Genomic DNA, 57,671 nt, shown 5'->3' with positions numbered 1-57,671 from the left:
CAGCCGGCTGGCGAGTTCGCGCTTCTCGGCTTTGCCCATGCTCTCGATTTCCTCGGCGATATGCTCGATATCCGCTTCGGAAACCCTGCCTGCACGCAACAACCCGGCCTGCTCATTGGCCCAGGCATAGAAGTCCTGGTCGTAAAGTTGCTGGTTGCTCATGCCGAAGTCCCGTCAATCTCCCGTCTGCGGACGCTCCCTCTCCCGGCGCGCCTCGCCCTGGGCGGCTTCCCGCTGATCATACGCGCCGACGATCCGTGCGACCAGGGGATGGCGCACCACGTCGCGCTGCTCGAACCGGACGACGCCGATACCCTGGATGCCCTCGACCGTATCCAAAGCGTCCCGCAAACCGGAGCGGACGCCGTTGGGCAGGTCCACCTGGCTGAGGTCGCCGGTGATGACCATGCGGGTGCCCTCGCCCATGCGGGTCAGGAACATCTTCATCTGCATGGGCGTGGTGTTCTGCGCCTCATCCAGGATGGCGTAGCAGTGCGCCAAGGTACGGCCGCGCATGAAGGCCAGCGGAGCGACCTCGATCTCGCCGTTGGTCATGCGGCGGATGACCTGGTCGGCCGGCATCATGTCGTGCAGCGCATCGTACAGCGGGCGCAGATACGGATCGATCTTCTCCTTCATGTCGCCGGGCAGGAATCCAAGCCGCTCGCCGGCCTCGACGGCCGGGCGGGACAGCACGATGCGGTCCACCTTGCCGGCTTGCAGCATGGCAACGGCCTGGGCGACCGCGAGGTAGGTTTTGCCGGTGCCGGCCGGGCCGACGCCGAACACCATCTCATGGTTCGTCAGGGCGTCCATGTAGGCGGCCTGCCCGGGGCTGCGCGCGGCGACCGCGCCACGCCGGGTGCGGATCGCCGGCAGGTCCGACAGCGGCAGCCGCGGATCGTTCTCGGTGTCGGCCAGGCGGATGGCCGCCTCGATCTCTGCCCTTCCCACGCTTTCACCCCGTTCCAGCCGCCGCCAAAGTCCACTCAGCATTTCCTGCGCGACATCGACCCGCGATGCGTCCCCCGCGATGGCGACCCGATTGCCCCGACAGGACAGGCGAACCCCCAGGGCCTGCTCGATCCGGACGAGGTGCCGGTCGTGATCCCCCAACAGCAGGGGCAGCAGGGTGTTGTTGTTGAACTGGAGAGTGATGGCCTTGCCGCCGGATGTGGCGGAGGAAGCCAGTGTTTTTCCGCTTGCAGCGGTGGGCGGTGCCTGGACGGCGGCGAGGTCTGTCAAGCTGTTCGTCTCTCCTGGACAAGGGTTCCCGCAAGTGAGTTTGGATGGTTGGCGACGATTCGCACCAATGATTCAGTACCAATCAGATTGGCACTTCCCGGCAGGTGCACAGGTTGAAGAAATGGTGACCGTCCGGCGATCTGCCCAGGGTGGCGCCCCGGGCCGGTGAACAGCACCGGCAGGTCCAATCCGACGCAACCGGCGCCGAATTTCACCTGCTGTTCCCGCAGCAGTGCCTGCAACGCCTGTAACCGCCGGTCTTTGTCCAATTCCGGCACCTGCACAGGCGCACCGGCCGCCGGCGTGCCGGGCCGCGACGAGTATTTGAAGCTGTACGCCATCGCGAAATTGATATCGCGGACCAGGGTCATGGTGGCTTCGAAATCGGCCTCGGTTTCACCGGGGTGGCCGACGATGAAGTCGGACGACATCGCCATGTCCGGACGCGCGTCGCGCAAGCGATCGACGATCCGGCGATAGTCGTCCGCCGTATGTTTGCGGTTCATCGCCGCCAGCATGCGGTCCGATCCCGACTGCACCGGCAGGTGCAGGAACGGCATCAGCGTCGGCACCTCGCGGTGCACGGCGATCAGGTCGTCGTCCATGTCCCGCGGATGGGACGTGGCATAGCGCAGACGCAGCAGGTCTGGCACCTCGGCGAGTTCGCGCAGCAGGCGGCCAAGGCCCCACGTGGACCCGTCGGGCGCCTCGCCGTGCCACGCGTTGACGTTCTGGCCCAGCAGGGTGATCTCGCGGGCACCTTGGGACACGAGATGGCGGGCTTCGCGGAGGATGGCGGCGGCGGGGCGGCTCTGTTCGGCGCCGCGGGTGTAGGGAACCACGCAGAAGCTGCAGAACTTGTCGCAACCCTCCTGGATGGTCAGGAAAGCGGTCACGCCTTGCGGGGTGGTGCTCTCCGGCAGGTGGTCGAACTTGTCCTCGGGCGGGAAATCGGTCTCGATCACCTTGTTGCCGGCGCGCGACGCCCGGGCGACCATTTCCGGCAGCCGATGATAGGTCTGCGGCCCCAGCACGATATCGACATACGGCGCTCGGGCCAGGATTTCCGCGCCTTCCGCCTGGGCGACGCAGCCGGCAACGGCCAGGATCATGTCGCCGCCGGCGGCTTCCTTCATCACACGCAGCCGGCCAAGTTCGGAGAAGACCTTTTCCGCCGCCTTGTCGCGGATGTGGCAGGTGTTGAGGATCACCATGTCCGCGCCTTCCGGTTCGGACGCAGGCGCATAGCCCAGCGGCGCCAGGACATCCGCCATCCGGCCGCTGTCATACACGTTCATCTGGCAGCCCCAGGTGATGACATGCAGGCGTTTGGTTGGGATCATCGAGGCGGCTCCACGCAACCCTGCCGAACCGTTCCGGCGTGGGGAGCGGGAGAAATGGTCGGCCAGAACAGCGGGGTCAAGCGCGACAGCGCGGTGTTGCCTCCTGCGTTGGGGCAGTGTGGCGGTATTTACCCGGTTCGTGTCAATAACGCTTTGACCTGTCATGCAGGATTCACGGGGTTGCGGGCCGCACGTTGCAACGGCGGCAGAACTGAAGTCTGCTCCAATCCAACGAACAGGGAGCGGACGACAATGACCATTCCACATGCCCCGGGCCGCCGTGCCATCGTGACGGGCGCCTCAGCGTTGCTGGCACTGGGATTGCCCTCTCGGGGCCGAGCAGCCGGACAGCCGGTGGTCGAGACGACGCAGGGGAAGTTGCGGGGCATCAATCAAGGCGGTGTCCTGACGTTCAAAGGCATCCGCTATGGTCAGACGACAGGCGGGGCGAACCGCTTTCTGCCGCCGGTGCCGGTCACACCCTGGGCCGGGGTGCGCGATGCGACGGCCATTGGCGGTTCGGCGCCACAGAACGGCGGGACGCCGCGATCGCTGGAGGCGTGGTACGGCACCATTCAGCCGATCAGCGAGGACTGCCTGTTCCTGAACGTCTTTACCCCGAGTCTGGGGCGCGGACGGCGGCCGGTCATGGTGTGGCTGCACGGCGGCGGATGGACGGGTTGTTCCGGAACCGCTCCAGGCTTCGACGGTACGCATCTGGCGCGTGGCGGCGATGTGGTGGTGGTGACGATCAACCACCGGCTGAACGTGTTCGGCTATCTCAATATCGGCGGCAGCGATCCGCGGTTTGCCGATGCGGGCAATGCCGGGACCCTGGACATGGTGGCGGCGCTGCGCTGGGTGCGTGACAACGCCGCAGCGTTCGGCGGCGATCCAGGGAACGTCACGATCTTTGGCCAGTCCGGGGGTGCGGCGAAGGTGACGGCGTTGATGGGAATGCCGGCGGCACACGGGCTGTTCCACAAAGCCATTGCGCAAAGTTGTTCGGGAGGACTGCGCCTGGACGGCCTGGAGGAATCCAGCCGGCAGACCCAGGCGCTGGCAAAGGCGCTGGGCCTGACCGAGGTCACAGGACCGGCGTTGCAGGCCGTTCCCATGGACCGGCTGCTGGCGGCAATGAAAACGATGCCCGATCCGTTCCGGCCGGTCATGGACGGGCGGAATTTCCCGCGCGATCCGTTCGACCCAGCGGCACCGCCAACCGCCGTGGACGTTCCGCTGATGATCGGCAACGCGGCGACCGAGGCGACCCTGTTCATGGCCGCCGACATGGCGAATTTCTCGCTGGACGCGGCCGACGTCGAAAAGCGCGTCGAGCGGTTCCTGGGGGTCGATCAGGCGAACGCCAAACGTGTGATCGACGCCTACCGGACGGTGAACCTGGGCGCCACGCCCAGCGAATTGCTGGCGTCGATCGCAACCGACTACATGTATCGGCGGAATACGACGCGCGTAGCCGCGCTGCAGGCCTCGTCGGCCAAAGCGCCTGTCTATGCCTATGTCTTCGATTGGAAGACACCGGTGCTCAACGGTGTCTTGCGCTCGCCGCACACGCTGGAGGTGCCGTTTGCGTTCGGCACGACACAGGCCGCCACCGCGCTCGTCGGCAACGGTCCGCATCTGCCGAAACTGGTTCACGAAACGATGTCGCGCTGGACCTCATTCGCACACCGGGGCGTGCCGACCGCCCCGGGCAGCGCGGCCTGGGCGCCGTATGAGGCGACCCACCGCTCCACCATGATGCTCGACCTCGAAAGCCACCTCGCCAACAATCCGGGCGGCGACGCTCGGCAGGCAATGGATGGCCTGCCGTACTTCGAATACAGCCGCCCGGCGAGCTTCGTGCATGCGTGATCTCGGGCCAATCCGTCATCACATTGCCGACGGGTTGGTTAACGTCGGCGACGTTATGTACAAGTGCGATGGCCGGCTGCGGCGCGTTTCGCGAGAGTGGTTTCGCAGGCGCGGGTAGGGTGGATATCGCGCGTTCGTTCACTCATTCTTCATTTTTATCACGGAGACAGCCGGAGGACCACTGAGGGCCACGGAGAGGCGCTGTGTTACGGCATCGGGAACTGACCGACCGCATTATTGGATCGGCGATCGAGGTGCATCGCCACACCGGTCCGGGACTGTTGGAATCGTTTTACGCGGCTGCCCTGTGCCGGAAGTTGGAGCACGCCGGCATTCGGGTACGCCGCGAAGTTGGGATTCCGGCGATATACAAAGGTGAATCACTTCCGTTGAGATTCCGTGCCGATATCCTGGCGGACGAGACTCTCATTCTCGAAATCAAAGCGGTCCCGGCGCTCCTGCCCGTCCATGACATGCAATTGCAGACCTACCTGCGCATGAGCGGCCTTCCGGTCGGTCTGCTGCTTAACGTCCACGCCCTTCACCCCAAGGACGGCCTGAGGCGCTTCGTCGGCTGACACGGCTTTCTTCTCCGTGGCCCACCGTGGTCCTCGTTTTTCCTCCGTGCCAAAAAATCCCCGGCCCGACAGCCACTCAGGCAACGAATGGCCAAACACCGGGCGGTACACAGCCGGGGTGCCGCGCAACAACCCCATCCAGCGTCCCGGATGCTTCAAAATCACGGGGAATCGGGGATCAACCCGCGCAGGGACCGAATTACACGACAACTGGGCTGCTAAACGGCCGTCCACTTTGATCGGTCACAGGCCGCCGGCGCATCATTCGCGGGCCTATCGGCTTCACGCCTCCGCCTCATCCATGTAAAATCACCCCCTCGATTGGAGACAATGCGATGCCGACCCTTGAGGAGGAAGCCTGGCGTACGGGTTTGAAAACCAAGGGCAGGGACTGGGTGCTGGCCGAACTGAACATGCGCCCCGGCTTGCCGCAGGACCCGCTATACGATGTGGTGTTCGAACCACCCTATCCAAGCCGGGAGTTCTGCCAGCGGTGGTGCGTGGAAACGGACAATCAGTACCTGAGACTTTCAGGCACCGGGATAGCCACTCTCGTTGGTTTGGCGATCCTCGCGATTTTTGTCGTCATGGCGATGTACAGTTTGTCGGAAGTGGCCCCCAAGCAGTCGCCGCAGGCGCTGAGCCATGGCGTTCAGGAATAGCGGCAGCGGCCCCTCGCATGAAGGGCCGCCCTGCTCAGCTTCCGCCCGGTTCAGCTTCCGAACGTATCGCGCCACTTCTCGATGATGTCCGGCACCCCCTTGGCGATCTCCGCCACCGTCAGCGACAGGATCGGCACTTGATCCAGCGCCTTCTGGCCCGACGTCAGCGCCACGCCCGGATGCACCGGATCGCCGTGATTGGCGACCGATAGTTTCGAAAATTCATCGCTCATCAGCCACTCCATGAACAGCCGGGCGGCATTGGGATGCGGCGCACTGGCCAACACCGAGGACGGGCCCAGGCACAGCGTGGCGCCATCGGTCGGATACACCGGAACGATCGGGTTGTGCTTGTCCACCTGCTGGAACGCGGTATTCCCCGGCGCCGGCCCGACCAGGCACTCCCCCGCATTGATCAGGGTGACCGGATCGTTACCGGAACGGCCAACCCGCGGATTGTTCTTCGCCAGTTTCTCGAAGTAACTCCAGCCATATTTCTTGGTCAGTGCCAGCACCCAGATGCCGGTGCAGCCGCTGAACGCCGGATGCCCTGTCGCCACCCGCCCTTTCCACTTCGGATCCAGCAGATCGGTCCAGGCTTTCGGCGCATCCGGCTCCTTCACCTGGATGCTGTTGTAGATCAGCACATGCGCGGTCGCGCTGGACGGATACATGTATCCGGGGTCCGAGACCTGCACGAACGCCGGCAGCAAGGTCGCCGCGCCGGCCGGCGTGTAGTTCGCCAGATAGCCACGCTTCTTCAACGCCGGGTATTGCGCGGGATCGGTGGAACTGAACACGTCGCACTGCGGCGCGCCGTTCTTCAGGTCCTGCATCAGGCGCTCATAGGCGACCTGGCCGGTCGTGCGGATCACCGAAACCGTCACACCGGGAAATTGGGCGGTGAAAGCGCTGCCCATCATCTCCGCTGTCGGTGTGTCCACCTGGGCGATGTACCAGGTCACCGATCCCTCCTTTTTCGCCGCCGCGATCAGTTCCGGCGTGATACCGGCGGCACGGGCGGCAAACGGAGTCGCCACGGTCAGGGCCCCGGCACCAGCCAGCAGGGAGCGTCGATTCAACAGCGTCATGTTCGATCCTCAATTGCCAAACGTATCGCGCCATTGCTCGATCGCACCGGGCAGGTCCCGGGCGATCTCGGCGGCGGTCAGGGAAATGGTCTTGATCTCGCTGATCGGCTTCATCCCCGGCAGCGGTTCGGCGTCGGCGCGCACCGGTTCCAGCGACCAATCGCGGCATGCATCCGCGTAATCGCGGCTCAGCAGCCACTCCATGAACAGCCGGGCGGCATTGGGATGCGGCGCCGAGGCCACGACAGCAGACGGCCCGACCGTCAGCACCGTCCCGTCCTCGGGATAGACGATGCCGATCGGGTTGCCCCGCCGGGCGGTGACCGTCGAGGTGCTCGCCGGCCCGGTCCCCACCACGCATTCGCCGGCATTCAACAAGGTGATCGGATCATTGCCCGACCGTCCGACCCGCGGATTGTTGGCCGCCAGCTTCTCAAAATAGCCCCAGCCGTACAGGCGGCGCATCGCCAGTACCCATTGGCCGAAATAGCCGCTGAACGCCGGATGCGCGACGGCAACCCGATGGTTGAACTTCGGATCGAGCAAATCGGTGCAGTGGCGCGGAATGTCGGCCCCGGTCACCGTCTTCGTGTTGTAGATCAGGATCTGCAACGACCCGGTGGTCGGGTAATAAAACCCTTTCTCCCCCAGTCCCCGATACGGCGCCGCCAGCTCTCCCGCGTTCACCGGTTCATAGTGCGCCAGGGCATTGCGCTTCATCAGCGCCGGATATTGCGAGATATCGGTCGAGCTGAACACATCGCAGCTCGGTGTGTTGTTTTTCAGCTCCTGCGACAGGCGTTCAAAAGCGACCTGCCCGGTCGTGCGGATAACCGACACGGCGACACCGGGATAGCGTCGGGTAAACCGGCGCCCCATCGCCTCCGCCGCCTCGCCGCTCATTTGCGCGACATACCAATTGACGGAACCCTCGACCCGAGCAGCGGTCTCCAGTGCCGACAGGTCTGCCCGTGCGGCGCGGCCCGCGGTCAGCGCGACCACACCCAGGCCTGCGCCCATTGTTCGGCGCGTTATGACCGGCATCCAACCCTCCCCGTTGCCGTCAGGTTACGGCAAGAGACGGGCGATGGAAACAGGCGGCAGAAATGCCTACAGCAGGAAAACCGCCATCAGGATCAGCAACACCACCAGAAAGATGACCGTGCCGGTCGTCATCGAGGTGAACGTGCCCCACATCCTTTGCCTGTCCGCCGTCAAGGCTTCGATGGTTTCGGGTCCGGTGTAACGGGCAGGGGCGTGGCTGGCCATGGTATCCCTCGGATAGCGAGAATGTTCTACCCCGTTTTATGCCACGCCGGCCGCCCCCGACAAGGGGTTGTCCCGGGCGCGTGATCGTCTGGGGGTTGAATCAGGAAGCCAGGCCGCACTGAAGTGGTTCCACTGGTCCGATCCCAACGCCTGATTCCCAGCGTTGGGTGAATCGGCCCACCCAATCAATGCCAGCGGATATATTCCGGCGGCTCTTTCCGTCGGAATATATCGATCAGCCGTTCCAACGCGGCGGCCGCGTCATCTCAGCCCGAGCTTCAGCCGCCTGCACGTACAACAGCGACGCCAGTCGCTCCACCCGCGACAGCAATTCAGGCGAGTCAGCCCGCTCGGATTCGGCCTTCAGCAGCGTCGCCGTTTTGACGATTTGCCGAAGCAGTGGATCGATCATTTTCGCCTCACCCAACTTCCGGCGGACGTATGTCAGAGCACCCACAATGCTGCAATAAAAATACCATGCCGTATCAATAATAATATATCTCTCACTCAACAATTGTCGCGCCAAAATCCGACGACGGCATGGCACGCATCGTCCGATGGGATTAAATGATCGCCACGGGGAAAAATTCGTCCCGCCACGGAGGATTGCCGTTAGATGGAGTTGGTGCGGTCGAGAAGACTCGAACTTCCACGAGGTTACCCCCACAAGCACCTCAAGCTTGCGCGTCTACCATTCCGCCACGACCGCACCGTGGTAGAGGCGCCGGGATATAGCGGATGAACGGCAGCGGTTCAATGACCTCGATTACCCCTGAATGGCGTATCGGCGACGGCCTGACCGAATACCCTGCAGCCCTCGCGGAAATGCAGGCCCGCGTCGCCGCCATCCGCGCCGGCACCGCCACCGAATGCGTATGGCTGGTCGAGCATCCGCCGCTCTACACCGCCGGCACGTCCGCCAAGCCGGCGGAGCTGACCGATCCGACCCGTTTTCCCACCTTCAACGCCGGGCGTGGCGGCCAATGGACGTATCATGGCCCCGGCCAGCGCACCGCCTACGTGATGCTCGACCTCAATCGCCGCCACGGAAGCGTCCCGGCGCAGGACATACGCTGCTACGTCAACGGGCTGGAGGAATGGCTGATCCGCACCCTGGACCGCTTCAACGTCAAGGGCGAACGCCGCGAAGGCCGGGTCGGCATCTGGGTCGCCGACCCCATCACCGGCGCCGAGTCGAAGATAGGCGCCATCGGCGTCCGCATCTCCCGCTGGGTCAGTTGGCACGGGGTCGCGCTGAACGTGGAGCCCAACCTGGCGCATTTCGGCGGCATCGTGCCCTGCGGCCTGCCGCAATTCGGCGTCACCAGCCTGGCCGCGCTCGGCATCCCCGCCACCATGCACGACGCCGACGTCGCGTTGCGGGCGGCGTGGGAGGAAGTGTTCGAAACCGACGCAGATCCGGCGTGTCAGCGCGAAGCCCAGCCTACCCGGGCCGGTGATGAACCAGTTAGGTTTTGAGCGGCTTGAACGCTCCCGGTCGCCAGATGGTCCTGGACGGCACGATCCCGATCCGTCAGGCAAACGCCGGTCTGTCGTCCGGTTCGGCGCTTTCAACCGGTCTGGTAACCAGCACGCCGTAACAGACCGCCCCGGCCAATCCGACGCCTGCCCCCACCAGAAGCGCCACGACGAACGAACCGGTCCGGTCTACCGTGAACCCGGTTATGATCGGGGAGCACGTGGCACCCAGATAGGCGCCGCAGTTGAAGATCGTGGCGACCGACGCAATGGCGCTGCGCGGGGCAAGGACCGTCACGCCGGCCCAAAGCGCCGAATTGCCGACCTGAGCACAGAACAGGCCGAGGGTAATGCAGGCGATGGCAAGCGGGGCCGAACTCGCCAGGCCCGCCAGCCCGGTGAAGATCGCCAGGCCCGCCAGGCCGCCGGCCATCGGGATCCGCTTGCTGGTGACCAGACCCACCCCCCGCTTGTAGAGCCAGTCCGACAGATAGCCGCCGGACATCGCCCCGATGATCGCGCCAATCCAGGGAATCGACGCCAGCATGCCGGTCTTCGCCAGACTGATGTGATATTGCGTCTCCAGGAATGCCGGCAGCCAGCCGCCGTGGATCCAGACCACGAAGCCCAGGCAGAACGAACCCCCGAACAGACCCCACACCGTCCGGGACCGCAGAAGCTTCAGCCAGGCCCCAGCCGTAATCGCCGGTGCGCGTTCCTGCTCGTCGGCCCGCACATAGGCTCGGTCGTCGCTTCCCAGCCTGGCATCGGCCGTATCCCGGTAGGCGACCACCCAGACCACGCTGGCTGTCACCCCGATCACGCCCATCACGATGAACATCATCCGCCAGCCGAACGCCAACATCAGCGCGGTCAGGAAAGGCGGTGCCAGCGCCGGGCCGACCGTCGCGGCCGCGGTATACAGGCCGGTCGGCAGGCCTCTCTCCTTCGGCGGAAACCAGTTCGCTATGACGCGCGCGGAGGACGGGTACGCGGGCGCCTCGGACACCCCCAGGACGGCCCGCGATACCAGCAATTGTCCATAATGCGCGGCCAACCCGCCCGCGCCTTGCGCCAGGGACCAGATGAACAGTCCCGTGCCCACAAGGATGCGCGCACCGAAACGGTCGATCAGGAACCCGGTGGGCAGTTGCGACAACGCATAGCAAAGTGACCAGACAGACAGCAGGCCGCCGATCTCCGTCGCCGTCAGCCCGAAATCCTGCCGGATACTGAGATTGGCGATGCTGACCGTTGCGCGGTCCATATAATTGATGCCGACGGCGAAGGAGCAGAACACCGCCCCCGTCCATTGCAGCCGGCGTAGCCGTGAACTCGGACGCGACGACATTGTCGAAACTCCCCCATTCGCGATGCGACGACCGGCCCCTGCTTCGGATTGCGCTCCGTATTGCAACATCGGGACCGGCACGGTTGAACGTTCCGCACAGCGTGTATTCCCTGGGAGGACCGCCTTGGACTGCCGATCAGCATGGCATCGGGCCGTGGAAGACGCCAGCCCGAGGGCCGAGGGTTCGGCGTCACCGGGACGGATCGGTTATTGTATCGACGGGGGCGGCCGCCCGAAATGCGCGCTTTTGACGGTCACGAAGTTCCTTCTTCGGAAAGCGATTTGGTTCCGCTGTCAAACCATTTACTGACCCGCCGACAGAATAACCGGTCCCGTCCGATCTCCCCGCCGTCGCAATAGGCACCGCACGGCCCCAAGCCTGCTGACGCACGATCCAATCCCCGCTACACACCTCATGTGAAACCCTCCATCGCGCTGCCCGACGCCCCATCCGTGGTCGCGGGCCACGGCCGCGCCGCCATCCTGACCCCGGACGGCGAGCTCCTGCTGCTGCCCACCGCCGAGGCAGCCGCCCTGCTGCAAACCCTGCCCCCACCGATCCTGGTCCACGCCCCCGCCACCTTCCGCCGCCTGAACATGCGTCCCGGCCCCGCTTTCGACCTGCTGGACCTTTTCGCCTTCGTCCGCCCCGCCCGCACCGCCGCCCCCACCCCACGCGGCCTCGCCATGGCCCTCGACGACGACCAGCCGCCGATCGGCCTGGAAGCCGAGGTCACAAGACTGCCCGACATCGCCGCCGCGCTGTTGAACCAGCTCGCCCAGGGCCGAGACACACTACTGAACCGAGACGCCGCCCCGCTCGCCGCCCGCATGCAGAAAGCCGGCTGGGGCTGGGGCGCCTACGTCACCCATGCCCTGGGCCGCCCCGACGCCCCATCATCCAATGAACCGCTGAAAGTCTGGAAAAAACTGCCCGAATGGGAAGATCAGGCGCCGCTGCCACCGCCATCGTCTCACCCCGTCACCGAATCCGAGGCCCGTCAGCGTCTCGCCGCCATGCTCGGCCCCCACGCGGAACAACGGCCCGGTCAGGGCGACTACGCCGGCGCCGCCTCCGCCGCCTTCGCCCCGCGGGAAATCCGCGGCGACCCGCATCTGGTGCTGGCCGAGGCCGGCACCGGCACCGGCAAGACCCTGGGTTACCTCGCCCCCGCCAGCGTCTGGGCGGAGAAGAACAAAGGCGCGGTCTGGATCAGCACCTTCACCCGTCATCTGCAGCGCCAGATCGACGGCGAACTGGAACGCCTGATCCCCGATCCGACCGAACGCCGCCGCCGCATCGTCGTCCGCAAGGGCCGCGAGAACTACCTGTGCCTGCTGAACATGGAAGACGCGGTCAACACCGCCGCCAGCGGCTTCATGAACCAACAGGTCGTCCCGCTCGGCCTGATCGCCCGCTGGGCCATGGCAACCGATGACGGCGACGTCCAGGGCGGCGACCTGCCCGGGTGGCTGCCGGAACTCCATGGTACCGGCCTGATCGCCTCACTGGCCGACCGCCGCGGCGAGTGCATCCACGCCGCCTGCCCACACTGGCGCCGCTGCTTCATCGAGCACACCATCCGCCGCTCCCGTACCGCCGAGTTGGTCGTAGCGAACCACGCCCTGGTCATGACCCAGGCCGCCTGGGGCGGCCTGGACGACAACGCCGTGCCCACCCGCTATGTGTTCGACGAAGGCCACCACGTCTTCGACGCCGCCGACAGCGCGTTCTCCGCCAGTTTGTCGGGTGGGGAAACCGCCGAACTCCGCCGCTGGCTACGCGGCGCCGAGGGCGGAAGGTCGCGCGCCCGCGGCCTCGCCAAACGGCTGGACGACCTGGTCGCCGACCGCCCCGCCCTGACCACGCCACTGGAGGCCGCACTGCAGGCGGCCAGCGCGCTGCCACCCTCCGACTGGGCCAGCCGCATGCAGGAGGAAGGCCCCGACCTCGACGGCATCGAGCCCGCCCGCCCCAACCCGTCGGAGGCGTTCCTGCGCCTGATCCGCCGCCAGGTCCTGGCCCGCACCGCCGGCGCCGACGGCCGGCCAACCTTCGGTTCCATGGAGTGCGACGTCTTCCCGCTGAACGAGGATGCCGCCCAGGCCGCCGACCGCCTGCTCCGAGCACTCGCCCGCATCGCCGAACCGCTGACGACATTGCGCGAACGCCTGCTCGCCCGCCTCGACGACGAAGCCGAGGACCTCGACGAGGCGACCCGCAACCGCATCGAGGCGATCGGCCGCTCCCTGACCCGCAGGGCGCTCAACCCGCTATCCGCCTGGCAGGCGATGCTGCGCGACCTGGCATTGCCACGGCCCGATCCCGGCCAGCGCCCAACCCACGTCCTGTTCCTGAAACTGGACCGTCGCGACGGCCTGCGCGACCAGGATGTCGGGCTGAACCGCCACTGGCTGGACCCGACAATCCCGTTCGCCTCCACCCTCGTGCTGCCAGCCCAGGGCTTGCTGGTCACCTCCGCCACCCTGCGCGACTCCGGCGACCGGGACCCGGAAGCCGCCTGGGCCTCCGCCGAGGCTCGGGTCGGCGCCCCACATCTGCCGTCGCCCGCGATACGAGCCGCCGTCGCATCGCCGTTCGACTACGCCGAACAGACACGGGCATTCGTCGTCAGCGACGTCGCGCCCGGCAACCTCGATCAACTCGCCGCCGCCTATCGCGCGCTGTTCCTGGCATCCGAAGGCGGCGCGCTCGGCCTGTTCACCGCCATCAGCCGGTTGCGCGCCGTACACGCCAAGATCGCCCCCGACCTGGAGCAAGCCGGCCTGCCACTCTACGCCCAGCACGTCGATGCGATGGGCAACGCCACCCTGGTCGATATCTTCCGCGCCGAGGAGGAAAGCTGCCTGCTCGGGACCGACGCCATGCGCGACGGCGTGGACGTGCCCGGCAACGCCCTGCGGCTGGTGGTATTCGAACGCACCCCCTGGCCGCGTCCCGACATCCTGCACCGGGAACGCCGGATTCATCTCTCGGACGGCGACCCAAAAGGCTACGATGACCGGATCGTGCGCTTGCGGCTGCGACAGGCGTTCGGCCGGCTGATCCGGCGATCCTCCGACCGCGGCGTGTTCGTGCTGCTCGACCGTCAGGCGCCCAGCCGGCTGATGTCCGCGTTTCCCGCCGGCGTGGAGGTCAGGCGTGTCGGGTTGGCACAGGCCGTCAATGAAACTGGCGCTTTCCTGCGGACTCGTGCATTTCTTGAGCGTGATCGCCGGAGGCCGGAGGCCGGAAGGCGTGAATCACGCGAAAATACCTAACGCCAAGGTCACCGGCTTAGGGCGACCAAACTCAGACGTGAATCGCCCTGTCAGACAAATGCGCTAGAGCCTGACTTCCGGCCGAGGCTTCCCAAGGCTTCCGCCTGGACCTGTTGGTTTGGAGAATTCAATGCGTTCCCAAGATTCCATCAACGCCCCCGAGGCATTGGTTCTGACCATGGTGCTGGTGTCCGCGGCGGATGGCGGCATGACCGACCGGGAAATCGGCGTCATGTCCGCCCTGGTGCAAACCCTGCCGGCGTTCCAGGGCTTCACCACCAGTGAGCTGACCGGCGTCACCGATCGGGCGGTCAGCCTGCTGCATGAAGATGACGGCCTGGCCCACGCCGGCCGCCTGATGCGCGCCGCGCTCAACCCCAAGCTGCGCGAAACCGCCTACTTCCTGGGCTGTGAGGTGGTGGCGGGCGGCGACGGAGCGCAACGCCAGTCACTGGACATGCTGGAATTCGTGCGGGGCGAACTCAAGCTGGATACGCTGATCTCCACCGCCATCGAACGCGGGGTTCGCGCCCGCTACCAGCGTGTCGATCCGGCGGATTGACGCTCCCGCCACGGCAAGTGGGCGGGCATTACCGTGAAAACCCTCGGCATCGCCACCTGCCTGGCCGGCGCGCCGGTCCTGACGCTGGTTGTTCTCATCATATTCCAGTGGGCCGATTTTTGGCCCGCCACGGCGGGAATCGTGGTCAGCCTTCTGATCGCCTGCGCCTTTGCCCTGGTCTGGGAACGCGACCTGAACCTGCTGACCGACTCCCTTCGGCGTGTGACGTCCGACGATACCGCCCCGGTTACCGAACCCGAAAGCGCGGTCATGATGGACGCGCTGAGCCGCGAGATCGAACGCCTGTCCCGCCGCCTCGCCACCCGCGCCGCGGTGCAGGAACAGCACAGACGAGCCGATACGCTGATCCTGGAGCGGCTACCCGATCCCGTCATCGTCCTGGCACGCGACCGCTCGGTTCGTCGGACCAATGCGACCGCCCGTTCGGCGTTCGGCGACGACCTACCGGCCGTGCTGCGCAACCCGGGCGTACGCGGGGCAATCGAACGGGCATTGGCGACCAACCAGTCCCAAACCGCCGAGGTCGTCCTGCGCGCCCCGGTCCACCGCGACCTGTATGCCACCGTGGTGCCGATGGACCCGCCGCTGGCGGATGGCGGCCAGGCCCTGGTGGTGCTGTCGGACCGCACCCGGGAACGCGTGGTAGAACGCATGCGCGCCGATTTCGTCGCCAATGTCAGCCATGAACTGCGCACGCCGCTGGCCTCGCTGATCGGCTTCGTCGAGACCCTGCAAGGCCCCGCCGCCGACGATCCGCCCGCGCAGCAGCGCTTCCTGGCGATCATGGCTGAACAGGGCGCCCGGATGAACCGGCTGATCGACGATCTGCTCAGCCTGTCGCGCATCGAATTGTCGGAACACCAGGCGCCGTCGGAGCCGCTGGATCTGTCCGGACTCGTGCAGCGCATGGTGGCCGGCTTCGAGCCCCGGCTGGCGGAGCGCAAAGTCCAGTTGGCGATGCGGATCGAGGACGATCTGCCGGTCGTCGCCGGCGATGCCGACCAGATGGCGCAGGTACTGCAGAACCTGCTGGACAACGGTCTGAAATACGGCCGCGACGGCGGCGTGCTCGGCCTGGATGTCGCCCTGGCGCAACCGGGCACCCGCTGGCCCAGCCGGCGCGGCATCGTGATCGCCGTGGCGGACCAGGGGACAGGCATTGCCAAGGAACATTTGCCGCGGCTGACCGAACGATTCTATCGGGCGGACAAAGGCCGTTCCCGAGCCGTGGGCGGCACCGGCCTCGGGCTGGCAATCGTCAAGCACATCGTCAACCGCCATCGAGGCCACCTGCTGATCGAAAGCGAGGTGGGCAAAGGCACCACGGTCAGTGTATGGCTACCCTTGGCGCAGGCATCGCGGATGGCGGACGCCGGATAGTCGAAACTTCAGCACAGAAACGAGGCCGTATGACACCGTTACGCACGCTCCGCGCGACCTTGCTCGCCGCGCCCCTGCTCGGGGCGGCCTTGCTCGCCGTTCCGGCCTATGCCCAGACTGATCAAGCCCAGACCGGCCAGGCGGCTTCCTTGCTGGACGCGCTGTCGCTGATCAGCGGCCGTATGCTTGCCCCGCCGATGACGGCGCCGGAAGTGACCCACGACGGCGACAAATTCCATGTTCACATCCCGCTGCCGAAGCTGTCATCACCGCCGAACGCGGCCATCGAGGTAACGGCCAACCCGCTCGCATCAGGGGTTTGGGAAATCACCGATCTGACGCTGCCGCCGGCCGGCGCCCTGATCATGCCGGGCACCGACGGCAAGCCGTCGACGTCCCTGCGCTACAGCATCGGACAGCAGAACGTCCATGGGCGGATCGATCCGACCCTGGCAGTGCCATCACCTTACGCCATGGCGTTCAGCGACATCGCCTTCCACGTCGACAACCCCGAATCGCCAATGGACCTATCGATCGGACAGTTGACGGGTGAAGGCACCATTTCGGGCGACGGCGCTGGCCACATGACCACGCGATCGCACGGCACGGCGGACAACTGGCATATCACTGTCACCCCCAAGACCGGCGAGCCCTTCATTGCCACGATGCGAAGCGTCGAGGCGACCTCCGGTATCGACGGCCTTGACCGTGCCCGAGCGGATCACCTGAGGGAATTGCTCAGAAGCGTGCAGGAGACCCGGAAAGACACACCGCACGAGCCTGGCAAGCCGGATCCGATGACACCTGCCACGCGCGAAAAGCTGCTCGCGATGCTCGACGCCAGCAACGGCCTGCTGTCCGCGATGAAAGTCGATGAGACATTTCACGGCATGCATTTCCAGGCCACCGGCAACAACACCGGGGATATCGGGGAGATTCGGTTCGCCATGGCCACCCAGGCCACGGGTGATCGGATCGGCGGCCATTTCGCCATCGGCCTGAAGGACATGACACTGACCGCGGTGCCGCCCCAGTTCGCCCAGTACGTTCCTCACCGGGTGAACATTGATACCGTGATCTCTGGTATCCCGGCGGAAGCCCTGCGTCACGTCCTGCGCGATGCCCTGGCCGAGGGGGCCGATCCGGCCGCCTTGCAATCGGAAGCCATTGCCCTGCTCAACCAGCCCGGCGCGCATGCCGGCATCGACACGCTGCTGGTCGAATCAGGCCCGCTCCTGGTCCAGGGAACCGCTCGGGTCAAAGCCCTGCCGGACGGCACCGCCGGCTACGACGTCCACCTGACGGCCCATGGGATGGATGCGATGCTGGCGCTGATCCAGGGCGACCCGAAGGCGCAGCAGATCATGCCGATGCTGTTCATGGCCAAAGGCCTCGGCAAAGCCGAGGGCGACACCATGGTCTGGGACATCGACTTCGCCGACGGCGTCGCCACCGTCAACGGAGTCCCGATGGGTCAGCATCCCCCCGGCGGCAAGCCTGGCACACGGCCACCGATGAACCGGTAAAGTCCGAGCTCGCGGCTGACACGATCCTCCAGCTCCAGCGTCGTCTCGATCTGGAATCGCGTCGTCCGATTTTCGGCAGGTAGGTGCGGCGGGGGTCGGCGATCCAGACCCCTGCCGTCCGAGCCATGTCCACCAGCCATGGCATGATGTGCCTGGTCATCGGCGCCTTGTAACAGACGTCGCCGCACAGGATGAAGAAAGCAAAGACATTACAATCGGCGTATGGGTACCGCTGACGGCCGCGATAATGCAGGCTCAGGCAACGATTGCGATGATGCTATCAATTTGTGTTGGCCTGTGCTGAAACCCGTATCGCCGCACCAACAAGGTACCGGTTTCGACAAAAGAACGAGAGACCATGAAAGCCTCATCCTCTGCGAAGCTGTGTCTTCTTCTCTTCCTGACAGCGACTTCGGCGCGGGCACAAGCGCAGACGACGTCTCCGAGCCCGGACGCACCCAACGGAGATGCTATCAAATCGATCCTGACCGAAGCCATCTCGGTCGCCAGTTCAAGGTTGTTTGTAGTGCAGGAGCAAACGGCTCAAGTCTCTCGCGATGGCGCAGACTACCGCGTGCGACTGCCGCTGACCGGGTTCATCACGCCCGCCGACCCTGCCGTCAATGCGGTTGCCCGCCCAACAGATGCGGGAATGTGGAACATCGCGTCGATGACGGTTCCGTCAGCCGGAAGCTTCGGGACAACCACGCCGGACACAGCGGTCCGCCAAACCGAATATTCGATCGGGGAGCAGAGCATCCACGCCCTGATTGATCCGAAATTCATTCGCCCGTCCTCGCTTACCGCCAATTTGGCTGCTCTAAAGATCCGATCCATGCATTTCGATAATCACAGCGAGGACGTGATCGATCGTTACGTGACAGACAGCACGTGGTCGGTGGACACCGGTGGCCTGCTGGATTTGACCTCAAATGCCAAAGCGACAAACTGGCATCAGATTGAGAACCTGCGGACTGGTAGCAATCTCGACAGTCTGGTGCGAACTGTGTCCGGCCATTTCACCGTGGAGGGGCTGGATCGCGCCAAAGGCCAGCAACTGATGGACGCGGGCGAAGAACTGATCGCCGACAGGCAAACCATGCTACCCAACCAGCCGCCGGGCCTGTCCCCCCCGCAGCGCCACGACTTGCGTACCATGGTCGATGCCGTTTCCGGAATGCTGACCCGGTTCCAGGGCGAATGGACGTTGGACGGCACCAGCTTCGTCGCGGGCATCACCAACAGTGGAACCATCGGCCGCGTGCGCGTCGAGATGGCCGAGGATACCAGGGATCAGCAACTGAACGCCAACCTGGACATCGGGATGGACGACCTCGCGATGACCTCCTTATCGCCCGAGATGGCGTCTTATGTGCCACGTCACATCGCCATCAAATCGATTGTAGCGGGTGTGCCCACTGCGAAGCTGATGGCGCTGCTGTGGACCGCTACCGAAGAGGACGCCGATCCCGCCACCGTAGACACGCAGTTGACGGCCCTGCTCAGCGAGGCCGGCGCGCGGATCGGGATCGGTTCGCTCACCTTCGATTCAGGTCCCCTCCAGGTGACTGCTTCAGCCCGGATAGTGCCACGAATCGACGGGACATTCGGCGCCGATATCCATGTGGCCGCGACCGGCGCGGACATGCTGATCGCGCGGGCTCAGGGCAATCCGGCGATGCAGCGGTTGCTACCGGCGTTGCTCACGGCAAAAGGCATGGGCCGGCCAGCCGGTGATGCGCTGGTCTGGGATATCGCTCTCGGCGGCGGACCGATCACGGTTAACGGCGTGCCGATCCCCCTCGCGCCTTTACGAATCGGTAAATCGCAACATCACGACTAGCTCGATCCTCCAGCTCCTGCGTCGTCTCGATCTGATACCAACGCGCGGGGTCGGTGGGGCGGTCGTGGAACCGCCTTAGCCGGCGGCACGGCGTGAGAAGTCACCCTGGCAACGAGTTGTGGAGGCGGCGGCGACGGGGACGGCATAATCAGTGGTGTCCGCGACATCGATCTCCAAGCGGCACGGCGTCGCCGACTCAACGGCGACGCTCGCGTCTCCATCGGTCCAACGCCACAGCGAGCAATCATCCTGCTCGATGTTCCACCACCCTGCTTGCAGGGCCGGATTGTCCACCGTGATCGTTCGGATATCGTTGTCGTCAGTGACTGTCATCGCGCGGACCATCACGCCCAGTTGCCGCTGATCCTCGATCCACGGCTTCGCTTCGCTTGGCGTGGCATATCGCGACCGCAGCCGCAGCACACCCTGCCACGCGGGCAGCAGGAACGTATGCCGACTGCCTTCGATCGCAACCGGAGCGAACGACCGGCCGCCACACTCGACCCGCAGGCCCGAATCGGCCGTGGTTTCGATCGGGGCGGGTAACGTCAGGTCAAGCAGCGGCGCTCGCCGGGCGAGACGCCGCCAGACCGGCTCCGCCCGTTCGGCATCGGCGGCGAAGGGTGCGCAGGACCGTGCTTCCCGCCGGCTTTGGCCGCCGCTTAGGTCGGGATGCAATGCCATCGGCTGGCCGGTATTCTCGAACGTGTCCCGATTACCGGTGTCGAGGTAACTTTCCGCCTCGGCACCCTCTGCGAGCAGCACGTCATGCGTTTCCAGTTCGACATGATAGTAGGTCACGCTCTTACAGGTCTCTTCGCGCCGGATCGTGACATCGTTGCGTAACAGCCTGGCGGGGATCAGCATCCCATCCAGCAGCATCGCGTGATCAGGCGACACCAGCAGATCGCGGTTCGGCAGTCCGTCACCCAGCGCACTGGCCATGATGCGGATCGGTTGCACTGTCCCAGGGTTCGGATGCCGCGTCAGATCCAGATGCCGCCGCCCGATCCAGCGCACCGGCCGAACCTGGCCGGACGCGGTCAGCACCATGTCACCGATGCGCAACGCTTCCACCACGACCGAACCGTCCGGTGTGGCCAGCGCCGTGCCGGCAGCGAAACAGGCAGGCGTATTGGTTCTGATGAGCGTGTTCGATCCGGACACCATTGTTGTGAAGTTGGTAATGGACCGGTTCAGGGTCAGATCGATATGACTGCTGTCGCTGCGGACCAGATCGAGCGTGTTGCCATTGACCACACTGTAGGAGACGACATTGCTGACCCCGGTCAGCGAGATCACATCACCCGTCTGAAAGTTGCCGATCACGGCGGAGAATCCGGCTGGAGTCAGATCGAGCACACCGCTGGTGCCCGCGAACGCGATCGTGTCCGTCGATGCGACAGTACCCGTATCGATCACGGTCGCGCCCAGACCAATCACGATCTTGCCGCTGCCGGCTATGTTGCCCGCGTTGGTCAGCGTGCCAGCGTCGGTCAGCGTGACACCGGCTGCGATCGTATTCGTCGCCTGCAGCGTCCATCGCGCCCCGGCATCCAGCGTAACCTGGCCGAAATCGACGAACTGCGTGCCCAGCCCGGACAGCGTGCCGGCCGACCCGGCCGAGGCGAGTTCGAGCGTGCTGACATGGGCCGCACCGATCGTATTGCCGCCGGTCACCGTGCCGGAAAATACCGCACCGGGGTCGATGACCAGCCGGTTGGCAACACCGGCGAAGAAGTTCACGGCGTCGCTGGTGCCAATGATGGTGCCGGCATTCACCACGGTCAGGACGCTGCCGACGTCGTTAATCCCGTATTTCCCGCTGATCACGCCGCCACTTTGGTTGGTGATGCTGCCTCCCTTAATGAGTACAATACCGGCCGCCGTGGGCTCGGCCGTCCCCGGCGAGACGCCGTAGGACCCCGTGATGCTGCCGGCATTCACCACGGTCACGGCGCCGGATAGTCCCTCGATGGCGGCATACCCACTGATCACGCCGCCGCTTTGATTGGTGACGAGGCCACCTGCGAGCAGCGCAATGCCAGCGCCCGCTGCCGCGATGCGGCCGGCATTCACCACGGTTGTGGTTTTAGCGCCGTCAATTCCGTTCGGCCCGCTGATCGTGCCGCCGCTCTGGTTGATGATCAGGCCGCCTGCATTGAGGTCAATGCCATTGCCGGCGGTGGTGCCCGTCGAAATGATAATGCCGGCGTTCACCACCGTCCCGGTGCCGGTCACCTCGATGATCCCATCGTATCCGCTGATCCTGCCACCGCTTTGGTTGGTGACGGTGCCGCTACCGGTGACGGAGATATAGACGCCGGCGGAAGAGGGGTTCGAACCGTACCCTGTGATGGCGCCGATATTCACCACCGTCGCGGTGGCACCGCCCTTGGCCTTGATCCCATAGTACCCGCTGATCGTGCCGCCGCTTTGGTTGGTAATGTGGCCGCCACTCGTCAGCTCTATGCCGGCACCCGCGAAGGAACCGTGGTTGATCGCCGGGTTCCCCGCGATGGTGCCGCCATTCACCACGGTCGTGGCGGCGTTCTTGCTCCAGATCCCGTAGTACGCGCTGATCGCGCCGCCGCTTTGGTTGGTCACCAATCCACCGGCGGCGAGGTAAATGCCGGAATCGCCCGCGATGGCGGGGTTGCCGCTGATGAGGCCGGAATTGACCAGCGTGGCGACGCCGCCGGCGCTGATGCCGGTGCTGCTGCCGGTGATCGTACCGCCGGATTGGTTGGTGACCCGGGCGCCGGCGGTGAGCAGGACACCCTTGGCCGCGCCGGTGATGAGGCCGGCGTTGATCAGCGTGCCGCTGCTGGTAAGCGTGCCGGAATCGGTCAGCGTCACGCCGGCGGCCAGGGTGTTGCTGCCGCTGAATGTCCAGCGGGCGCCCGAGTCGATGGTGACGGCGGCGAAGCCGGCGTATTTCGTGCCCAGGCCGCTCAGCGTGCCGGCGGACGCGGCCGAGGCCAACTCCATCGTGGTGGTGCCGATGCCGTTGGCGGTCCCGAGAACCGTGACATAGCCGCCAGGCACCACGGTCGCCGGACCGCTGCCGACGACGTTGCCGATGAAGACCGCGCCGGGATCGATGATCAGCCGGTTGGTGCCACCACCGAAGATGACCGCGTAGAGAGGGGCGTTCCCGCCGAAAGTCTGTGTCGCCTCCAGGGTGCCGCCGTTCGTCACGGTGGCGTTCTGCGACGCGTATACCGCCACATAGCCGTAGATCAGCGCGTCGGGCCCCAGATTGCTGATGCTGCTGGCGACGGTGCCGGAGCCGCCCACGCTGACACCATAGGAAACGTGTCCTTCGCCGTTGGCTGCGCGGTCGGCGATGATGCCGTAGTTGGCCACCGTTCCCACGCCGCCGATCACGACCGCGTTGTTCTGAAGGCCGCTTTTGATCAACGCGCCCGTCACGCCCGACGCGCCGTTGATGACCGTGCCGGTCAGAAGACTGGCCCCTACGAAGCCGAGATTGCCGCTGACGGTGCCGTAATTCACCAACGTGTCGGTGCCGGTCGCGCCGAATATAATGCCGCCATTGTAGCCGCCGATATAGGCGGCGCTGACCGTGCCGCCGGGTCCGCCATTGACGATGACGCCGCCGGCGTCGAGCACGACACCCTCGCCGCCATAGGAGGAATTCAGCTTCGAGTGAATGGTCCCGAGGTTAACCACGGTTCCGCTGGCGCCGTAGACCAGGATGCCGTCGTTGCGGCCGGAGATGTCGCCAGTCACCTGGTTGGTGACCGACCCGCCTGCCTTCAGGTAGATTCCGTCGGCACCGTAGTAACTTCGTGTGTAAGCGCCGGCGACAATGCCGGCGTTCACCACCGTCACCGGGTCACTGGACGCGATGATGCCGTCGTAGCCGCTGATCGTGCCGCCCGACTGGTTGGTGATCGACCCGCCCGCATCGAGAGCGACACCCGCGGCCAGGCGAGGAGCGTAAGAGAAGGTATAGCTGCTGTAGGCACCGATGCCGACGGTGCCGGCGATGACGCCGGCGTTGACCACCGTGGCGGCCGCCCCAGCCTTGACGCCGTCATAGCCACTGATCGTGCCGCCCGCCTGGTTGGTGATGACGCCGCCAGCCTGGAGGAGGACACCGGCAGCCTGGCCAGGAAAACGAATGTAGGTATAGGCACCGCTGGTGGTGGTAACGAGGATGTCGTCGCTGGCGATGACGCCGGCGTTTACCACCGTGGCGGCACTATTCGCCGCAAGGACGCCATTATACCCGCTGATCGTGCCACCCAACTGGTTGGTGACCGACCCGCCCGCCTCCAGCATGACGCCGCCCGTGCCACCGGCGGTGGGGCCACCGGCGATAGAGCCGCCGGCAGTGTTGGTGACCGATCCGGGTGCGCCGGCAAGATAAATGCCGTCCTGATAACCGGAAATGAAGCCCGAGTTCCTGACCGTATAGCTTTGTGCCGAATTGCCGTGGATCGCATTGCCGCTGCTGGTCGTAACGGTGCCGGTTCCGGTCATCGTCGTGTACGGCGTGGTCAGGCTGACACCGGTTGAATAGGTGCCGTTGATTGTGGTTGTTCCCGACACGATCACTCTCCGATTCCAATCGCGCGACGTCGGCACCTGCCAGGCAGGCTGCCGTGCCGCATCGTCAATCTCTACCGTCAATCAATCGAAATGCACAAGACATTGTGATTTTCGCGTTACGTATTTTATCAATAATCATCTTGAAATTTCCGATCCGTAGCCAGAGTTAACCGCGACATCCCAAATGCTAGACAGTGCGATCCCGCTTCGACGCAATTTATATCAATTGGAACGAATTTGATTTGCCTCTCACGGAGGCGAATACCGGAATGCGAGAAAATGTAGCCATTGTTCTATTTAATGATGATTACCGCTGATTTGATACAGTTGTAGATACGAATTACAAATCGCCATCACATATCGATACTTATTTCCATATAATAACGAATATGTGCAAAAACGGCCTTTTGCGATAACCCAGCACCGACCGACAAGCAACTGCAGCATCGACCGGCCCGCGAGTCCCCCGACCCCGCATAATTTCCATCCGTCGCCCATCGGCTATCGCATGATTTGCGACGGATGACGCCACACGCCATCCAAGCACTAGCTGGTCATCGTGGGCCGGCTGCTATTCAGTCCTAAATCGATAGATCGACACGTCACGACTGGTCCGGTCTTCCAGCTCTCGCGTCGTCTCGATCCGATAGGATGCAATTGCCTCAAGGCCGCTCTTCGGCAAATACGCTCGGCCCGGATCGGCGATCCACACCGCGGCTGTCCGAGCCATCTCGGTCAACCACGGCATGATATGGCCCGTCATCGGCGCCTCGTAACAGACGTCGCCGCATAGAATCAGATCCCACCGGCAGGCGGCCCCGACCACATCGCGGGCCTGCACCACGTCGACGCCGTTGACCGCGGCGTTCAGCCCGATCGCGGCGAGCGCCAGAGGGTCGATCTCAGCCGCCTCCACCGTCGCCGCGCCGGCCATGCGGCAGGCGATGGCCGCGATTCCGCCACCGGCGGCGAAGTCCAGCACCCGCTTGCCGGCGACCAACGCCGGATGATCGAGGATATGACGCGCCAGCGCCTGCCCGCCGGGCCATGCGAACGCCCAGAACGGCGGCTCGATCCCCTGTTCAGCCATCCAGGTTTCCGTCGCCTGCCAGATCGGGGTGATCTCGGTGGCCAGATGCAACCGGATCTCCGGCACGTGCGGCGCGGTGGCCAGAACGGTGTTCGCGCGGATGAAGGCTTCGGCGTCCGGTGCAGGCTCGTTCAAAACCAGCCCGCCAGGATCGCCAGCCCGACCGCCAGCCCGACCTCCCGGTTCGCCCGGAACAGCCGCAGGCACCCGGCCGGGTCGTCGATGTCCAGCGTCACGACCTGCCGTGCCAGCAGCACCGCCGGCAGCGCCAGCGCCGGATAGAACCAGACGCCCAGGCCCGCCAGCCAGCCCGCCAGCGCCAGGACAACGACCGCGGCGACATAGCACGCGGCCAGGAACGGTCTGGTATGCGCCCCGAAGAGCCGGGCGGTGGAGCGCACGCCGACCAGCGCATCATCCTCCCGGTCCTGATGGGCGTAGATCGTGTCGAATCCCAGGTCCCACAGGATCGCGGCCGCGTACAGCGCCACCCAGGTGGCACCCAGATGCCCCCCGGCGGCCACGTAACCCAGCGGTGCTCCGAACCCGAAGGTGAAGCCCATCATCAATTGCGGCCACCACGTCACCCGCTTCGCCAGCGGATACAGCGCGACCAGCAGCAGCGACGCGACACCCAAAGCCTGCGACAGCCGGTTCAGCCGCAGCAGCACCATCAGCCCCACCAGTAGCAGCACCGCCAGGAACACCAGTGCGTGCCGAGGCCGCAACGCACCGGATGCCAGCGGCCGTCCGGCGGTGCGCGCCACCATGCGGTCGATATCGCGGTCCCACAGATCGTTGACCACACAGCCGGCCGCCCGCATCACCAGGCTGCCGATCGCGAACAGCGTCACCAGGCGGATCGTCTCGTTCATGGACGTACGAGCCAGCAGGATTCCCCATAGTCCTGGCAGAAACAGCAACCATGTACCGATCGGCCTGTCCACACGGGCCAGAAGCAGGTAGGGCAACCAGGCGCGCGGCAAACGAGCGACCCAGCCGGTGGCAACAATGTCCGTGTGCATCATTGAGAGGTTCGATCGCCGTTCCATGGTTCCATCAACCCATCATACACCAAAGCCATGATCCGCCTGTACGTGGAAGCACTTCTGGCCGACGGCACGACCATCGAGGCGACCGAAGGCCAGGCCCATTACCTCGGCAGCGTGATGCGCCGGGCGGTCGGCGAGACCGTCCACCTGTTCAACGGCACCGATGGCGAATGGGCGGCGCGCATCGCCGCCTTGTCGCGCGGCAAGGCGACGTTCGCGGTGGAGGCCCTGGTCCGCCCGCAGGCCGCCGATACCGATTTGTGGCTGATGTTCGCCGTACTGAAACGCGACACCACCGACCTTGTCGTGCAGAAGGCCACCGAACTCGGCGTTTCCACACTGTTGCCGGTGTTCACGGAACGCACCAACGCCGGGCGGGTGAACCTCGACCGGCTGCGGGCCATCGCTATCGAGGCCGCCGAACAAAGCGAGCGCCTGACCGTCCCGGTGTTCCGCCCCGCCCGCCAACTGCATGACAATTTGGCGGAATGGCCGGCCGAACGCACTCTTTTCGTCGCGCTGGAACGGGCCGATGCCCAGCCGCTGACGCCCCAGCCCGGTCCCGCCGGCCTGCTGATCGGCCCCGAGGGCGGCTTCGGCCCGCGCGACCACACCGCCCTCGACCGCTGCCGCTTCGTCCGCCCGGTTTCCCTGGGCCCACGCATCCTGCGCGCCGAAACAGCGGCGATCGTCGGTCTGGCCTTGTTGCAAGCGCCCGGCTGGGGCTAGTACCCTGGATTTAACAGTCAGGTGCGCTCGCGATCCGGCCTCCGGCCAGCCAGCGCGCCCTATCGCCTAACCGGCGGTACAACCAAATGCCTCGGGAATACCATGTCCAATCCTGGAGACTCTGACGACACGCCTCTGATTTCGCTTCGACAAATGGCCGAATACCTCGCCGCCGGCTGTAAACCGAAGGACGCGTTCCGCATCGGCACGGAGCATGAGAAGTTCGGCTTCCGCCGGCCCGACCTGACCGCGCCGCCTTACCTTCCAGCGGATGGCCAGCCCGGCAGCATCCGCGACGTGCTGGCCGGCCTGGCCCGGTTCGGCGGCGAACCCATCAACGACGGCCCGAACACCATCGGCCTGAAGGACGGCGCCGCCTCGGTGTCGCTGGAACCCGCGGGACAGTTGGAACTGTCCGGTGGCCCGCTGGAAACCCTGCACGAAACCCGCCAGGAGTTCGAAACCCATTTCGAGCAGGTGCGCGCCGCGTGCGAGGGCCTCGACACCGGCTTCGCGCCGCTGGGGTTCCACCCGCTGGCCACCCGGTCCGCGATGCCGTGGATGCCGAAAGGCCGCTACGCCATCATGCGGCGCTACATGCCGCTTGTGGGCAGCATGGGCCTGAACATGATGACCCGCACCTGCACCGTGCAGGTCAATCTCGACTACGCGTCCGAACAGGACATGCGGCGTAAGCTGCGCGTCTCGCTGCTGCTGCAGCCGCTGGCCACCGCGCTGTTCGCCAACTCCCCGTTCACCGAGGGCAAGCCGAACGGCTTCCTGTCCTACCGGGCGCATGTCTGGACCGACACCGACAACCAGCGTTCCGGCATTCCGCCCGTCATGTTCGAGGACGGCTTCGGCTTCGAACGCTACGCCGCCTGGCTGATCGAGCACGTGCCGATGTATTTCGTCTACCGTGACGGCGGCTATATCGACGTGGCGGGGGAATCCTTCACCGCCTACATGGCCGGTCGCGTGCCCGCACTGGCCGGCGTCACGGCCACGCTGGGCGATTTCGCCGACCACGTGACCACCGCGTTCACCGATGTGCGCCTGAAGCGCTTCCTGGAAATGCGCGGCGCCGACGCCGGACGCGCCGACATGATGGTCGCCCAGTCGGCGCTGTGGGTGGGACTGCTCTACGACGACGCGGCTCTGTCCGCGGCCGAGTCCCTGCTGCACGGCGCCGGCTGGGAAGACGCCGTCACCGCCCGAACCGCCGTGCCGCGCCAGGGACTGGCCGCGCCGTGGCGGGGTGGCACATTACGCGACATCGCCGCCGATGTTGTCGCCATCGCCAAGGACGGCCTGCGCGCCCGCCGCCGCCTGAACGCCGTGGGCGAGGACGAACAGGCCTATCTCGACCCGCTACAGGCGATCGCCGCCGGCGCCCCAACCCAGGCGGAGCACTGGCTGCAACGCTACAACGGCGCATGGCACGGCGACGCCAGCCGCATCTTCGCAGAGGCCGCGATCTGAGGCGAGCCGGGGGGGAAGGAAGGACCCCGGCGCTCGTGCATCACATAATGACAGCGCAGCGCTGAGGAATTCTGCCGACCCTGCATAACTTGGATATTGGAGACGGGCTTATACCAGATCGCGAAAGCAGGTCCTCAGGGGGAAAGCGGCGATGGAACTCCGCATGCCTAAGCGGTAGAAAGCCGCGCCGCCTCCGATTCAGCCGGAATCCAGCTCAGAACCCGAACAGGCATCGCATTGAGGCGCTCACTCGGGCAGCCATGCCCCGAGCACCTGGTCAGCGGCGAAGTCCAATCCGGCAACATCCGTGCGCGGCGGCTCATCGTTATCGGCCAAGGAGGCCAAAGCTTCTTCCCGCGCTCCGCTCAACTCTTCAGCGATGATGCCCGGCACGGCCAGTCCCAGGCTTGGGCTTTCCTTGAGCAGCCTCTGAATACCGCGCCGCTGCTCGCGCACGGTCCTCCGCCAGGCTGTTCGCGGCTCCGTGGCTGGACTCGCCTGCAGCTTGATGAGGTGGTCAAGGAGCGTCGCAATCCGATTCCGCAACTCGCGTCGCTCGCTTTTCCCCAAGGCCTCGATCTCCTCCGCGATGTTGGGCCAGTCCAGTTCGGCCTCATTGACCAGCTCGCCGGCAGCGCGGCGGCGCAGTAGTTCGGCCTGGCGCTCACTCCACAGGAGGACGTCGGTTTCGTACATGCCGTCCATTGGGCTCATCAGGGTAATCCCACGATATGGCCGGGTCTCGTCCCTTGCCGATGCTCTATCCTAGCACAGGATTGTAACCACCGGCACCTGTTGCTGGACCCGGGACCACGGGGACGAATGTTGGTGCTGGCTCGAAGTGCCGGTTGTAATCCAACGTCCCTGACCGGTTTGGCGACGGCACTCCGTAGACCGATGGCGGGGTCAGTGTGGTCGGCGCTGGAAAGCGCCCGATTAATAAACCGTTTTGGCAACTCTGAATCCGACATAATTTGCCCGGCCAGCTATGTCATTTCTGGTTCGACTTGCGGAGCGCAAAATCCAAGAATCGCTGGACCAATCGCCGCCACGTATTACGCGCTCAGAGCAATCTCCGGCGATCCAAGCGCTACCGTCGGACGGGGCGGCTTTGTAGTCCGCATTCCAACAATCTTCCGTCCACTCCCGCACGGTCCCCAGGACGTCGTAAAGCCCGAACTGGTTGACATGGAAGCTGCCAGCTGGGGCCGTTCCTTTATGGTCCCATAGGCTTCCACATCCATCGCAATCGGCGTTACCCCGCCCGATTTCGTCACCCCACCAGCGCAGCGTTTGTTGATTTGCCCTGGCCCCGTATTCCCATTCGGCTTCGGTGGGCAGACGATATTTTCCCTCGTTCCGCTGCGCCCCGTTGGTCTCGAGCTTATCGTTCAACCAAGAAACGTAGGCCTGAGCATCCTGCCAGCCGACACAGACGACAGGGTCAAGATTTGTCTGGGGAAAACCAGGGTTGTCCCACCCATCCTCGGGGTGAATTGGATATCGATGATTGTCGAAGAAGATGCATCCCCCCGTAGCCGTATAGCCGGTATCCCGGACGAAGGCGGCAAATTCACCGCGGGTCACGGGGTATTTTCCCAATGCAAACGGCGGACCAATGCGTACCAAATGCTGGGGCTGCTCTTCGGCCACACTTCGTTTCACCACGAAACTCCGGATAAAGTCCACAGCACCGAGCACCTGCTCTGCCTCTCTCGGCGACGTCCCCATCAGAAAAGTGCCGTCAGGAATCACCACCATTTCGGGACAATTTGAGCAGTCGCGAAACGTCGAGCCGGCTTGTGGCGGGATCGCCCCAGAGTCAGCAGCCGCGAGGCCGTTAGGTATGCAAATCAGCAAGACTATCCTTATCGCAGCCAATGCACTGCGAACGCGCGATCCGGGCCTTCTGGGACACGCATAACGGGCAACGCCTACCCCCAGCTCGGGATCGGTCGCGCCGCGATCTGGATGTGGGGTGCCGCAAAGACGGTGTTCGTTTGCCTCGTCCCCCCAAGAACCTTGATTTCTATCGGACCACATGACCTGTCCGTCCAAACGCCTCATCGTTAACCATAACCTCCCGAGTCCACGCTGATGGTTCCCGTGGCAATTCCCTTACTTACACGATAGCAGGCCGCCAAGTTTCCGATTTCGTTATAAATCGTAGTGGACATCCCTTCGCGGCAAGTTCGCGCTGACGGAGGCGTCATGGCTGCCGATCATTATTGAGACTGCACCATCCTTGCCCGGCGCGGGGTAAATCTCCATAACCCCGCGCCTGATGGCCATCACTGACGACATCCGCGGCGTTCTGGCGCCCCCGCACCCGGCTGGACGCCCATTCATCATGGGCGGCCTGATCGTTCTGTTGCTCGGGTTCGCCTTCGGCACATGGCTGATCTGGCTGGGGCTGATTTTCACGCTGTTCTGCCTGTATTTCTTCCGTGACCCCGAACGCGTCCCGCCCCCCCGAGCCGGCCTGTTCGTCGCGCCCGCCGACGGACGGGTGGTCTCGGTGATCCAGGCCGCCCCGCCGCCGGAACTGGGCCTCGGCCCCACCCTGCGCTGGAAGGTGTCGATCTTCCTCTCGGTGCTGGACGTCCACGTCAACCGCGTGCCGGCCGACGGCGTGGTCACCCGCATCGCCTACCGCCACGGCGCCTTCGTCAGCGCCAGCCTGGACAAGGCCAGCGAGTCGAACGAACGCAATGCCCTGGCGATCCGCCTGCATAACGGCCAGGAAATCGCCGTGGTGCAGATCGCCGGCCTGATCGCCCGCCGCATCCTGTGTTCGGTGCGCGAAGGTGACCCGGTGACGGCAGGCGACCGCTTTGGCATCATCCGCTTCGGCAGCCGCACCGACCTGTATCTGCCCGAGGGCGTGCTGCCGTTGGTCATGGAGGGTCAAACGATGATCGGTGGCGAAACGGTAATCGCCGAACTGGCGTCATGAGCGAGCGGTCGCCCGTCTCGCCGATCCGCCGCCTGCGGCGCTATCGGCCGCGGCCGCGCAACCGCCCGCGCTTCAAGGGTCCGTCCTTCAACCGCATGATCCCGAACCTGATGACCATGCTGGGCCTGTGCGCCGGCCTGACATCGATGCGGTTCGGGCTGGAGGGACGCTTCGGCGCCGCGGCCGTGGCGATCACCGCCGCCGCCGTGATCGATGGCCTGGACGGCCGCCTCGCTCGCCTCCTGAAAGCGACGTCACGCTTCGGGGCCGAGTTCGACAGCCTGTCCGATTTCGTCTGCTTCGGCGTGGCCCCCCCGTTCGTGCTGTATCTGTGGTCGCTGGAACGCGGCGGCGCCTATGGCTACGCCCCCTGCCTGATGTTCTCGGTCTGCATGGCGCTGCGGCTGGCTCGGTTCAACGCGTCCCTCGATGGCGCGCCGAAACCAGCCTACGCGTATAATTTCTTCACCGGCGTCCCAGCGCCGGCCGGTGCCGGACTGGCGCTGTTCCCCCTGTTCCTCGGCCTCGAAGCCAAATCGCTCGGTCTGACCTGGCTGCTGGATGCCGCCCAGTATCCGCTGTTCTGCGCGATAGTGCTGATCGGCACGTCCGTACTGCTGGTCTCCACCCTGCCGATCTGGAGCTTCAAGAACTTCAAGGTCCCATCAGCCTATGTGCTGCCACTGTTGCTGGGCACCGGCGCCTACGCCGCGGTCGCGCTGGCCGACCCCTGGGGGGCGCTGGCGGCGGCAGGGCTGATCTATCTGGGGATGCTGCCGTTCAGCGTGCGCAGCTTCCGCCGACTGCGGCGGGAAGCGGAGGCGCCTCGGGACGAATTGGACGCCGTTCGGCGGGAGAGCGCCTGAAGCGTTATACCAACCGGCGTTGCTGCCTACCGGTGGCTGTGCGGCGGCGTTTCGATCAACCACAACCTGTTGCGCGGTCTACAATGACACGCTCGGTCCCGGGTTTGGGCGTCGATTTGACCGGATCGCCAATGCAGACCCGATCTTTGCCAAAGCACCATGGTCCCCCAATGTTGGGACAGTCCCCTATCCAATCACAGCCGGGCGCTTGTTTCGGAAATCGGTGGCCTTTTCGAACGCGTCGGCAACCTGAAAGACCGTCGCCTCCTGGAACGGCTTGCCGACGATCTGCACGGACACCGGCAGGCCCAGAGGGCCAAATCCCGAACACACGCACATAGCCGGATAGCCGGATACGTTGAACGGCATGGTGAAGTTGGGCTTGTCGAATAGGTCCCAGCGCGAGATGGCATCCATTTTCGGCGCCTCCCCCGGCGCGCCGGCGGTGATGACCACATCCAGTCCCGCCATGGCCGCCTGTAGTTCCGAACGCAACTCCCGCCGGCGGCGCACCGCCTGGACATAATCCACGCCGGACACCATCGCACCCAGCATCAGCCGTCGCTGCACCCGTTCGCCGAAATCGCCAAGCCGGGTGCGTGACCATTCCTCGTACGCCGCCGCACGTTCGGTGATCGAGATCAACGATCCGCAGGCGTGCCATTCCTGCAACGGCGAAATCGTCACGTCGCTGACCACCGCGCCCTGGTCGCGGAACACCATCAACGCGTTGTCGATGCCCTGCTGGGTCGCCGGAGCAACGGGATGGTCGGTTTCATGGAAGTGGCGGATGACGCCGATCTTCACGCCCTTCAGGCCGGAGCCCAGCAGGGCACCATAGTCCGGCACCTTCCGGTTGGCGCTGGCGGGGTCCCTGGGATCGTGCCCGGCCAGCACCTGGAGCATGATGGCGCAATCCTCCGACGACCAGGCCATCGGACCGATATGGTCGAGGCTGAAAGCCGCGGGCGCAACCCCTGCCCGAGATACCAGGCCATAGGTAGGCTTGATCCCGGCGATGCCGCAGAATGCAGCCGGCCCGCGGATGGAGCCGCCAGTGTCGGTCCCGATGCCGCACAGGATCATGCCCGCCGCCACTGCCGCGGCGGTTCCACTGGATGATCCGGCGGTAAAGTGTTCGGGGTTCCAAGGGTTGCGGGCCGGCGGCGCAGGCAGATCGAAGGACGGCCCGCCATCGGCGAACTCATGCGTCGTCAACTTTCCCATCAGCACCGTGCCGGCTGCTGCCAGCTTCGCCGCGCAGGTGGCGTCCGCATCGGGGATGTTGGCAGACAGAATCCTGGACTGGCAGGTGGTGGCGATGCCCGCCGTGTCCACGATGTCCTTCAGGCCGATCGGGATGCCGTGCATCGGTCCCGACGGCCCCGCCTTCATGATCGCGGCTTCGGCGGCCTTGGCGTCCGCCATGGCGCGTTCGGGGGTCGCCAGGATGAAGGCGTGGAGGATGCCGTCCATCTGATCGATGCGGCCGAGGCATGCCTGAGTCAGTTCGACAGGCGACAACTTTTTGGTGGCAATCAACTTTGCCGCTTCGGCGATGTTCGGAATGGTGGTGCTCACGCGAGATCCTCCTCGCTGAAACCATAGATGTGCGCGGGCTCCGCCATGCGGCCACGCGGTTGGCGGACAAGCGCCTTCATCGCGGCCAGCCGATCATGGACCGTTTTCAGATCGGCTTTTTGCGCTTCGGTGAGGTCAAGACCTGCGCTCGCCAGCAAATAGTCGAGTGCTTCGTTACCTAATGTCGGTGGCATGGCCGGCTCTCCTTGTATCGTCGTGGGGCGGTGCGCCGCCCTGACATCGGTTCAGCAAGAAATGGGCCGATCGTAAGGCCGAGATCGGCGCCGTCGCGTGGCATCAGTGTGATGCGGTATTGGGCGGTAACTGCATGATTTTCGCACAGCACGCCAAGCAGGGTGCGGCGCAGGCACGGCAGGTGGCGGTTGCTTTCGTCTCTATCACCTTGACACTACGCGGCCAACGTACACGTGGGATAAGCGACTTCTGCAATGGCGAATTGTCGCGACGACGTCGCGTTTGCCCCAGCGGTACGGTGCATGGCCAGCATTACATATAAAAAGGAGACACGAAATGCCGCGTCACGAAGAACAGGCGACGCTCGCCTATGCTGCTGATGAGCTTTTTACAGTCGTGGCGAACGTGAAGGACTATCCCTTATTCGTCCCGTGGTGCAGCGGCGTGCATATCCACCGCGAGGACCAGCGAGAGATCGTTGCGGACCTGGTCATCGGGTTCGGGCCATTCCAGGAAAGCTTCACGAGCCAGATCGCGCTGGACCGACCACGGCAGGTGTCCGTGCGCGCCATCGAGGGGCCGCTGGAACACCTAACGAACACCTGGACGTTCACGCCAACTGGGGGAGCGACCCACGTCGACTTGATTGTCGACTTTCAGTTCAAGAGTCACCTGCTTGATCATGTGGCCAATGGGATGTTCCACGAGGCCGCAACGCGCATGATGAGTGCATTCGAGTCTCGCGTGCACCTACTCCACATGATGCGACGGCATGCGACGCAGCATCCGTCTTCCTGATGTGGCGCAGGCCATTTTCCGGGGCATGTCGAGCAACCGGCAGAGTCGGCGACAGCCACGCCGGCAGGGCCTGATCCAGGGACGTCAACGGCCTGTGGGCGCTGTGGGCCGGGCGGAAGCCGCCGCTGAACCCTGGAAAGTCAGCCTCGGAGACCGTCCCAAACCTGGGAGTTTACCGGCCATGATACGAAGCGTCGCTGACAGCGACTCTCGAATGCCGTCATGGCCGGGCGGAGCACAGAGAAAGCGGGATGATCAGGGGCGCGATGACTTACCGGCTTTGTTCCCCCCATTCTGGACGGTCTCTTTGGAGCCCGGTGTCGCCTTGACCCTGCGCGCGCCTGACATTCAATATCGCACCAAAGAACTGCCAGCTCAAACGGTACGACGGTATCGCACGGCGATCGATAACGGCCGCAGGGAGACACATCATGGTCGAGAGAGCTCCATTTCTGAATGCCGCCTACAGTGCCTATCATCACCGCGGGCTACCGGCGGACGACCAGGAACTCACGCGCGTCGGACCAAACACCCCCTGCGGCGAGTATCTGAGGCGCTTCTGGCAACCGGTTATCCTGGCGAACGAGTTGGGCGATCTGCCGCGCCGCATTCGGATTCTGGGCGAGGATCTCATCGTTTTTCGTGACAAAAGCGGAACCTTCGGCCTGGTGGAGCCTTATTGTCCGCATCGCGGCACGTCACTTGAGTACGGCCTGATTGCCGAACATGGCATCCGCTGTCCCTACCACGGCTGGCATTTCGATGTTGACGGCACAATCCTCGACACGCCCGGCGAGCCGGCCGACAGCACGCTGAAGCAGCGCCTCAGCCACGGCGCCTATCCGGTGCACGAACACGCCGGGCTGGTGTTCGCCTACATGGGACCGCCGGACAAGAAACCGCCGTTTCCGATCCTCGATACCTATGACCTGCCGGGCTACAATCTGATTGCCCGAGCGCCCACGCTGTGGGACTGCAATTGGCTGCAGGTCAAAGAGAACAGCATGGATCCGGCGCACGTCGCGTTCCTGCACACCCTACCGGGCAGCGAGGGCTTCAGCGCCGATTTCAAGGAACTGGCCGAGTGGGACTGGATGGAGACCCCTGTCGGCATGGTCTACATCGACACGCGCCGCCACGCGGATAAGGTCTGGGTGCGGGTCGCCGATTTCATCCTGCCGAACATTCACCAGTTTCCGCCCAACCAGGATCCGGTGGCGCTGCGTAACACGTTGAACCGCCCGCAGGCGACGACCTGGGCGGTGCCTTTGGACGATACGCATACGATGCAGATTGGCTACTACAGAGCGACCGTGGGCAAGAACCCGGATCGCAGCACCGTCTTCGGCCAGGACGGCAATCGCCCGTATGAGGAGCGGCAGCGGATCCCCGGCGATTGGGACGCCCAGGTCAGCATTCACGGCGGCATCGCCCGGCATGGGCTGGAGCATCTGGCCACCACCGACCGCGGCATCATCATGATGCGCAATATGATCAGGCGGGGCATTCGCGCAGTGGACGCGGGCGAGGACCTCGATCACCCCACGCTGCACAACGGTGCGGCGGTGCCGACCTACAGCCACGACCGGGTCGTGCCGGGTATTGCTCCGGCCGCAACGCCTGAAGCAGATCGAAAATTGCTGCGTGAGGTCGCACGCAATGTGGTTGCGGAAACGGTGAAGACGGGATTGGGGGTGGGCTGATCGCGATGAACCAGCCGGCTGCCAGAACCCACCCCGCCGCGGCGCGCAATCGCGGCCCGATCTTGGGGGTATTGCGGGACCGGCTGCCTCCGTCGGCGCTGGTGCTGGAGATTGCCAGCGGCTCGGGCGAGCATGCGGTATGGTTCAGCCGTGCGTTGCCGACGGTGACGTGGCAGCCGACCGACCTGGACGCGGAGGCGTTGGAGAGCATCGCAGCCTGGCGAGAGTCGGAGTGCTTGCCGAACGTGTTGCCGCCGCTTCGGCTCGATGCCTCCGGGGACCGCTGGCCGGTTAGCCGGGCCGACGCTGTCGTTGCAATCAATATGGTCCATATCTCGCCCTGGTCCGCCACGGAGGGCCTGATTGCGGGTGCAGAACGGGTGCTTGGGGCTGATGGGCTGCTGTTTCTGTATGGCCCGTTCCGTGAGGGGGGACGGCATACCGGCGCCGGGAACGAGGCGTTCGACGCTGACCTGCAGGCGCGCAATCCGTTGTGGGGCATTCGCGATTTGGATGAGATTGCCGCGCTCGCGGGGCAACATGGCTTCGGGGCGCCCGAACGTGTTGCCATGCCGGCCAACAATCTCAGCGTGGTGTTCCGTCGGCGCTGAGGGGCTATCCGGACTGATCCGCCGGGAAGAACTGGTTCCCTGGCCGCGGCAAACCGAGATGCTCGCGCAGGGTGGCTCCCGCGTACTCGGTGCGGAAGATGCCGCGGCGTTGCAGTTCAGGGATGACAAGCCGCACAAAATCGTCGAGCCCCGCGGGCACGGTGTGGAACATGATGTTGAACCCGTCGGAGGCGCCCGTTTCCAGCCAGGATTGCATCGTATCGGCGATCTGGTTGGCCGTCCCGACCATCTCCAGCCCACCGAAGCCGCCGACCATTTGGGCAAGCTGGCGGACGGTTAGATTTTTCCGGCGCGCCAGGGCCACCAACGTGTCACGCCCACTCTGGCTTTGGTTGGACGGCGGGATCTCGGGCAGTGGCGCATCCAGATCGAAGCCCGAGGCGTCGATACCAAGCCGGATGGATAGATTGGGCACCCCGCTCTCGGGATGCACGAGACTGTCGAGCAAGGCCTTTTTCTGGTGTGCCTCCTCGCTGGTCCGTCCGACAATCACCAGCGCACCAGGCAGGATTTTGAAATGATCGGCGGATCGTCCGGCCGTGGTTACCCGCGTCTTGACGTCTGTATAGAAGTTGCGGGCTTCCTCGATGGTGCGACTGCTGCCGAACACGACTTCGGCGGTTTCGGCGGCGAGTTGCCTGCCGGCCTCCGAGGCTCCGGCCTGAACGATGACCGGCCAACCTTGGATCGGGCGAGCAATGTTCAGCGGTCCGCGCACCGACAGGTTTTCGCCTTTATGGTCAAGCACGTGCATTTTCGCCGGGTCGAAGAAGAGGCCGCTGGCTTGGTCACGCTTCCACGCGTCGTCAGCCCAGCTATCCCAAAGACCCGTCACGACAGACTGGAACTCACGCGCGCGGCGATAGCGCTCGTCATGCTCGACATGTTCGGTCAGCCCGAAGTTGAGTGCCGCATCGGGATTGGCGGTGGTGACGACATTCCAGCCGGCACGGCCGTTGCTGATGTGGTCGAGTGAGGCAAACCGGCGGGCGATATGGTAGGGTCCGTCGAACGTTGTTGATGCCGTCGCGATCAATCCGATCCGTTCTGTCGCCATCGCCAGCGCGGACAGCAGCGTCAGAGGTTCGAACGACGTGACCGTGGCGCTGCGCCGCAACGCCTGGACGGGCATGTTCAGCACTGCCAGATGGTCGGCCATGAAGAACGCGTCGAACTTTGCCCGTTCCAGAACCTGGATGAAATGCACGAGGTGCTTTAGGTTGAAATTGGCGTCAGTATAGGCTCCCGGATAGCGCCACCAGGCGGTGTGAATGCCGACCGGGCGCATGATGGCGCCGAGATGAAGCTGCTTCGTCATGTCTGAGCGTTCACCTTCCGAACGTGATGGTGGATGGTACGATTTTCGCTCGTCACTGACGAGAACAGAGCGGGTGTGCGGCATGTTGAACCTGATGACGGGACTGCTGGGTCTGGGTGGACACCTGGGTGGTTGGCGGCATCGGGATGCATGGTCCGACCAGGTCATGAACCTCGATCATGCGATCGAGTTGGCGCAGACGGCGGAGCGGGGCAAATTCGACCTGCTGTTCCTGGCGGATGGCAACGCGGTCAGGCAAATGGACAAGCCCGCGTTGTTCGCCGCCAACAGTCCGTCCGATCGTCCGGCGGTGTTCGAACCGATTACGTTGCTGACGGCGGTCTCACAGCACACGAGCTGCATCGGGTTGCTGGCCACGGCGACCACCACGTATGACGAGCCCTATTCGCTGGCGCGTCGCTTTGCCTCATTGGATCATTTGAGCAAAGGACGAGCATGCTGGAATATCGTAACGACATCGTACCCAGAGGATTCTCTGAATTTCAGCCGGACCGAGCACGTTGCGAAGGATGTTCGGTATGACAGGGCGCGGGAGTTCGTGTCCGTGGCCAAAGGGCTGTGGGATAGCTGGGCGGAGGATGCCTTCGTGCAGAACAAGGCGACAGGGCAGTTCCTGGATCCAACGCGGGTTCGGGTACTGGACCACGCTGGCAGGCACTTCCAGGTCAAGGGACCGTTGAACGTCGCGAGGATGCCTCAGGGTTACCCCGTGCTGTTCATGGCGGGTCAGTCGGAGGATGGGCGCGAACTCGCCGCTCAGCATGCAGACTGCGTGTTCGCGGTCACCAACACCAAGGCCGCGGGTCAGGCATTCTACGCCGATTTGAAGGGGCGCTTAGGGCGCTATGGGCGGTCGCCGGACTCGTTGCGTATCTTGCCGGGTGCGGCGGTCTATGTCGGGCGTTCGGCCGCCGAAGCCGATGAGTTGTTCGAGGAATTACAGGCGCTGATCGCGCCGTCACTTGGCGTGCCGTATCTGTCGAAACTGGTAGAAATGAATCTGTCCGGCTATCCGCTGGATGGACCGCTGCCCGATTTGTCCAGCGAAACGCTCGGCATCGCCGCCTTTCGCAAGACGATCGCCGAGATGGCGGTGCGTGACAATCTGACCATTCGCCAGACCTATGAGCGTGTGTTGCCCTCGATGGGGCATGTCACTTTCACAGGCACGGCCAAGGACGTCGCCGATCAGATGGAGGACTGGTACACCAGCAAGGCTGCCGACGGCTTCAACGTCACCATGCCGGTTCTGCCGCGGTGTCTGAACGATTTTGTCAGTCTGGTCATACCAGAATTGCAGCGGCGCGGCCTGTTCCGGACAGAGTACCAGGGGCGGACGTTGCGGGAGCGGATGGGGTTGCCGACACCGCAAAATCCGTATTTCACCACGCATGGAAGGGCGGCGAACTGAACCTCTCGCGCCGGTTTCTGATGGCGGCTGGCGCTGCGCGGTCAGACGGTCGACGCCAGCGCCGGCCATTTGTCGGCCCAGGGCGCCAAGGTCTCCAGCCGTTCAGCGATTTCGAGGACGACGGCGTCATACCCAAACGGAGCGACGATCTGTATGCCGATCGGGCGCCCATCGGGATGCGGTTGACCGGGGACGCTGATGCCGGGAAGCCCGGCGGCGTTCACCCAGGCGCCAAACATACCCTGCGTCGCGGGTGAGAGACCGGGCGGCGCATCATCCTCGGCGCGCCAGGCAGGTGCCGCAGCCGTAGGAAGTATCAACGCGTCATAGTCGCCCCAGGCGGCGGTCACATCGGAACGCCAAGCGGCAAGCACGTCCAGTGCGTCTACGTAGGCACCGGCGGATATCGCGAGCCCGCGTTCGGCGGCAGCCCGAACATTGTCGCAAGTCTCGGCACGCCAGCGATCCGGGAACCGGACGACGATCCGGGCGGCGGCAGCGGCGGTCAACGTGGCATGGAAGCTGCGCAATGCACCCAGGTCGAACGGCGCCGACACCGGGGTAATCGTGCAGTTCGCACCTGCCAGGGCGTGAACAGCGGCGGCCACGCTCGCGGCGACCTCCGGCGTTGCGGATTCATCGCCGATCGCGGTGAACCAGCCGATCCGCAGGCGACGGCCGGTCGTGGCATCTGGCGGCGGCGGAAAGCGTTCGGAGTACGGATCGCGCGGGTCCGAACCGGCGAGGACACCGTAGAGCAGCCGCATGTCCCGCATGGTTCGAGCGAATGGGCCGATCACCTGGAAATCGATACAGGTGGCGGGAAACCCGAACCGGCGGGGAATCCGCCCGGTCGAGGGCCGCATGCCCAGAAGACCGGTGTAGGCGGCTGGGAGCCGCGTGCTACCACCCATGTCGGTGCCAATGGCGAGCGGTGTAATCCCGGCGGCGACGGACGCGGAAGCACCGCCCGAGGACCCGCCGGGCGTCAAGGCTGGATCCCATGGACTGCGGGTTACGCCCGACAGCCGGCTGTCGGTACGGCCCGACATGGCGAGTTCCGGCGTGGTGGTCTTGCCAATGATCACGGCACCCGCAGCCCGCAGCCGCTCGACGCAAATATCGTCGCGGTCTGGCACGTGATCGCGGAACAGCAGGCTGCCCCATCGGGCGGGCAAGCCGGCGACGAAGATGTTGTCCTTGACCGAGACCGGTATCCCGTCCAGCGGACCCAGGCGAGAACCAGCCGCCTGGCGCGCCGTGGCGGCTGCGGCCGCGGCTGATGCGCCGTCGCGGTCCACGTGGGTGAAGGCGTTCAGCACTGGCTCCAGCGCATCCAGCCGCGCGAACGAATGTTCGAGCAATTGCAGCGGGGTGGTTTCACGCGCGTCCAGCAGTGCTGACAGCGCCGTGGCATCGAGTTGCCAGGTCATGCATTTGTCTCCCGAACGATCGCGACGGCTGGTCGCCACGGTATGGGGTTCGTCAAGTTCATGCCAGGGGAGGCGTCTTTCGCCGAGTTAGCTGAGGGACGGCACGCACGGCTCTGGTGACGCATGCGCTGCGCATGTAACCATCGGGCGTCAGGGTGGCGGCGCCGTGATCCACAGGAACGGTGACGCATCTTGGCGGGAACCGACGCATTCCATCGCGGGCGATAATGCCAGCGCGGCATCATTTGGGAGCTTGAGACCATGAAACGGATTGTCATCGTCGGCGGCGGCATCATGGGGTCATGCATCGCTTACCACCTTGCCCTGGCGGGTGCGGCGGCCGATGTCGTTGTTATCGAGCCCGACCCGACCTACGAATTCGCAGCCACGCCACGAGCGGTAGGCGGCGTCCGGCTGCAACACGCGTTATTCGAGAACGTGGAAATGTCGCTCTACGGTAACAGCGTCTACTCGGACTTCGCCAACCAGGTGACAGGCGGGACCGTGCAATACGATCCACAGTTTTATCGGATGGGCTACCTTTACCTGGTGCAGGGGGCAGCGGAGGTGGCGACGTTGACGTCGATTGCCGACATGTTGGAGTCCAAGGGTGTGCGAGTACACCGGCTCGACCGTTCACAGCTGCGCAGCCGCTATCCCTCTTTCCATTTCAACGAGGCGGATGCCGGAACGCTCACGCCGGATGATGGCCAGATTGACCCGAATGCGGCGCTGATGGGGTTCCGCCGAGGTGCTGAGGGGCGTGGGATTCGGTATCTGAAGGACCGGGTTGTTGGGCTGGATGTTGCCGGCGGCTTGGTGACCCATGCGCGACTGGCGAGCGGTGAGAGCGTGGCCGTGGATACGCTCGTCAATGTAGCCAATTGCTGGGCCGCCGACATCTGCAACATGGTCGACGTCGCACTGCCCGTCGAGCCACGCCAACGACAGCAGTTCTTTTTCGATACGCAGGTCCAACTGGAACCCATCCCGGCCATGCGCCATGCCGCGGGCCATGCGATGCGGCGGCTACAGAAGGGCTACATCACGGGCTACACGCCGGTGGACCAATCCTCTGCCTTCAACTGGGAGCTGGACTATTCGGCTTTCGACGCGGTGCTGTGGCCGCGGCTGGCCAGTCAAAGCAGCGCATTCGACGCGATCAAAATGAAGGGGGGTTGGGTCGGCCACTACGACATGAACCTGCTGGACGGGAATCCGGTGATCGACCGCCTGCCGACATTACCGAACTTCATCGTCGCTGCCGGGTTTTCCGGCCACGGCTTGCAGCACGGGCCCGCCGTGGGCCGGGCGGTCAAGGAGATGATCCTGGATGGCGGCTTCCGGTCCATCGACCTATCCCGCTTCAATTACCGCCGTATCCTGGACAACGCACCCTTGCCGGATGACGGGCCGGTAGCGTGATCGATGGCGACGACGCACGCCTGGGACACATAAAGCCAGGCGCAGAGCCGTTCGTCCAAGTCAGGAAGCTGCCAATCGCCATTCCGGGCGGCGTTCTTCAGCCTGGTCCTGGGCACCCCGGGGATCAGCTCCGCAGATAAAGCTTCGATGATCTGAGCATGCCGATTCTCACACGGCGATCGCCGAACGGCGGCGGATACCGGGGATCGTCTCTCCGCCGAACAGGATCAAGACCACGCCCGCAAGCGCGCCGGCCGTCACGCCGAAGCGCCAGGCCAGGTCATACGAACCGAAATGCGTGAAGATGACGCCACCGCCCCATGCGCCGAGAACCGATCCGGCCTGGTGCACGACGAACGACAGGCCCAGCATGGTCGCCATCGTGCGGGTCCCGAACAGTTCGGCAACCAAACCCGACACCAGCGGAATGACCCCAAGCCAGATCATGCCCATCGCGGCAGCAAAGATCAGCGTATTTTCTTCTGATGGCGGGGACATGAAATAAACGGCGACGACCACCGAACGCAGCAGGAAGGTGATGCCCAACAGAATGTGCTTGGGATAGATGCCCCCAAGCCACCCGGCGAGCCAGGACCCGACAATGTTCACGCCGCCGATGATCGCCAGCGCATTGGCCGCCAGCATCGGGTCCTGACCGCATATCGCCAAATAATTCGGCAGATGCGTGTTGATGAAGATCAAGTTCAATCCGCAGACAAAATAGGTGCAGCACAGCACCATGAACCGGCGGCTCTGTATGGCCAGTTGAAGCGACTCTCCGAAAGTCGTGCGCCGGACGGGCGGCTGCGGAATCCGGTCGACGCGGCCGGTCATGAAGGCGAACGGCAGCATGACGATGGTCAGCGCGAGAAACAGGACCACGCCGATACGCCAGTTCCAGTGCGCCAACAGCAACTGCAGCACGGGGGCGATGACCAGGGTGCCGACTGACGAAAAGGCAGAAACGACACCAAGCACAAAGGAGCGCCGTTCGGGTGTCGAGGCGCGAGCGGCGGCGGTCATCGCCAGCGAGGAGCCGGTGCAGGCAACGGCGATGCCGAGCATGCCGCCGGACAGAGCGAGCATGGCGATGCCATTGGCCATGACCATCACGATCATCGCCGCGATATAGAGCAGAACGCCGCCAAGGACCGCTCGGCCGATGCCATATTTGTCGGCAAGCGACCCGATAGGGGCCTGAAAGACGCCCCAGGCGACGTTCTGTATGGCGATTGCGAAGGTGAAATCAGCGGCGCTCAGACCCAGGCCGTGTGTCACGGGGGGCAGGAACAGGCCAAGGCACTGACGCATGCCCATGGCAAGGCTCATGGTAACCGCCGCGCCGATCAGGATCGGCAGCGCTTTTGGCGTCGTCGTCGCGGTCATACTCGGACGTCTCCCGATCTTGCCGCCACTGTGCAACAATTGGCATGTGGGTCAAGGGAGCCGCCAAGTCGATTTTATTTGTGATGCAGAGAGAATTCAGTCCCTGACGATCGGGCAACTCTCATCGCGGGCCCAGTCGCCGAAGCTGAGGTAATAGACACGGACATCGTCAAATCCGGCGCGTACCGCCGCGGCCGCGGCCAGAGCCGCCCGTCCGCCACCCTCGCAATGCGTCACGATATGATCGCCAGGGCCGAATCCCACGCCCTCCATCATGCCGCGCAGCTTCGAGCCCGGATGCACGACCCCTTTATCCATCAGGTCGGCGTGCGACAGATGCCGCGCCCCCGGCAAATGTCCGCTTCTCGGCCGGCCGCGCGAGTCCTCGCCCGTGAACTCAGCGCGCGTGCGGCTGTCGAACACATGTGCCGCACCGTCGAGCTGACCTTTCAGCGTTTCCCGATCGACCACGCCGACCGCGCCTGACCCGGCCGACAGGTGAAGTCCGCCGCTGACCGGACCCGCACCCGCCGGGACGCTGCTCGCCGCCAGGGCGGGCCAACCGCCGTTCGCAATCAGGCATGGGACGCCAAAAAACTGCAACACGAACCACACCCGCGCAGCATTGGTCATGCCGCCGGCATCATAAGTCACCGCAGTCACCCCCGAACCAACGCCCAGGGAACCGAGCGCCTCTTCCCAGAACGCGGTCCGACCGAAGCCGATATCTGCCGTCTTGATCGCCTTGTCCCAGGCGTCTACCGGCGCGCGCACCGCGTTGGGTACGTGTCCCGCGTCGAAGGCCGCCTGATCGCGCGCGTCCAGATAGCGGACCGGCCCCAGAGACGATAACGCGGCGGGATCGATGAAGGGATCGTTTGCCATGCCGCTTCTTCCTCTATGCTGGTGTTCGGAAAGGATTGCCAATCGCTCGGAGCCGGTCAACTCGATGATCGTGGCGATATCGCTGGGTCCCTCACGCTCTTTGGCCAATATCCGGCGGCAAGGGCCCCGAGGCCGGCTAAACGGCTCGTAGCTCCGGACGGTCACCCTCGACAATGATGCGCCACAGGATTCGGCTCTGACTGCGGTCGTAATCACCGTGCGCCCTGTGCATCGTGGCCCGATCGTCGATGACAAAGATGTCGCCCTTGCGCCAGGTATGCGTGTAGACGATCTCCGGACGGATCGTTCGGCTGACCAGCCCGTCGATATAGTTTTTGCTATCCTCCGGCGTCATGCCTTCGATATGCATGGTCTTTGTGGGATGAAAATAAAGCGCCCGGGAACGATGGACAGGATGCGTGCGCACCATCGGATGAACGACCGGTTTGCCGAACTTCTCCATATCCTCGTCGCGCACATCGCGCCGCCCGCGATCGAGGCTGTTCACGGTTCTCAACCCATCAAGGCGCGTCCGTTCATCGTCAGGGAGTGCCCGGTAGGCGACGCGCATGTTGGCCACGCTGGTTTCGCCGCCGCTGGCGGGCACTTCAACCCCGTACAGGATCGTCGCGGCAGGCGGGCACTCCCGATTGGTATGGTCGGTATGCCAGCCCTCGGCCGGCAGTTGTCCATCGCGGTGATGGATGACCCCGATATTCGGGAAGTCCGGCATATTGTATTGCGAATAGTGCTGGCGCATCGGCGGACCAAAGACGCTGGCGGCTTCGAGATATTCCGCCGGCGTCAGCGACTGGTCCGGGAAGACAAGGGCCAAATGGTCTGAGAGTGCCTTGGACAGGGCCTCGCGCATCGCGGCATCGACCGGCTTGCGGAAATCGACACCGGTGATTTCCGCGCCGATGGTGGCGTTAAGCGGTCTTATTGTCAGTTGGGCCATGCTGTTTTTCCTCCGTCCGACTCACCCACGATAGGCGCCCCCTAACCCGGGGCTTATGCCGCCGTCACGCCGCCATCCACCACCAGTCCCGACCCATTCATGTAGGCCGCATCATCCGAGGCCAGGAACACGATCCCCTTGGCGATATCCAGCGGCACGCCCAGCCGCCCCCAGGGCACGGACTCCGTCACCATCTGCCGAGCCGGCGCGGGATCGTTGCTGCCCGTCCGGCTTGCCCTGGCGACGAAGGTCTGCTCACCCATATCGGTTTGGATCACACCTGGATGGATCGAGTTCACCCGGATCCGATACGATTTCCGAGCGAATTCCAGGGCCGTCGACTTGGTGAACAGGGTCACGCCGCCCTTGGTCATCGAATAGAGCGGGTCAAGCTGCGATCCCACGATCCCGGCAATCGACGCCAGGTTCACGATCGCGCTGCCATGCTCGCTGGACTTGGCGGCCTCGCGCAGCGCCTGGGCGGCGAGGCGGGTGCCGAGGAAGACGCCGGTCATGTTCACCGCGACCAGCTTGTTCCATTCGGCGATGGAAATCTCCTCGATCCCCTTGCCGATGAACACACCGGCATTGTTGACCAGGATATCGAGCTTGCCGAATGCGCCGGTGGCGCGATTGACGGCGGCGATCCAGTCCTGCTCGCTGGTGACGTCCAGATGCACATACTGCGCCTTGCCACCGGCCGCCGTGATGGCCTTCACGGTCTCTTGCCCCCGATCGTCCAGCACGTCGCCGATGACGACGCTGGCGCCAGCCTGGGCCATCAAACGAGCGGTCTCCCCGCCGATGCCGCGGGAGGCGCCGGAAATCAGTGCAACCTTGCCATCGAGACGATTCATCGTATCCCCCGTTTATGCATGGCCGACGACCTTATGGCCCGACTGCCGGCACCGCAAATCCATGCTGCCCCGTCTGGAAGAGGTGCCAACGTCAGCGGCGTGCGGTACAATTCCGTTTGAGAGGAATTGAGCGATGCTTTCACGCAAAATGCGGCTCGGTTTGTCGATACGGGGGCACGGTTACCACCCGGCCGCCTGGCGTCATCCCAGTGTCCCGGCCGACGGCACACTGCATGTCGAGCACTATGTGCGCAGCAGCCAAATCGCCGAACGGGGGAAGCTCGACATGATCTTCTTTGCCGACGGCGCCGGCATTCGTCAGGGGGACAATCCGCGCGGTTCGCTGTCCCGGACCGGCAGGGACATGCTCGAACTTGAGCCAATGACATTGCTGCCGGCGCTGGCGATGGTGACCCGCCACGTTGGCCTGATAACAACGGCATCCACGACATACAACGAGCCGTACAACCTGGCACGCAAGTTCGCCACGTTGGATCTGATCAGCAAGGGGCGCGCCGGTTGGAACGTGGTTGCGTCCTGGTCGGAGCACGAAGCACAGAATTTCGGGCTGGAGACGACGCTGGACTACGACACGCGGTATGCCCGTTCCGCCGAGTTCGTAGAGGTCGTCAAGGGACTTTGGGACGGCTGGGAGGATGGGGCTCTATTGTTCGACAAAGCAGCCGGCCAGTATTTCGATGAAGCGAAGATGCATGTGCTCAATCATCACGGGCGGTTCTTCAAGGTGCGAGGCCCATTGAGCGTGGCAGGCATGCCGCAGGGGCATCCGGTGATCGTTCAGGCCGGTGCTTCGGAACAGGGGCGGGAATTGGGCGCAGCGACGGCGGACGTCATCTATGCGATTCATGGGTCAGTCGATGCGGCCCGTGGCTATTACGACGACGTAAAGGGGCGGATGGCGAAATACGGCCGCGAGCCGGACGATCTGAAGATCATGCCGGCGTTTTGCCCAGTCGTCGCACCCACGCGCGCAGAGGCTCAGGCAAAGTACGATGAACTGCAGGCGCTGTTCGACCCGTTGGCCGGTCTTGGTGCTCTCTACAGCGCTTTTGGTGATCTGTCGGGTTATCCACTGGATGGTCCAGTGCCTGACGACGCGCTGGGTCGTCAGGAGCACCGCAGCCTGAGCGTGCAACTCGTCGAGCGAGTGAGACGGGAGAAGCCGACGATCCGCGAGCTGTATCTCCGCTCCGGGATCACCGGCTCCGCAAGGATCGGCACGGCCACGGACATTGCCGATGTCATGCAGGAATGGTTCGAGGCTGGGGCCTGCGATGGTTTCAACATCACGCCCGCCACACTGCCCGATGGCGGCGAGGATTTCGTCACGATGGTGGTTCCCGAGTTGCAGCGCCGGGGACTGTTCCGGACCGAGTATGAAGGAGCAACCTTGCGCGAAAACCTTGGCCTGCCACCCGTGGTTAACCGTTATAGCCAGGATCCCCGGGCCGCAGAACAATGATACTGAGCTCTGTTACTATGGAAAAAGATGAGGCCGCCGATGGCAACCAGGCTCCTCCCACTCATCGGGCCGCCGGCTTAAGCCGCCTTCTTCACCAGCAGGTTCATCGCAATCATCGTCTCGGCGATCTGCACCGCGTTCAGCGCCGCGCCCTTGCGCAGATTGTCCGACACGCACCAGAACGACAGCCCATGCTGCACCGTCGGGTCCTTACGGATCCGGCTGACGAACACCGCGTCTTCCCCTGCGCATTCCAGCGGCGTGACATAGCCGCCGTCCTCGCGGACATCCACAACCTCGACGCCCGGGGCATCACGCAGGATCGCCCGAGCCTCGCCGGCGGTGACCGGGTTCTCGAATTCGACATTCACCGCCTCGCCATGGCCGATGAAGACCGGTACCCGGACGCAGGTCGCATGCACCGCGATCGCCGGATCGAGGATCTTCTTGGTCTCCATCGTCATCTTCCACTCTTCTTTAGTGGAGCCGTCATCCATGAACTTATCGATGTGCGGGATGCAGTTGAAGGCGATTTCCTTGGTGAACTGCTGCGGCGGGCTCTGCTCATACACAAAGGATGACTTCGTGTGGTTGAACAACTCGTCCATGCCTTCCTTGCCGGCGCCCGACACGGATTGATAGGTCGAGACGACCACCCGCTTGATCTTGAACTCGTCGTGCAGCGGCTTCAGCGCCACCACCATCTGGATGGTGGAGCAGTTCGGGTTGGCGATGATGTTGCGCTTGGCGAACCAGCGCAGGTCCTGCGGGTTCACCTCCGGCACCACCAGCGGCACGTCCGCGTCCATGCGGAACTGGCTGGTGTTGTCGATCACCACGCAGCCGGCGGCGGCGGCGCGCGGCGCATGGATCGCCGAAACCGAGGCCCCCGGGCTGAACAGGCCGAAATCCGTGCCCGTGAAATCGAATGTGTCCAGGTTGCGGACCGTCAGCACTTTTTTGTCGCCGAAGGAGATTTCCGCGCCCGCCGAACGGCCCGACGCCAGGGCAATCACGTCCGAGGCGGGAAAATTCCGCTCCACCAGGGTTTTGATGATCTCGCGTCCGACTGCCCCTGTGGCGCCGACAACCGCGACCCTGTAAGCCATAACAAACTCTCCTGTTTGCGACACGGCCCGGAGGCCGCGAAAGGGCGCACGGTTAGCGGCACCGGCGCCGAGAAGCAAGCCATACGCCGTTTTCTTGTTTTTGACCCATGAAATCAGGATAATGGAGGCATGCAGCGCATCGTCACCCTGACCGAACGCAAGACAACCGAGGCGGCTCGGCGCCGCGACGCGGTGGCCGCGCTGATCCCGGTGCTGACGGACTATGCGCGCACCCATGGCGGCCGCTACCTGCTGTTCGGATCGGCCGCTCGGGACACGATGACATACCACAGCGACGTCGACCTGCTGATGGATTTCCCCGAGGATGCGCTGACCGACGCATGGACATTCGCCGAACAAGCGTGCTGGGACCGCAAGCTGGAGCCGGATTTACTGCCGTATGGCGGCTGCAAACCACAGTTCCTGGACCACATCGCCGCTGACACGAAGGTGCTGGGGTGAGTGACGCGACGGAGGCGGTAGAGAGCGCTTCGTTGCTCATCTCGCAGTTGGCATCCGACATTACGCAGTTCCGCCAAGCCATCGATCCCTGACATGGCCCCAACCGCTCCCTGGCGCGATGCCACCACCGTCCTGGCCTTGCTGGACGCGGCCGCAATCACCGCACCCGACGCCGAAGCCGTTGTGTTCGGCACGCTGCGCCTGACCTATCGCGAATACCGCAACGCCGTGGCGAACCTCGCCACCGAACTCCGCCACCACGGCGCCCTGGACACCCGCGTCGTCCTGCTGTGCGGCAATTCCGCCGATGCCGCCGTCGCCACTCTGGCGATCCAGGCCGCCGGCGCAGTCTTCTGCCCGGTGAACCCGGCCTACACCGAACGCGAACTACGAGAAATCCTGACCGACTGCCGCCCCACGATCGCCCTGTGCGACACCATCTGCGCGCCCCTGGTCCGGAAGCTGGCATCCGAAGCGGGCATCGCCCACGTTCTCACCCTCGACAACAACCTGGACCGGACCGCCGGCCCAATCCCGCCGCCGCCCGACCCCGACGCGATCGGCATGATCCAGTACACCGGCGGCACCACCGGACGCCCGAAAGGCGTCATGCTGACCCACCGATCCATCGCCACCAACGTCCTGCAGCGGGAGGCCGTTCTGCCGACCCGCCCCGGCGGCCGCTTCCTGTGCATGATGCCGCTGTTCCACTCATTCGCGCTGGCGATGAACCTGTATCAGGCGCTGGTTTGCGCCGGCACGCTGGTCATCCTGCCGCGTTACCGCCCGGACTGGGTGGTCGCTGCCCTCCGCGACGAGCGCATCACCGTCCTCCCCGCCGGCGCCACCGTCTTCACCGGCCTCCTGGCCTACGACGGTTTTGCCAACGCCGATCTATCCCACCTCCGCGTCTGCTACTCCGGCGCCTCCGCGCTGCCGGCCGAAATCCTGCGGCGCTGGGAACAAACGACCGGTGCGCCGATCTACGAAGGCTACGGCCAGACCGAGGCCGGTCCAATCCTGACCTACAACGCCCCGGATGCCGCCGTGAAACCCGGCCATGTCGGCCTGCCGCTACCCGGCACCGAAATCCAGATCGTCGATCCCGCCACCGGCCAACCCACCAATCAACCCGGCGAAATCCGAGCCCGAGGCCCGCAGATCATGGCCGGCTACTGGAACCGGCCGGAGGAAACCGCGTCGGCGCTGCGCAACGGCTGGCTGCACACCGGCGACATCGGCGCCCTCGATGCCGACGGCCATCTCGCCATCCTAGACCGCCTCAAGGACATGGTGATCACCGGCGGCTACAACGTCTATCCGCGGGAAATCGACGATGTCTTGCTGATGCACCCGGCGGTCCAGGAAGCCGCATCCTTCGGCGTCCCCGACGCCTATCGCGGCGAGATGCTGTACGCCCACATCGTGCTGCGTCACCCGGCCGCCATCGACGACATCCTGGCCCACTGCCGAACCAACCTGGCCCGCTACAAAGTGCCCGCATCGCTGACCGTCGTCGATGCAATCCCCAAGACGGCCGTGGGCAAAGTCGACAAAGCCGCGCTGAAACGCGGCCAGCCCTCTACAGCCGCTTCGCGGTGAATTCAGCGATCGCCGCCGCCAGTGCGCTGGGGTTTTCGATCTGCAGATTGCTCTTGGCCTCGACCGAGTAGATGTCCACCACTGTCCCGGTCCAGAATTTCGCGACGTCCTTCGCGGCATCCGGAGTCATTTCCGCGCTGCCGGTGCCGCGGACGAACGCGGTCGGGCAGCGCACCGCGGCGGCTTGCCGCTTCAGGTCGATCAACTGGTGGGTCAGGCCCTCGGCCACCCGGATCGGGTCGTATTTCGCGGTCAGCGATCCGTCCGCGGCGTGGGTAAAGTTGTATTCGACACGATGCAGCAGCGCCGCCTCGGTATCGTTCGGCCGCAGTGTGCGAAGATACGCCAGCGCCGCGTCCCGAGACGCGAACGCCGTCTCCGACACCATCGTCTTATAAGATTGCGTGTAAACGGTCCTGACCGCATCGCGCGTCTGGTAGAAATTGCTGAGATGCGGACCGGCCACCATCACCAGCCCAGCGGTCGCCTCGGGGAACAGCGCCGCGAAATACAGCGCGACACGCCCGCCCAGCGAATGCCCGGCGACGACCACTCGCCCCAGGCCCAGTTTGTCGACGAACACCTTCAGGTCGCGCGCCAGTTCTTCAGCGGAATATTCCCCATCCGGCCGCCCCGAATCGCCGTGCCCCCGCAAATCCAGCGCATACACATCGAAGTTCGGCGGCAACTGCGCCGCCGTATCCTGCCACATCCGGCCATACCCCGATGACGGGTGCAGGAAGATCAGCGTCGTCCCGGTCCCCGGCCGGTGGAAGTAGTGGAGGGTCAGCTCCGAACTCAACGCCACGTCGCGCGGCTCGAAAACACGTTCGTTCATATCCATGACGCTCTCCCGCGGATTTGCGCTGACATTCGCGTCAGAGGCACGGTGCTGTCAAACCCGGGTGGAGCGCTGGCCAGGGCAATCGGGTGAGGCAAGGTAAGGCGAGGGGCTTTGCCCCTTCGAACCCCATCAAAGGCATAGCCTTTGAGATCCATTCATGGGGTATGGGGAGGAGGGCCAACTCGGGGGTTGCAACATCGACGTCGGCCCTCCTCCTCACACCCCATCAACAGGTTCCAAGGGGCCTCGCCCCTTGGCGGGTCCAGGGCGGAGCCCTGGCCTTCCTTCACCCTCACCCGATTGCCCTGGAGCGCAGGCATCTGGACCCTGGCCGCCGGTTGTTCTACCTCCACCCACAGAAACGGAGGGAACCACCATGCGCCAAATCGGACATTTCATCGGCGGCCAGCACGTCGCCGGCACCAGCGGTAAATTTGGCGACGTGTTCGACCCCGCCGCCGGCGAGGTAACCGGCAAGGTCGCCATGGCCAACGCATCCGAGGTGGACAAGGCCGTCGCCGTCGCCAACGCCGCCTGGCCGGCCTGGGCCAACACCCCGCCGCTGCGCAGAGCCCGCGTCATGTTCAAGCTGAAGGAACTGCTGGAGCGGGATCGCAAGCAGATCTCGGACATCGTCACCAGCGAGCACGGCAAGGTCCTGTCGGACTCCGACGGCGAGGTCCAGCGCGGCCTGGAAGTGGTGGAATTCGCCTGCGGCATCCCGCATCTGTTGAAGGGCGAATACACCGACCAGGTCGGCACCGGCATCGACGCCTGGTCGATCCGCCAGCCTTTAGGCGTCGTCGCCGGCATCACCCCGTTCAATTTTCCGGTGATGGTGCCCCTGTGGATGATCCCGGTCGCGCTCGCCACCGGCAACTGTTTCATCCTCAAGCCGTCCGAGAAAGACCCCTCGGCCGCGCTGAAACTGGCTGAACTGCTGAAGGAAGCCGGCCTGCCCGACGGCGTGTTCGGCGTCATCCAGGGCGGAAGGGAAGCCGTCGAGTCCATCATCGCCCACCCCGGCATCGCCGCGATCAGCTTCGTGGGCTCCACCGCCATCGCCGAAACGATCTACCGAGGCGGCACGTCGCACGGAAAGCGGGTCCAGGCGCTGGGCGGCGCCAAGAACCACATGGTGATCATGCCGGACGCCGACATCGACGACGCCGTCGATGCCCTGATGGGGTCCGGCTACGGTGCCGCCGGCGAACGCTGCATGGCCGTCTCCGTCGCCGTCACTGTCGGTTCGGCCGGCGACGCCCTGATGTCGAAGCTGGCCCCCCGAGTGCGCGCCCTGAAAGTCGCCCCCGGCACCGATCCCGACGCCGAGATGGGACCGCTGGTCACCCGCGAGCATATGGAAAAGGTCCGCGGCTACGTCGACCTCGGCGTCAAGGAGGGCGCCGATCTGGTGGTGGACGGCCGCGGCCTGAAACTGCAGGGCTATGAGAACGGCTTCTTCCTCGGCGGCTGCCTGTTCGACAACGTCACGCCCGACATGCGTATCTACAAGGATGAGATCTTCGGCCCCGTACTGTCCGTCGTCCGCACGCCCGACGTCGCCACGGCCACGCGGCTGATCAACGCGCACGAATACGGCAACGGCGTCGCCCTGTTTACCAACGACGGTGGCGTGGCGCGCGACTTCACCCAGGCGATCCAGATCGGCATGGTGGGGATCAACATTCCGATCCCGGTGCCGATGGCGTTCCACTCGTTCGGCGGCTGGAAGCATTCGCTGTTCGGCGACCACCATATCTACGGGCCGGAGGGCGTGCGCTTCTACACCCGCTACAAGGCGATCACCCAACGCTGGACGGCAGGGACACGGCGCGGGCCGGAGTTCACCATGCCGACCCCGGGGCGGTAGGCGACCGATCCGTACCGGTCCGTCGATATCGCTTTACGTCGAGAGCTGAAATCCCCACCGGCAAGGCTCGGCACAAGCCACCTGCTGGCGGCAAAACCTACCCACAATGAGCAGAGGGTGGCGGTCCACCCCCTGCCGGTTGGGTATGATTTGTGCCGGCTCCCCAACGAGAGGCTACGAATCCGCCTCGATGACCAATACTAGTACCGGAACGATCTACATCGGCTTCGGGATCGTCAACATCGCCGCCGGTGTCAGTTGGCTGCTGAGAGGCAGCAACCATTTCGAGGAAAATTCGACCCTCACCAACTATGGCGCCCTGACGCTGTCGAACTCGGGGCTGAGCGATACCGGCGCGGTTGTCAATGACGGTGCCATCGTCTCACCCGCATACGGGTTCCTCTCGACTCGATGGCAAAAACCTATGCGGACGCACTGAGAGCGGCCGGCTTGCCGGAATAACCGGTCCAATGCTCGAAAATCGGGAATTTTTCCCAAGATCATCGGGAAACCGTACCATCGACTGACCGCGGGCAATGGCCAACAGTCCCTGTTGGGAAAACAATAATGGGGAGGAAGCCATCCATGGCAAAGCGCATGCAGCGTATTGTCGGTCAAGCCATGCGCGGCTTGGTTGGTACCGCCGCTTTTCTTGCGCTGACAGGCCTGGCCGTCCGGGCGCAACAGGCACCTTCCAATACACCGCCAACACCCTCGGCCACCTCGCCGGCCCCGGTTGTTACAGTGCCGACCATCAATATCGTTGGCGCGTCGCCGCTGCTGGGGTCCGGCGTCGACCGCGATACGGTGCCGGCGGAAACCAATGTGCTGAGGGGTGGAGACCTGACTCGCGGCGGTACCACCACACCGGATGCGACACGGTCGCTGAATGAGGAAGTCGGCGGGGTCAACCTCGATTCAGCGTCCGGCAATCCGTATCAGCCGACCCTGCTGTATCATGGCTTCGCCGCGTCGGGATTGCAGGGAACGCCACAGGGTCTCGCCGTCTACGTCAACGGAGTCCGCTTCAACCAGGCGTTCGGCGACACCGTCAATTTCGACCTGCTGCCCAACCTGGCGATCGACCAGATGAACCTGGAGGGGGCGAATCCGGTCTTCGGCCTGAACGCCCTCGGTGGGGCGCTGAATATCCAGCTCAAGAACGGATTCACGTACCAAGGGGCCGAACTCAGCATTCATGGCGGTTCGTTCAATACGATCGGCGGCGACTTCCAGTTCGGCAAGCAGAGCGGCAACACCTCGGTTTACGTTGCCGCGAGCGGGATACGTCAGGATGGATGGCGTGATTTGCAATCCTCCGACCTGGAAAATTTCTATGGTGACATCGGCTGGCGCGGCAACGCTGGCGAGTTGCACTTCAACGCCCTGGTGGCGAACTCAACGCTGAACGGGCCGGGCACGTCACCGGTAGAATTGCTGGCCGCCGATCCCAAGGCACAGTTTACCGGTCCCAACCAGATCGCCAACCGGTTTATGCAGGTCGGGCTGTCGGGGACCATGATCCTCAGCGATACGGTGTCGATCCAGGCGAACACTTACTACAACAACTTCCTGCAACGCGTGACCAACGGCAATGCCGCCAACGATACGCCATGCAATGACGGTTCGGGCCTGCTGTGCTCCGATTCCGGCTACAGCACGACAACCGGAGGCGCCACGATACCGGCCTTCCTCGGCGCCAATCCGTTCTCGTACTCGGAACTGGACAACCAGACCACCAATACCAACGGCTACGGCGCCTCGGCCCAGGTGACCGATACACAGACGGTGTTCGGGTTCAACAATCATCTGGTCGCCGGCGTCAGCTTCGACGGATCGCAGACCCAGTTCACCGGCGTGTCGTACATCGGCGGTATCACGGCCGATTCCCGTGTGTTCGTCGGCCCAGGCGTGGTCATCGACGAACCGGGCAACAACCAGCCGGTGCGGGTGGGAATCAGCGACGCCTACTACGGGGCGTTCATCGCGGATACGTTCAATCTGACCGACCGGCTGGCGCTGACCGCGTCCGGCCGCTTCAACAGCGCACAAATCGACCTGAGCGACCAGAACGGTGGCGATCTGACCGGCAACCATGCCTATCAGCGCTTCAATCCCTCGGCCGGGGTGACCTACAAGGTGATGCCGTGGTTGACCGCCTATGCCGGCTACGCGGAAGCCAACAGAGCCCCCACGCCGGCGGAACTGTCGTGCGCGGGACCAAACGATTCCTGCAGCCTGGCCAACTTCTTCGTGGGCGATCCCAATCTGAAGCAGGTGATCGCACACACCGTGGAGGTCGGCGTTCGAGGCACAGTGCCGACCAACCAGACCGATCGGCTGACGTATAACCTCGGGTTCTACCGCAGCAGCCTGGACGACGACATCGCCTTCGTGAACAGCGTCACACTGAACCGGGCGTTCTTTACCAATATCGGGCAGACACGCCGACAGGGGATCGATGCCAGCCTGCAGTATAAGGCACCCCGCTGGTCCGCCTATATTGCCTATACCTACACCGATGCCACTTTTCAGACCGGCTTCGTCGAGGCCGCCGGCAGCAACCCCGCCGCCGATGCCAACGGCAATATCACCATCAACCCGGGGGCTCGGATGCCGGGCGTACCGGCACATCAGGGCAAGGTGGGATTGACCTTCCGGATCACCGACCAATGGACCGTGGGCGCCGTGCTGCTCGCGCAAAGCGGGCAATACCTGTTTGGCGATGAGGCCAACCTGACGCCGCAACTGCCCGGTTTCGTCACGCTGAACCTGAGCAGCAGCTACCAGGTCACGCCGCATATCCAATTGTTCGGCTCGATCGAGAACGTCACCGATGCGAAATACTATACCTACGGCACGTTCTCGCCGACCACGGCGGTATTCCTGTCTCAGGCGCCGAATGCGACCAATCCGCGTGCCTATAGTCCGGCGGCGCCGATCGGGGCATTCGGCGGCGTGCGCATCACGTTCTGAGTGGCGCCTCGTTCGGCCTGCGCTTACGATGCCGGCGGGAGGAACGGTCATGTCGTTACGCATCAGGCTGGTTCTGTGGCTTGGCTGCGTGCTGGCGGTGACGCTGACCCTGGGCTGTGTCCTGGCTGGCGTGCATGCGGCGAAATCGGTGCGGGCCGAGATGCTGGCGGCTTTGGCGACCGGACAGCAGGCGGTGGTCAACAGCGTGCAGGAGATCGGCGGATCGCCCGATGGCCAGCGCGACTTGCGGCATCTGGTGGCGACGTTCGACGGCAACCGGCATGTGCGGGCGACCCTTACCGATGACAGCGGGGCGGTGGTTGCCGCCTCGGTGCTGCTGCGGCCGAAGCAGCCGATTCCGGCCTGGTTCCGCGGCGCGTTGCGGCCGACGCTGGCGCCGATCGTGCTGGCGGTTCCCTCCGGGATGATCACGCTGGTCGCCGATCCGACCAATGA

The 57,671-nt window shown here is 64.4% G+C and carries 48 protein-coding genes and 1 tRNA gene (1 of these 49 cut by a window edge); 25 read left to right on the top strand and 24 right to left on the bottom strand.

Annotation, left to right across the window (positions count from 1 at the left end):
- The 3 genes in view from GSQ89_RS04965 to miaB are tightly spaced (at most 50 nt apart) and all read right to left on the bottom strand, a layout consistent with a single transcriptional unit that may run on beyond the window.
- A protein-coding gene (locus GSQ89_RS04965; protein WP_158922624.1) for a DUF29 domain-containing protein crosses the window boundary here: on the bottom strand, positions 1-162 show its 5' end (the start). It extends 282 nt beyond the left edge of the window; only the first 162 of its 444 coding nucleotides appear in the window; the start codon lies at positions 160-162; the stop codon falls past the left edge of the window.
- A gap of 12 nt (positions 163-174) precedes the next feature.
- The gene (locus GSQ89_RS04960; RefSeq protein ID WP_254073096.1) at positions 175-1,191 is read right to left on the bottom strand and encodes a PhoH family protein; all 1,017 of its coding nucleotides are present in this window, start codon (positions 1,189-1,191) and stop codon (positions 175-177) included.
- 50 nt (positions 1,192-1,241) lie between these two features.
- On the bottom strand, positions 1,242-2,588 hold the full coding sequence (gene miaB / locus GSQ89_RS04955; RefSeq protein WP_158922620.1) for a tRNA (N6-isopentenyl adenosine(37)-C2)-methylthiotransferase MiaB: 1,347 nt from the start codon (positions 2,586-2,588) through the stop codon (positions 1,242-1,244).
- 252 nt (positions 2,589-2,840) lie between these two features.
- On the opposite strand from miaB, the gene GSQ89_RS04950 reads away from it, so the two are divergent.
- The 3 genes from GSQ89_RS04950 (at position 2,841) to GSQ89_RS04940 (ending at position 5,703) form a co-directional block, all read left to right on the top strand.
- On the top strand, positions 2,841-4,463 hold the full coding sequence (locus GSQ89_RS04950; RefSeq protein ID WP_158922618.1) for a carboxylesterase/lipase family protein: 1,623 nt from the start codon (positions 2,841-2,843) through the stop codon (positions 4,461-4,463).
- 203 nt (positions 4,464-4,666) lie between these two features.
- Entirely contained in the window at positions 4,667-5,041 is a 375-nt protein-coding gene (locus GSQ89_RS04945) for a GxxExxY protein (protein ID WP_158922616.1), read from the top strand.
- Between the two features lie 335 nt (positions 5,042-5,376).
- On the top strand, positions 5,377-5,703 hold the full coding sequence (locus GSQ89_RS04940; protein ID WP_158922614.1) for a hypothetical protein: 327 nt from the start codon (positions 5,377-5,379) through the stop codon (positions 5,701-5,703).
- Between the two features lie 50 nt (positions 5,704-5,753).
- Here the strand turns inward: GSQ89_RS04940 and GSQ89_RS04935 are convergent, their stop codons facing one another.
- From GSQ89_RS04935 to GSQ89_RS04915, 5 genes are all read right to left on the bottom strand, one after another.
- On the bottom strand, positions 5,754-6,794 hold the full coding sequence (locus tag GSQ89_RS04935) for an ABC transporter substrate-binding protein (protein ID WP_158922612.1): 1,041 nt from the start codon (positions 6,792-6,794) through the stop codon (positions 5,754-5,756).
- Between the two features lie 9 nt (positions 6,795-6,803).
- A complete protein-coding gene (locus GSQ89_RS04930; protein ID WP_158922610.1) occupies positions 6,804-7,838 on the bottom strand; it encodes an ABC transporter substrate-binding protein in 1,035 nt (344 codons plus the stop codon).
- 66 nt (positions 7,839-7,904) lie between these two features.
- The gene (locus GSQ89_RS04925) at positions 7,905-8,063 is read right to left on the bottom strand and encodes an aa3-type cytochrome c oxidase subunit IV (protein ID WP_158922608.1); all 159 of its coding nucleotides are present in this window, start codon (positions 8,061-8,063) and stop codon (positions 7,905-7,907) included.
- A gap of 235 nt (positions 8,064-8,298) precedes the next feature.
- On the bottom strand, positions 8,299-8,475 hold the full coding sequence (locus GSQ89_RS04920; protein WP_158922606.1) for a hypothetical protein: 177 nt from the start codon (positions 8,473-8,475) through the stop codon (positions 8,299-8,301).
- A gap of 211 nt (positions 8,476-8,686) precedes the next feature.
- A tRNA-Leu gene (locus tag GSQ89_RS04915) sits at positions 8,687-8,772 on the bottom strand.
- A 29-nt stretch (positions 8,773-8,801) separates the two neighbouring features.
- Here GSQ89_RS04915 and lipB point away from each other — a divergent pair.
- Positions 8,802-9,542, top strand: coding sequence for a lipoyl(octanoyl) transferase LipB (gene lipB / locus GSQ89_RS04910; protein ID WP_158922604.1), 741 nt, complete (start codon positions 8,802-8,804; stop codon positions 9,540-9,542).
- Between the two features lie 55 nt (positions 9,543-9,597).
- Here lipB and GSQ89_RS04905 read toward each other — a convergent pair whose 3' ends face one another.
- Entirely contained in the window at positions 9,598-10,893 is a 1,296-nt protein-coding gene (locus GSQ89_RS04905) for an MFS transporter (protein ID WP_158922602.1), read from the bottom strand.
- Between the two features lie 417 nt (positions 10,894-11,310).
- Between GSQ89_RS04905 and GSQ89_RS04900 the strand changes: the two genes are divergently transcribed.
- The 5 genes from GSQ89_RS04900 (at position 11,311) to GSQ89_RS04880 (ending at position 19,507) form a co-directional block, all read left to right on the top strand.
- Positions 11,311-14,175, top strand: coding sequence for an ATP-dependent DNA helicase (locus GSQ89_RS04900; protein WP_254073078.1), 2,865 nt, complete (start codon positions 11,311-11,313; stop codon positions 14,173-14,175).
- 130 nt (positions 14,176-14,305) lie between these two features.
- Positions 14,306-14,737 (top strand): tellurite resistance TerB family protein, encoded by a 432-nt coding sequence (locus GSQ89_RS04895; RefSeq protein WP_158922600.1) that lies wholly within the window; start codon positions 14,306-14,308, stop codon positions 14,735-14,737.
- A gap of 33 nt (positions 14,738-14,770) precedes the next feature.
- Positions 14,771-16,138, top strand: a complete 1,368-nt coding sequence (locus GSQ89_RS04890; protein WP_158922598.1) for a cell wall metabolism sensor histidine kinase WalK — start codon at positions 14,771-14,773, stop codon at positions 16,136-16,138.
- A 29-nt stretch (positions 16,139-16,167) separates the two neighbouring features.
- Positions 16,168-17,664: a hypothetical protein gene (locus tag GSQ89_RS04885; protein ID WP_158922596.1), complete on the top strand. Its 1,497-nt coding sequence runs from the start codon at positions 16,168-16,170 to the stop codon at positions 17,662-17,664.
- Between the two features lie 358 nt (positions 17,665-18,022).
- Positions 18,023-19,507: a hypothetical protein gene (locus tag GSQ89_RS04880; RefSeq protein ID WP_158922594.1), complete on the top strand. Its 1,485-nt coding sequence runs from the start codon at positions 18,023-18,025 to the stop codon at positions 19,505-19,507.
- A 75-nt stretch (positions 19,508-19,582) separates the two neighbouring features.
- Here GSQ89_RS04880 and GSQ89_RS04875 read toward each other — a convergent pair whose 3' ends face one another.
- The 3 genes from GSQ89_RS04875 to ubiA form a co-directional block, all read right to left on the bottom strand.
- Positions 19,583-24,088 carry a Hint domain-containing protein gene (locus GSQ89_RS04875; protein WP_158922592.1) on the bottom strand — a complete coding sequence of 1,502 codons (4,506 nt, stop codon included), beginning with the start codon at positions 24,086-24,088 and terminating at the stop codon, positions 19,583-19,585.
- Between the two features lie 571 nt (positions 24,089-24,659).
- The gene (locus GSQ89_RS04870) at positions 24,660-25,313 is read right to left on the bottom strand and encodes a methyltransferase (RefSeq protein ID WP_158922590.1); all 654 of its coding nucleotides are present in this window, start codon (positions 25,311-25,313) and stop codon (positions 24,660-24,662) included.
- Positions 25,310-26,206: a 4-hydroxybenzoate octaprenyltransferase gene (ubiA, locus tag GSQ89_RS04865; RefSeq protein WP_254073077.1), complete on the bottom strand. Its 897-nt coding sequence runs from the start codon at positions 26,204-26,206 to the stop codon at positions 25,310-25,312. Before ubiA ends, GSQ89_RS04870 begins: the two co-directional genes overlap by 4 nt.
- Positions 26,207-26,260: 54 nt before the next feature.
- Between ubiA and GSQ89_RS04860 the strand changes: the two genes are divergently transcribed.
- A complete protein-coding gene (locus tag GSQ89_RS04860; RefSeq protein ID WP_158922587.1) occupies positions 26,261-26,959 on the top strand; it encodes a 16S rRNA (uracil(1498)-N(3))-methyltransferase in 699 nt (232 codons plus the stop codon).
- Between the two features lie 102 nt (positions 26,960-27,061).
- Positions 27,062-28,441, top strand: coding sequence for a glutamate--cysteine ligase (locus tag GSQ89_RS04855; protein WP_158922585.1), 1,380 nt, complete (start codon positions 27,062-27,064; stop codon positions 28,439-28,441).
- A 246-nt stretch (positions 28,442-28,687) separates the two neighbouring features.
- On the opposite strand, the gene GSQ89_RS04850 is transcribed toward GSQ89_RS04855, so the two are convergent.
- Positions 28,688-29,155 (bottom strand): DUF29 domain-containing protein, encoded by a 468-nt coding sequence (locus tag GSQ89_RS04850; RefSeq protein WP_158922583.1) that lies wholly within the window; start codon positions 29,153-29,155, stop codon positions 28,688-28,690.
- 222 nt (positions 29,156-29,377) lie between these two features.
- The gene (locus GSQ89_RS04845; protein ID WP_158922581.1) at positions 29,378-30,301 is read right to left on the bottom strand and encodes a formylglycine-generating enzyme family protein; all 924 of its coding nucleotides are present in this window, start codon (positions 30,299-30,301) and stop codon (positions 29,378-29,380) included.
- Between the two features lie 424 nt (positions 30,302-30,725).
- Here GSQ89_RS04845 and GSQ89_RS04840 point away from each other — a divergent pair, with 424 nt between their 5' ends.
- On the top strand, positions 30,726-31,397 hold the full coding sequence (locus GSQ89_RS04840; RefSeq protein ID WP_158922579.1) for a phosphatidylserine decarboxylase: 672 nt from the start codon (positions 30,726-30,728) through the stop codon (positions 31,395-31,397).
- Positions 31,394-32,263 (top strand): phosphatidylcholine/phosphatidylserine synthase, encoded by an 870-nt coding sequence (locus tag GSQ89_RS04835; RefSeq protein WP_254073076.1) that lies wholly within the window; start codon positions 31,394-31,396, stop codon positions 32,261-32,263. Before GSQ89_RS04840 ends, GSQ89_RS04835 begins: the two co-directional genes overlap by 4 nt.
- A gap of 186 nt (positions 32,264-32,449) precedes the next feature.
- Here the strand turns inward: GSQ89_RS04835 and GSQ89_RS04830 are convergent, their stop codons facing one another.
- Both GSQ89_RS04830 and GSQ89_RS04825 read right to left on the bottom strand, forming a co-directional pair.
- Positions 32,450-33,844 carry an amidase gene (locus GSQ89_RS04830; protein ID WP_158922577.1) on the bottom strand — a complete coding sequence of 465 codons (1,395 nt, stop codon included), beginning with the start codon at positions 33,842-33,844 and terminating at the stop codon, positions 32,450-32,452.
- The gene (locus tag GSQ89_RS04825) at positions 33,841-34,038 is read right to left on the bottom strand and encodes a hypothetical protein (protein WP_158922575.1); all 198 of its coding nucleotides are present in this window, start codon (positions 34,036-34,038) and stop codon (positions 33,841-33,843) included. The genes GSQ89_RS04830 and GSQ89_RS04825 overlap by 4 nt, the downstream gene beginning before the upstream one ends.
- Before the next feature lie 337 nt (positions 34,039-34,375).
- Between GSQ89_RS04825 and GSQ89_RS04820 the strand changes: the two genes are divergently transcribed.
- From GSQ89_RS04820 to GSQ89_RS04810, 3 genes are all read left to right on the top strand, one after another.
- Positions 34,376-34,837: a type II toxin-antitoxin system RatA family toxin gene (locus tag GSQ89_RS04820; protein WP_158922573.1), complete on the top strand. Its 462-nt coding sequence runs from the start codon at positions 34,376-34,378 to the stop codon at positions 34,835-34,837.
- A 431-nt stretch (positions 34,838-35,268) separates the two neighbouring features.
- A complete protein-coding gene (locus GSQ89_RS04815) occupies positions 35,269-36,540 on the top strand; it encodes a Rieske 2Fe-2S domain-containing protein (RefSeq protein ID WP_158922571.1) in 1,272 nt (423 codons plus the stop codon).
- A gap of 5 nt (positions 36,541-36,545) precedes the next feature.
- Positions 36,546-37,151 carry a DUF938 domain-containing protein gene (locus tag GSQ89_RS04810; protein WP_158922569.1) on the top strand — a complete coding sequence of 202 codons (606 nt, stop codon included), beginning with the start codon at positions 36,546-36,548 and terminating at the stop codon, positions 37,149-37,151.
- Positions 37,152-37,155: 4 nt separating this feature from the next.
- Here the strand turns inward: GSQ89_RS04810 and GSQ89_RS04805 are convergent, their stop codons facing one another.
- Positions 37,156-38,490 carry an LLM class flavin-dependent oxidoreductase gene (locus GSQ89_RS04805; RefSeq protein WP_158922567.1) on the bottom strand — a complete coding sequence of 445 codons (1,335 nt, stop codon included), beginning with the start codon at positions 38,488-38,490 and terminating at the stop codon, positions 37,156-37,158.
- 82 nt (positions 38,491-38,572) lie between these two features.
- Between GSQ89_RS04805 and GSQ89_RS04800 the strand changes: the two genes are divergently transcribed.
- The gene (locus tag GSQ89_RS04800; protein WP_158922565.1) at positions 38,573-39,922 is read left to right on the top strand and encodes an LLM class flavin-dependent oxidoreductase; all 1,350 of its coding nucleotides are present in this window, start codon (positions 38,573-38,575) and stop codon (positions 39,920-39,922) included.
- 41 nt (positions 39,923-39,963) lie between these two features.
- On the opposite strand, the gene GSQ89_RS04795 is transcribed toward GSQ89_RS04800, so the two are convergent.
- Positions 39,964-41,355, bottom strand: a complete 1,392-nt coding sequence (locus GSQ89_RS04795; RefSeq protein WP_158922564.1) for an amidase — start codon at positions 41,353-41,355, stop codon at positions 39,964-39,966.
- A 261-nt stretch (positions 41,356-41,616) separates the two neighbouring features.
- Between GSQ89_RS04795 and GSQ89_RS04790 the strand changes: the two genes are divergently transcribed.
- Positions 41,617-42,780 (top strand): FAD-binding oxidoreductase, encoded by a 1,164-nt coding sequence (locus GSQ89_RS04790; protein WP_158922562.1) that lies wholly within the window; start codon positions 41,617-41,619, stop codon positions 42,778-42,780.
- Positions 42,781-42,948: 168 nt separating this feature from the next.
- Here GSQ89_RS04790 and GSQ89_RS04785 read toward each other — a convergent pair whose 3' ends face one another.
- The 4 genes from GSQ89_RS04785 to GSQ89_RS04770 form a co-directional block, all read right to left on the bottom strand.
- Positions 42,949-44,166, bottom strand: a complete 1,218-nt coding sequence (locus GSQ89_RS04785) for an MFS transporter (RefSeq protein ID WP_158922560.1) — start codon at positions 44,164-44,166, stop codon at positions 42,949-42,951.
- Between the two features lie 96 nt (positions 44,167-44,262).
- A complete protein-coding gene (locus tag GSQ89_RS04780; protein ID WP_158922558.1) occupies positions 44,263-45,051 on the bottom strand; it encodes a sulfurtransferase in 789 nt (262 codons plus the stop codon).
- A 136-nt stretch (positions 45,052-45,187) separates the two neighbouring features.
- On the bottom strand, positions 45,188-46,009 hold the full coding sequence (locus GSQ89_RS04775) for a TauD/TfdA family dioxygenase (protein ID WP_158922556.1): 822 nt from the start codon (positions 46,007-46,009) through the stop codon (positions 45,188-45,190).
- A gap of 53 nt (positions 46,010-46,062) precedes the next feature.
- Positions 46,063-46,866, bottom strand: a complete 804-nt coding sequence (locus tag GSQ89_RS04770) for an SDR family NAD(P)-dependent oxidoreductase (RefSeq protein ID WP_158922554.1) — start codon at positions 46,864-46,866, stop codon at positions 46,063-46,065.
- 133 nt (positions 46,867-46,999) lie between these two features.
- Here GSQ89_RS04770 and GSQ89_RS04765 point away from each other — a divergent pair, with 133 nt between their 5' ends.
- On the top strand, positions 47,000-48,349 hold the full coding sequence (locus tag GSQ89_RS04765; RefSeq protein WP_158922552.1) for an LLM class flavin-dependent oxidoreductase: 1,350 nt from the start codon (positions 47,000-47,002) through the stop codon (positions 48,347-48,349).
- A 77-nt stretch (positions 48,350-48,426) separates the two neighbouring features.
- On the opposite strand, the gene GSQ89_RS04760 is transcribed toward GSQ89_RS04765, so the two are convergent.
- Positions 48,427-49,458, bottom strand: coding sequence for an aspartate-semialdehyde dehydrogenase (locus tag GSQ89_RS04760; RefSeq protein WP_158922550.1), 1,032 nt, complete (start codon positions 49,456-49,458; stop codon positions 48,427-48,429).
- A 129-nt stretch (positions 49,459-49,587) separates the two neighbouring features.
- Between GSQ89_RS04760 and GSQ89_RS04755 the strand changes: the two genes are divergently transcribed.
- Positions 49,588-49,920: a nucleotidyltransferase family protein gene (locus GSQ89_RS04755; RefSeq protein WP_158922548.1), complete on the top strand. Its 333-nt coding sequence runs from the start codon at positions 49,588-49,590 to the stop codon at positions 49,918-49,920.
- Between the two features lie 93 nt (positions 49,921-50,013).
- On the top strand, positions 50,014-51,522 hold the full coding sequence (locus tag GSQ89_RS04750; RefSeq protein ID WP_158922546.1) for a class I adenylate-forming enzyme family protein: 1,509 nt from the start codon (positions 50,014-50,016) through the stop codon (positions 51,520-51,522).
- On the opposite strand, the gene GSQ89_RS04745 is transcribed toward GSQ89_RS04750, so the two are convergent.
- Positions 51,503-52,366 (bottom strand): alpha/beta fold hydrolase, encoded by an 864-nt coding sequence (locus GSQ89_RS04745; protein WP_158922544.1) that lies wholly within the window; start codon positions 52,364-52,366, stop codon positions 51,503-51,505. The genes GSQ89_RS04750 and GSQ89_RS04745 overlap by 20 nt on opposite strands.
- Before the next feature lie 376 nt (positions 52,367-52,742).
- Here GSQ89_RS04745 and GSQ89_RS04740 point away from each other — a divergent pair, with 376 nt between their 5' ends.
- The 4 genes from GSQ89_RS04740 to GSQ89_RS04725 form a co-directional block, all read left to right on the top strand.
- A complete protein-coding gene (locus GSQ89_RS04740) occupies positions 52,743-54,239 on the top strand; it encodes a CoA-acylating methylmalonate-semialdehyde dehydrogenase (RefSeq protein WP_158922542.1) in 1,497 nt (498 codons plus the stop codon).
- Positions 54,240-54,429: 190 nt separating this feature from the next.
- Complete coding sequence (locus GSQ89_RS04735; protein WP_158922540.1) at positions 54,430-54,678, top strand: hypothetical protein; 249 nt, start codon at positions 54,430-54,432, stop codon at positions 54,676-54,678.
- Between the two features lie 146 nt (positions 54,679-54,824).
- A complete protein-coding gene (locus GSQ89_RS04730; RefSeq protein WP_158922538.1) occupies positions 54,825-57,215 on the top strand; it encodes a TonB-dependent receptor in 2,391 nt (796 codons plus the stop codon).
- A gap of 49 nt (positions 57,216-57,264) precedes the next feature.
- Positions 57,265-57,671 (top strand): hypothetical protein (locus GSQ89_RS04725; protein ID WP_216856011.1); only part of this gene is annotated, 407 nt, incomplete at its 3' end.

This window comes from Acidisphaera sp. S103, from assembly GCF_009765975.1.
Classification (GTDB): Bacteria; Pseudomonadota; Alphaproteobacteria; order Acetobacterales; family Acetobacteraceae; genus Rhodopila.
This window is presented reverse-complemented; position numbering and strand designations above follow the sequence as displayed.

What these genes read in the sequence shown, in the direction of transcription:
- miaB (WP_158922620.1), bottom strand. Translation starts at nt 2,588, where the DNA reads ATGATCCCAACCAAACGCCTGCATGTCATCACCTGGGGCTGCCAGATG.
- GSQ89_RS04950 (WP_158922618.1), top strand. Translation starts at nt 2,841, where the DNA reads ATGACCATTCCACATGCCCCGGGCCGCCGTGCCATCGTGACGGGCGCC.
- GSQ89_RS04940 (WP_158922614.1), top strand. Translation starts at nt 5,377, where the DNA reads ATGCCGACCCTTGAGGAGGAAGCCTGGCGTACGGGTTTGAAAACCAAG.
- GSQ89_RS04935 (WP_158922612.1), bottom strand. Translation starts at nt 6,794, where the DNA reads ATGACGCTGTTGAATCGACGCTCCCTGCTGGCTGGTGCCGGGGCCCTG.
- GSQ89_RS04930 (WP_158922610.1), bottom strand. Translation starts at nt 7,838, where the DNA reads ATGCCGGTCATAACGCGCCGAACAATGGGCGCAGGCCTGGGTGTGGTC.
- GSQ89_RS04925 (WP_158922608.1), bottom strand. Translation starts at nt 8,063, where the DNA reads ATGGCCAGCCACGCCCCTGCCCGTTACACCGGACCCGAAACCATCGAA.
- GSQ89_RS04920 (WP_158922606.1), bottom strand. Translation starts at nt 8,475, where the DNA reads ATGATCGATCCACTGCTTCGGCAAATCGTCAAAACGGCGACGCTGCTG.
- lipB (WP_158922604.1), top strand. Translation starts at nt 8,802, where the DNA reads ATGAACGGCAGCGGTTCAATGACCTCGATTACCCCTGAATGGCGTATC.
- GSQ89_RS04905 (WP_158922602.1), bottom strand. Translation starts at nt 10,893, where the DNA reads ATGTCGTCGCGTCCGAGTTCACGGCTACGCCGGCTGCAATGGACGGGG.
- GSQ89_RS04895 (WP_158922600.1), top strand. Translation starts at nt 14,306, where the DNA reads ATGCGTTCCCAAGATTCCATCAACGCCCCCGAGGCATTGGTTCTGACC.
- GSQ89_RS04885 (WP_158922596.1), top strand. Translation starts at nt 16,168, where the DNA reads ATGACACCGTTACGCACGCTCCGCGCGACCTTGCTCGCCGCGCCCCTG.
- GSQ89_RS04880 (WP_158922594.1), top strand. Translation starts at nt 18,023, where the DNA reads ATGAAAGCCTCATCCTCTGCGAAGCTGTGTCTTCTTCTCTTCCTGACA.
- ubiA (WP_254073077.1), bottom strand. Translation starts at nt 26,206, where the DNA reads ATGATGCACACGGACATTGTTGCCACCGGCTGGGTCGCTCGTTTGCCG.
- GSQ89_RS04860 (WP_158922587.1), top strand. Translation starts at nt 26,261, where the DNA reads ATGATCCGCCTGTACGTGGAAGCACTTCTGGCCGACGGCACGACCATC.
- GSQ89_RS04855 (WP_158922585.1), top strand. Translation starts at nt 27,062, where the DNA reads ATGTCCAATCCTGGAGACTCTGACGACACGCCTCTGATTTCGCTTCGA.
- GSQ89_RS04850 (WP_158922583.1), bottom strand. Translation starts at nt 29,155, where the DNA reads ATGAGCCCAATGGACGGCATGTACGAAACCGACGTCCTCCTGTGGAGT.
- GSQ89_RS04840 (WP_158922579.1), top strand. Translation starts at nt 30,726, where the DNA reads ATGGCCATCACTGACGACATCCGCGGCGTTCTGGCGCCCCCGCACCCG.
- GSQ89_RS04835 (WP_254073076.1), top strand. Translation starts at nt 31,394, where the DNA reads ATGAGCGAGCGGTCGCCCGTCTCGCCGATCCGCCGCCTGCGGCGCTAT.
- GSQ89_RS04825 (WP_158922575.1), bottom strand. Translation starts at nt 34,038, where the DNA reads ATGCCACCGACATTAGGTAACGAAGCACTCGACTATTTGCTGGCGAGC.
- GSQ89_RS04820 (WP_158922573.1), top strand. Translation starts at nt 34,376, where the DNA reads ATGCCGCGTCACGAAGAACAGGCGACGCTCGCCTATGCTGCTGATGAG.
- GSQ89_RS04815 (WP_158922571.1), top strand. Translation starts at nt 35,269, where the DNA reads ATGGTCGAGAGAGCTCCATTTCTGAATGCCGCCTACAGTGCCTATCAT.
- GSQ89_RS04810 (WP_158922569.1), top strand. Translation starts at nt 36,546, where the DNA reads ATGAACCAGCCGGCTGCCAGAACCCACCCCGCCGCGGCGCGCAATCGC.
- GSQ89_RS04805 (WP_158922567.1), bottom strand. Translation starts at nt 38,490, where the DNA reads ATGACGAAGCAGCTTCATCTCGGCGCCATCATGCGCCCGGTCGGCATT.
- GSQ89_RS04800 (WP_158922565.1), top strand. Translation starts at nt 38,573, where the DNA reads ATGTTGAACCTGATGACGGGACTGCTGGGTCTGGGTGGACACCTGGGT.
- GSQ89_RS04795 (WP_158922564.1), bottom strand. Translation starts at nt 41,355, where the DNA reads ATGACCTGGCAACTCGATGCCACGGCGCTGTCAGCACTGCTGGACGCG.
- GSQ89_RS04790 (WP_158922562.1), top strand. Translation starts at nt 41,617, where the DNA reads ATGAAACGGATTGTCATCGTCGGCGGCGGCATCATGGGGTCATGCATC.
- GSQ89_RS04785 (WP_158922560.1), bottom strand. Translation starts at nt 44,166, where the DNA reads ATGACCGCGACGACGACGCCAAAAGCGCTGCCGATCCTGATCGGCGCG.
- GSQ89_RS04780 (WP_158922558.1), bottom strand. Translation starts at nt 45,051, where the DNA reads ATGGCAAACGATCCCTTCATCGATCCCGCCGCGTTATCGTCTCTGGGG.
- GSQ89_RS04775 (WP_158922556.1), bottom strand. Translation starts at nt 46,009, where the DNA reads ATGGCCCAACTGACAATAAGACCGCTTAACGCCACCATCGGCGCGGAA.
- GSQ89_RS04770 (WP_158922554.1), bottom strand. Translation starts at nt 46,866, where the DNA reads ATGAATCGTCTCGATGGCAAGGTTGCACTGATTTCCGGCGCCTCCCGC.
- GSQ89_RS04765 (WP_158922552.1), top strand. Translation starts at nt 47,000, where the DNA reads ATGCTTTCACGCAAAATGCGGCTCGGTTTGTCGATACGGGGGCACGGT.
- GSQ89_RS04760 (WP_158922550.1), bottom strand. Translation starts at nt 49,458, where the DNA reads ATGGCTTACAGGGTCGCGGTTGTCGGCGCCACAGGGGCAGTCGGACGC.
- GSQ89_RS04755 (WP_158922548.1), top strand. Translation starts at nt 49,588, where the DNA reads ATGCAGCGCATCGTCACCCTGACCGAACGCAAGACAACCGAGGCGGCT.
- GSQ89_RS04750 (WP_158922546.1), top strand. Translation starts at nt 50,014, where the DNA reads ATGGCCCCAACCGCTCCCTGGCGCGATGCCACCACCGTCCTGGCCTTG.
- GSQ89_RS04745 (WP_158922544.1), bottom strand. Translation starts at nt 52,366, where the DNA reads ATGGATATGAACGAACGTGTTTTCGAGCCGCGCGACGTGGCGTTGAGT.
- GSQ89_RS04740 (WP_158922542.1), top strand. Translation starts at nt 52,743, where the DNA reads ATGCGCCAAATCGGACATTTCATCGGCGGCCAGCACGTCGCCGGCACC.
- GSQ89_RS04735 (WP_158922540.1), top strand. Translation starts at nt 54,430, where the DNA reads ATGACCAATACTAGTACCGGAACGATCTACATCGGCTTCGGGATCGTC.
- GSQ89_RS04730 (WP_158922538.1), top strand. Translation starts at nt 54,825, where the DNA reads ATGGCAAAGCGCATGCAGCGTATTGTCGGTCAAGCCATGCGCGGCTTG.